Annotated in this window: 54 protein-coding genes (1 of these 54 cut by a window edge); 33 read left to right on the top strand and 21 right to left on the bottom strand. The window is 65.7% G+C overall.

All coding sequences use genetic code 11. The features are described 5' to 3' along the window. Positions 1-3,398, top strand: a 3,398-nt coding sequence (locus DUGA2_RS19980) for a response regulator (protein ID WP_070271244.1), incomplete at its 5' end; no start/stop codon positions are given. Next, a complete protein-coding gene (locus DUGA2_RS19985; RefSeq protein ID WP_070271245.1) occupies positions 3,398-4,348 on the top strand; it encodes a CheR family methyltransferase in 951 nt (316 codons plus the stop codon). The genes DUGA2_RS19980 and DUGA2_RS19985, both read left to right, overlap by 1 nt. A gap of 7 nt (positions 4,349-4,355) precedes the next feature. Here DUGA2_RS19985 and DUGA2_RS19990 read toward each other — a convergent pair whose 3' ends face one another. Further along, positions 4,356-4,982, bottom strand: a complete 627-nt coding sequence (locus tag DUGA2_RS19990) for a glutathione S-transferase family protein (protein WP_070271246.1) — start codon at positions 4,980-4,982, stop codon at positions 4,356-4,358. Between the two features lie 188 nt (positions 4,983-5,170). On the opposite strand from DUGA2_RS19990, the gene DUGA2_RS19995 reads away from it, so the two are divergent. From DUGA2_RS19995 to DUGA2_RS20010, 4 genes are all read left to right on the top strand, one after another. Continuing rightward, entirely contained in the window at positions 5,171-7,837 is a 2,667-nt protein-coding gene (locus DUGA2_RS19995; RefSeq protein WP_070271247.1) for a M1 family metallopeptidase, read from the top strand. A gap of 396 nt (positions 7,838-8,233) precedes the next feature. Further along, positions 8,234-8,905, top strand: coding sequence for a YceI family protein (locus tag DUGA2_RS20000; RefSeq protein ID WP_070271248.1), 672 nt, complete (start codon positions 8,234-8,236; stop codon positions 8,903-8,905). A 57-nt stretch (positions 8,906-8,962) separates the two neighbouring features. Continuing rightward, positions 8,963-9,460 carry an antitoxin Xre-like helix-turn-helix domain-containing protein gene (locus DUGA2_RS34545; protein WP_229214732.1) on the top strand — a complete coding sequence of 166 codons (498 nt, stop codon included), beginning with the start codon at positions 8,963-8,965 and terminating at the stop codon, positions 9,458-9,460. Then, entirely contained in the window at positions 9,457-9,930 is a 474-nt protein-coding gene (locus DUGA2_RS20010; RefSeq protein WP_070271249.1) for an RES family NAD+ phosphorylase, read from the top strand. Before DUGA2_RS34545 ends, DUGA2_RS20010 begins: the two co-directional genes overlap by 4 nt. A 141-nt stretch (positions 9,931-10,071) precedes the next feature. On the opposite strand, the gene DUGA2_RS20015 is transcribed toward DUGA2_RS20010, so the two are convergent. Beyond that, positions 10,072-10,731, bottom strand: coding sequence for a LysE family translocator (locus DUGA2_RS20015; RefSeq protein WP_210402586.1), 660 nt, complete (start codon positions 10,729-10,731; stop codon positions 10,072-10,074). A gap of 128 nt (positions 10,732-10,859) precedes the next feature. Here DUGA2_RS20015 and DUGA2_RS20020 point away from each other — a divergent pair, with 128 nt between their 5' ends. The 3 genes from DUGA2_RS20020 to DUGA2_RS20030 all read left to right on the top strand — a co-directional run bounded on the left by DUGA2_RS20020 (position 10,860) and on the right by DUGA2_RS20030 (position 14,845). Beyond that, positions 10,860-13,736, top strand: coding sequence for a hybrid sensor histidine kinase/response regulator (locus tag DUGA2_RS20020; RefSeq protein ID WP_070271250.1), 2,877 nt, complete (start codon positions 10,860-10,862; stop codon positions 13,734-13,736). An 83-nt stretch (positions 13,737-13,819) separates the two neighbouring features. Continuing rightward, entirely contained in the window at positions 13,820-14,479 is a 660-nt protein-coding gene (locus tag DUGA2_RS20025) for a class I SAM-dependent methyltransferase (protein WP_070271251.1), read from the top strand. 144 nt (positions 14,480-14,623) lie between these two features. Next, positions 14,624-14,845: a hypothetical protein gene (locus DUGA2_RS20030; protein ID WP_070271252.1), complete on the top strand. Its 222-nt coding sequence runs from the start codon at positions 14,624-14,626 to the stop codon at positions 14,843-14,845. A 13-nt stretch (positions 14,846-14,858) separates the two neighbouring features. Here the strand turns inward: DUGA2_RS20030 and DUGA2_RS20035 are convergent, their stop codons facing one another. Next, on the bottom strand, positions 14,859-17,942 hold the full coding sequence (locus DUGA2_RS20035; protein WP_229214733.1) for an NAD(P)-binding protein: 3,084 nt from the start codon (positions 17,940-17,942) through the stop codon (positions 14,859-14,861). Between the two features lie 165 nt (positions 17,943-18,107). On the opposite strand from DUGA2_RS20035, the gene DUGA2_RS20040 reads away from it, so the two are divergent. The 3 genes from DUGA2_RS20040 to DUGA2_RS20050 all read left to right on the top strand — a co-directional run bounded on the left by DUGA2_RS20040 (position 18,108) and on the right by DUGA2_RS20050 (position 20,609). Further along, complete coding sequence (locus DUGA2_RS20040; protein WP_070271254.1) at positions 18,108-18,746, top strand: phosphohydrolase; 639 nt, start codon at positions 18,108-18,110, stop codon at positions 18,744-18,746. 173 nt (positions 18,747-18,919) lie between these two features. Next, a complete protein-coding gene (locus DUGA2_RS20045) occupies positions 18,920-19,324 on the top strand; it encodes a hypothetical protein (protein WP_070271255.1) in 405 nt (134 codons plus the stop codon). A gap of 382 nt (positions 19,325-19,706) precedes the next feature. Then, positions 19,707-20,609 carry a PAS domain S-box protein gene (locus DUGA2_RS20050; protein WP_070271256.1) on the top strand — a complete coding sequence of 301 codons (903 nt, stop codon included), beginning with the start codon at positions 19,707-19,709 and terminating at the stop codon, positions 20,607-20,609. Positions 20,610-20,864: 255 nt separating this feature from the next. Here DUGA2_RS20050 and DUGA2_RS32845 read toward each other — a convergent pair whose 3' ends face one another. Further along, on the bottom strand, positions 20,865-21,056 hold the full coding sequence (locus DUGA2_RS32845; RefSeq protein ID WP_229212426.1) for a hypothetical protein: 192 nt from the start codon (positions 21,054-21,056) through the stop codon (positions 20,865-20,867). A 133-nt stretch (positions 21,057-21,189) separates the two neighbouring features. On the opposite strand from DUGA2_RS32845, the gene DUGA2_RS20055 reads away from it, so the two are divergent. Both DUGA2_RS20055 and DUGA2_RS20060 read left to right on the top strand, forming a co-directional pair. Next, positions 21,190-21,768: a chromate transporter gene (locus DUGA2_RS20055; RefSeq protein ID WP_070271257.1), complete on the top strand. Its 579-nt coding sequence runs from the start codon at positions 21,190-21,192 to the stop codon at positions 21,766-21,768. Further along, the gene (locus DUGA2_RS20060; RefSeq protein ID WP_070271258.1) at positions 21,765-22,352 is read left to right on the top strand and encodes a chromate transporter; all 588 of its coding nucleotides are present in this window, start codon (positions 21,765-21,767) and stop codon (positions 22,350-22,352) included. The genes DUGA2_RS20055 and DUGA2_RS20060 overlap by 4 nt, the downstream gene beginning before the upstream one ends. A 49-nt stretch (positions 22,353-22,401) precedes the next feature. On the opposite strand, the gene DUGA2_RS20065 is transcribed toward DUGA2_RS20060, so the two are convergent. From DUGA2_RS20065 to DUGA2_RS20080, 4 genes are all read right to left on the bottom strand, one after another. Next, positions 22,402-24,168 (bottom strand): amidohydrolase, encoded by a 1,767-nt coding sequence (locus DUGA2_RS20065; RefSeq protein ID WP_070271259.1) that lies wholly within the window; start codon positions 24,166-24,168, stop codon positions 22,402-22,404. Between the two features lie 100 nt (positions 24,169-24,268). Continuing rightward, positions 24,269-24,835 carry a YceI family protein gene (locus DUGA2_RS20070; RefSeq protein ID WP_008449570.1) on the bottom strand — a complete coding sequence of 189 codons (567 nt, stop codon included), beginning with the start codon at positions 24,833-24,835 and terminating at the stop codon, positions 24,269-24,271. Positions 24,836-25,065: 230 nt separating this feature from the next. After that, positions 25,066-25,869 (bottom strand): ATP-binding cassette domain-containing protein, encoded by an 804-nt coding sequence (locus DUGA2_RS20075; RefSeq protein WP_070271260.1) that lies wholly within the window; start codon positions 25,867-25,869, stop codon positions 25,066-25,068. Between the two features lie 16 nt (positions 25,870-25,885). Further along, complete coding sequence (locus tag DUGA2_RS20080) at positions 25,886-26,203, bottom strand: ABC transporter permease subunit (protein WP_070271261.1); 318 nt, start codon at positions 26,201-26,203, stop codon at positions 25,886-25,888. Between the two features lie 191 nt (positions 26,204-26,394). On the opposite strand from DUGA2_RS20080, the gene DUGA2_RS20085 reads away from it, so the two are divergent. Genes DUGA2_RS20085 through DUGA2_RS20095 form a run of 3 tightly spaced genes read left to right on the top strand, consistent with a single transcriptional unit; the run spans position 26,395 to position 28,752 of the window. Beyond that, the gene (locus DUGA2_RS20085) at positions 26,395-27,219 is read left to right on the top strand and encodes a methionine ABC transporter ATP-binding protein (protein WP_070271262.1); all 825 of its coding nucleotides are present in this window, start codon (positions 26,395-26,397) and stop codon (positions 27,217-27,219) included. Next, a complete protein-coding gene (locus DUGA2_RS20090) occupies positions 27,212-27,892 on the top strand; it encodes a methionine ABC transporter permease (protein WP_008449578.1) in 681 nt (226 codons plus the stop codon). Before DUGA2_RS20085 ends, DUGA2_RS20090 begins: the two co-directional genes overlap by 8 nt. Positions 27,893-27,906: 14 nt before the next feature. After that, positions 27,907-28,752, top strand: coding sequence for a MetQ/NlpA family ABC transporter substrate-binding protein (locus DUGA2_RS20095; RefSeq protein ID WP_070271263.1), 846 nt, complete (start codon positions 27,907-27,909; stop codon positions 28,750-28,752). A 21-nt stretch (positions 28,753-28,773) separates the two neighbouring features. Here DUGA2_RS20095 and DUGA2_RS20100 read toward each other — a convergent pair whose 3' ends face one another. The 5 genes from DUGA2_RS20100 to epsC form a co-directional block, all read right to left on the bottom strand. Continuing rightward, complete coding sequence (locus tag DUGA2_RS20100; RefSeq protein WP_070271264.1) at positions 28,774-30,753, bottom strand: hypothetical protein; 1,980 nt, start codon at positions 30,751-30,753, stop codon at positions 28,774-28,776. Next, entirely contained in the window at positions 30,746-31,285 is a 540-nt protein-coding gene (locus DUGA2_RS20105) for a hypothetical protein (protein ID WP_070271265.1), read from the bottom strand. Before DUGA2_RS20105 ends, DUGA2_RS20100 begins: the two co-directional genes overlap by 8 nt. Positions 31,286-31,294: 9 nt before the next feature. After that, the gene (locus tag DUGA2_RS20110; protein WP_141753324.1) at positions 31,295-32,983 is read right to left on the bottom strand and encodes a hypothetical protein; all 1,689 of its coding nucleotides are present in this window, start codon (positions 32,981-32,983) and stop codon (positions 31,295-31,297) included. A gap of 169 nt (positions 32,984-33,152) precedes the next feature. Next, positions 33,153-33,995, bottom strand: coding sequence for a glutathione-dependent disulfide-bond oxidoreductase (yghU, locus tag DUGA2_RS20115; protein WP_070271267.1), 843 nt, complete (start codon positions 33,993-33,995; stop codon positions 33,153-33,155). A gap of 38 nt (positions 33,996-34,033) precedes the next feature. After that, a complete protein-coding gene (gene epsC, locus DUGA2_RS20120; protein ID WP_070271268.1) occupies positions 34,034-34,957 on the bottom strand; it encodes a serine O-acetyltransferase EpsC in 924 nt (307 codons plus the stop codon). Positions 34,958-35,108: 151 nt separating this feature from the next. Here epsC and DUGA2_RS20125 point away from each other — a divergent pair, with 151 nt between their 5' ends. Continuing rightward, positions 35,109-36,290 carry a multidrug effflux MFS transporter gene (locus DUGA2_RS20125; RefSeq protein ID WP_070271269.1) on the top strand — a complete coding sequence of 394 codons (1,182 nt, stop codon included), beginning with the start codon at positions 35,109-35,111 and terminating at the stop codon, positions 36,288-36,290. Positions 36,291-36,298: 8 nt separating this feature from the next. Here the strand turns inward: DUGA2_RS20125 and DUGA2_RS20130 are convergent, their stop codons facing one another. Beyond that, the gene (locus DUGA2_RS20130; RefSeq protein WP_070271270.1) at positions 36,299-36,568 is read right to left on the bottom strand and encodes a hypothetical protein; all 270 of its coding nucleotides are present in this window, start codon (positions 36,566-36,568) and stop codon (positions 36,299-36,301) included. 73 nt (positions 36,569-36,641) lie between these two features. On the opposite strand from DUGA2_RS20130, the gene DUGA2_RS20135 reads away from it, so the two are divergent. Both DUGA2_RS20135 and DUGA2_RS20140 read left to right on the top strand, forming a co-directional pair. Further along, entirely contained in the window at positions 36,642-38,075 is a 1,434-nt protein-coding gene (locus tag DUGA2_RS20135; protein ID WP_070271271.1) for a PLP-dependent aminotransferase family protein, read from the top strand. A 52-nt stretch (positions 38,076-38,127) separates the two neighbouring features. Beyond that, positions 38,128-38,583, top strand: coding sequence for an Rrf2 family transcriptional regulator (locus DUGA2_RS20140; protein WP_070271272.1), 456 nt, complete (start codon positions 38,128-38,130; stop codon positions 38,581-38,583). A 10-nt stretch (positions 38,584-38,593) separates the two neighbouring features. Here DUGA2_RS20140 and DUGA2_RS20145 read toward each other — a convergent pair whose 3' ends face one another. After that, entirely contained in the window at positions 38,594-39,256 is a 663-nt protein-coding gene (locus tag DUGA2_RS20145) for a GntR family transcriptional regulator (RefSeq protein ID WP_008449589.1), read from the bottom strand. 129 nt (positions 39,257-39,385) lie between these two features. Between DUGA2_RS20145 and dctP the strand changes: the two genes are divergently transcribed. The 10 genes from dctP to DUGA2_RS20195 are packed head-to-tail and all read left to right on the top strand — an operon-like array spanning position 39,386 to position 48,471. Continuing rightward, positions 39,386-40,402, top strand: a complete 1,017-nt coding sequence (dctP, locus tag DUGA2_RS20150; RefSeq protein WP_070271273.1) for a TRAP transporter substrate-binding protein DctP — start codon at positions 39,386-39,388, stop codon at positions 40,400-40,402. After that, a complete protein-coding gene (locus tag DUGA2_RS20155) occupies positions 40,399-40,962 on the top strand; it encodes a TRAP transporter small permease (protein WP_070271274.1) in 564 nt (187 codons plus the stop codon). The genes dctP and DUGA2_RS20155 overlap by 4 nt, the downstream gene beginning before the upstream one ends. Then, entirely contained in the window at positions 40,959-42,308 is a 1,350-nt protein-coding gene (locus DUGA2_RS20160) for a TRAP transporter large permease (protein WP_070271275.1), read from the top strand. The genes DUGA2_RS20155 and DUGA2_RS20160 overlap by 4 nt, the downstream gene beginning before the upstream one ends. Beyond that, positions 42,309-43,961, top strand: coding sequence for a malonate decarboxylase subunit alpha (gene mdcA, locus DUGA2_RS20165; protein ID WP_070271276.1), 1,653 nt, complete (start codon positions 42,309-42,311; stop codon positions 43,959-43,961). Positions 43,962-43,972: 11 nt separating this feature from the next. Then, positions 43,973-44,287 carry a malonate decarboxylase acyl carrier protein gene (gene mdcC / locus DUGA2_RS20170; protein WP_070271277.1) on the top strand — a complete coding sequence of 105 codons (315 nt, stop codon included), beginning with the start codon at positions 43,973-43,975 and terminating at the stop codon, positions 44,285-44,287. After that, positions 44,284-45,186: a biotin-independent malonate decarboxylase subunit beta gene (locus DUGA2_RS20175; protein WP_070271278.1), complete on the top strand. Its 903-nt coding sequence runs from the start codon at positions 44,284-44,286 to the stop codon at positions 45,184-45,186. Before mdcC ends, DUGA2_RS20175 begins: the two co-directional genes overlap by 4 nt. A gap of 16 nt (positions 45,187-45,202) precedes the next feature. After that, entirely contained in the window at positions 45,203-45,919 is a 717-nt protein-coding gene (gene mdcE / locus DUGA2_RS20180; RefSeq protein WP_070271279.1) for a biotin-independent malonate decarboxylase subunit gamma, read from the top strand. After that, the gene (gene mdcG, locus DUGA2_RS20185) at positions 45,903-46,610 is read left to right on the top strand and encodes a malonate decarboxylase holo-[acyl-carrier-protein] synthase (protein ID WP_229214734.1); all 708 of its coding nucleotides are present in this window, start codon (positions 45,903-45,905) and stop codon (positions 46,608-46,610) included. The genes mdcE and mdcG overlap by 17 nt, the downstream gene beginning before the upstream one ends. Continuing rightward, positions 46,610-47,539: a triphosphoribosyl-dephospho-CoA synthase MdcB gene (gene mdcB, locus DUGA2_RS20190; protein WP_070271401.1), complete on the top strand. Its 930-nt coding sequence runs from the start codon at positions 46,610-46,612 to the stop codon at positions 47,537-47,539. The genes mdcG and mdcB overlap by 1 nt, the downstream gene beginning before the upstream one ends. Further along, positions 47,536-48,471, top strand: coding sequence for an ACP S-malonyltransferase (locus DUGA2_RS20195; RefSeq protein ID WP_070271280.1), 936 nt, complete (start codon positions 47,536-47,538; stop codon positions 48,469-48,471). The genes mdcB and DUGA2_RS20195 overlap by 4 nt, the downstream gene beginning before the upstream one ends. A 16-nt stretch (positions 48,472-48,487) precedes the next feature. On the opposite strand, the gene trxC is transcribed toward DUGA2_RS20195, so the two are convergent. From trxC to DUGA2_RS20225, 6 genes are all read right to left on the bottom strand, one after another. Then, positions 48,488-48,949 carry a thioredoxin TrxC gene (gene trxC / locus DUGA2_RS20200; protein WP_070271281.1) on the bottom strand — a complete coding sequence of 154 codons (462 nt, stop codon included), beginning with the start codon at positions 48,947-48,949 and terminating at the stop codon, positions 48,488-48,490. A 120-nt stretch (positions 48,950-49,069) separates the two neighbouring features. Then, entirely contained in the window at positions 49,070-49,672 is a 603-nt protein-coding gene (locus DUGA2_RS20205) for a phasin family protein (RefSeq protein WP_229212423.1), read from the bottom strand. 193 nt (positions 49,673-49,865) lie between these two features. Next, entirely contained in the window at positions 49,866-51,440 is a 1,575-nt protein-coding gene (locus tag DUGA2_RS20210; protein ID WP_070271283.1) for a hypothetical protein, read from the bottom strand. Beyond that, positions 51,437-52,306, bottom strand: a complete 870-nt coding sequence (locus DUGA2_RS20215) for an ABC transporter ATP-binding protein (RefSeq protein ID WP_070271284.1) — start codon at positions 52,304-52,306, stop codon at positions 51,437-51,439. Before DUGA2_RS20215 ends, DUGA2_RS20210 begins: the two co-directional genes overlap by 4 nt. A gap of 87 nt (positions 52,307-52,393) precedes the next feature. Beyond that, a complete protein-coding gene (locus DUGA2_RS34065; protein ID WP_071658954.1) occupies positions 52,394-52,588 on the bottom strand; it encodes a hypothetical protein in 195 nt (64 codons plus the stop codon). A gap of 189 nt (positions 52,589-52,777) precedes the next feature. Beyond that, a complete protein-coding gene (locus tag DUGA2_RS20225) occupies positions 52,778-53,650 on the bottom strand; it encodes an ABC transporter substrate-binding protein (protein WP_070271402.1) in 873 nt (290 codons plus the stop codon). A gap of 139 nt (positions 53,651-53,789) precedes the next feature. Here DUGA2_RS20225 and DUGA2_RS20230 point away from each other — a divergent pair, with 139 nt between their 5' ends. The 3 genes in view from DUGA2_RS20230 to DUGA2_RS20240 are tightly spaced (at most 48 nt apart) and all read left to right on the top strand, a layout consistent with a single transcriptional unit that may run on beyond the window. Then, positions 53,790-54,116: a flagellar basal body rod C-terminal domain-containing protein gene (locus DUGA2_RS20230; protein WP_070271286.1), complete on the top strand. Its 327-nt coding sequence runs from the start codon at positions 53,790-53,792 to the stop codon at positions 54,114-54,116. Positions 54,117-54,164: 48 nt separating this feature from the next. Beyond that, on the top strand, positions 54,165-55,319 hold the full coding sequence (locus DUGA2_RS20235; protein ID WP_070271287.1) for an acyl-CoA dehydrogenase family protein: 1,155 nt from the start codon (positions 54,165-54,167) through the stop codon (positions 55,317-55,319). Then, positions 55,319-56,281: the 5' portion of a class I adenylate-forming enzyme family protein gene (locus DUGA2_RS20240; protein WP_070271288.1), read on the top strand. It continues 606 nt past the right edge of the window; only the first 963 of its 1,569 coding nucleotides appear in the window; the start codon lies at positions 55,319-55,321; the stop codon falls past the right edge of the window. The genes DUGA2_RS20235 and DUGA2_RS20240 overlap by 1 nt, the downstream gene beginning before the upstream one ends.

The following is a 56,281-nucleotide window of genomic DNA, read 5'->3' on the forward strand; positions in this document are numbered from 1 at the left end:
AGGGCGAGATTCTCGAACTGAAAAACACCATCAACGTGATGGTGGACCAATTGTCATCCTTCGCATCGGAAGTGACGCGGGTGGCGCGCGAGGTGGGTACGGAAGGTAAGCTGGGCGGACAGGCCTACGTGCCGGGCGTCGGCGGTACCTGGAAGGACTTGACCGATAACGTGAACTTCATGGCGTCCAACTTGACGGGCCAGGTGCGTAACATCGCGGCGGTGACGACCGCCGTGGCGCGCGGCGACTTGTCCAAGAAAATCACGGTGGACGTGAAGGGCGAGATCCTGGAACTGAAAGACACCATCAACGTGATGGTGGACCAATTGTCCTCCTTCGCATCCGAGGTGACGCGGGTGGCGCGTGAAGTGGGTACCGAGGGTAAGCTGGGCGGACAGGCCAACGTGTCCGGCGTGGCCGGTACGTGGAAAGACTTGACCGAGAACGTCAACCAGCTGGCGGCCAACCTGACCAACCAGGTGCGGGCGATTGCCGAGGTGGCGACCGCCGTGACGCGGGGCGACTTGTCCCGCTCCATCCAGGTGGAGGCGCGCGGCGAGGTGTCCTACCTGAAGGACAACATCAACGAGATGATCCGCAACCTGAAGGACACCACGCTGAAGAACGCGCAGCAGGATTGGCTGAAGACCAATCTGGCGCGCTTCACGCGTCTGTTGCAAGGCCAGCGCGATTTGCAGGCCGTGACCAAGCTGATTCTGTCCGAACTGGCGCCGCTGGTGTCGGCCCACCACGGCGTGTTCTACATGATGGACTCGCAGGAATCGGACGCCCGCCTGCGCATGATCGCCAGCTACGGCTACCGTTCCAGCCGCAAGCTGCCGACCTCCTTCCTGCCGGGCGAAGGCCTGGTGGGCCAGTGCGCGGTGGAGAAAGTCCGCATCTGGCTGACCGACGTGCCGCGCGATTACATCGTCGTCTCGTCCGGCCTGGGCGCGGCGCCGCCGACCAATATCGTCGTGCTGCCGATTCTGTTCGAGCAGCAGGTCAAGGCGGTGATCGAGATCGCCTCGCTGGACCGCTTCACCGAGACCCACCTGTCCTTCCTCGACCAGCTGATGGAATCCATCGGCGTGGTGCTGAACACCATCGAGGCGAACAGCCGTACCGAATCGCTGCTGACGCAGTCGCAATCGCTGGCGCAGGAACTGCAACAGACCAACCAGGAGCTGGCCGAAAAAGCCCGCCTGCTGTCCGAGCAGAACATCGAGGTGGAGCGCAAAAACCGCGAGGTGGAACAGGCCAAGCTGGCGCTGGAAGAGAAAGCCACCCAGCTAGCGCTGTCCTCCAAGTACAAGTCCGAATTCCTGGCCAATATGTCGCACGAGCTGCGCACGCCTTTGAATTCGCTGTTGATCCTGGCGCAGCAGCTGGGCGACAACCCGGACGGCAACCTGTCCGGCAAGCAGGTGGAATTCGCCAAGACCATCCACGGCTCCGGCTCCGACTTGCTGACGCTGATTAACGACATTCTTGACCTGTCGAAGATCGAATCCGGCACCGTCACGCTGGACGTGTCGGAGTACCGCTTCCAGAACCTGCGCAACTACGTCGACCGCACCTTCCGCCACATGGCCGAGGCCAAGCACCTGGGCTTCTCCGTGGAGCTGAAGGAAAACCTGCCGACCGCGATGATGACCGACACCACGCGCCTGCAGCAGGTGCTGAAAAACCTGCTGTCGAACGCGTTCAAGTTCACCACCCACGGCCAGGTCTCGCTCAGTATCAGCCTGGTGAGCAGCGGCTTCTCCAGCGACCACCCCAACCTGCTGCATGCGGACGCGGTGCTGGCCTTCGCCGTCTGCGACACCGGCGTCGGCATCGCCGCCGACAAGCTGCAGCTGATCTTCGAGGCGTTCCAGCAGGCCGACGGCTCCACCGCCCGCAAATACGGCGGCACCGGCCTGGGCCTGTCGATCTCGCGCGAGCTGGCCCGCCTGCTGGGCGGCGAGATCCGCGTCGAATCGGCGGTTGGCAACGGCTCCACCTTCACGCTGTTCCTGCCGTATAACCGCGCCGGCTTCATCAACTACGACATGGGCCGCCAGCCGCAGGTGCGCCTGCCGTCGCCGGCGCCGCAGGTGGTGTACACGCCGCCGCACTACAGCGAACTGGCGCAGCCCGACCACGACAGCAGCGCCATCACCGACATCGACGCCGACATGGCCGATTACGGCAGCAGCGACGACCGCGGCCTGGTGGCGCCGGGCGATCCGTCGGTGCTGATCATCGAGGACGACGAGCGCTTCTCCAAGATCGTGCTGGACTTCGCGCGCGAGAAAAACTTCAAGGGCATCGTCACGATGCAGGGCGATTCGGCGCTGAGCCTGGCGCGCGACTACCTGCCGTCCGCCATCCTGCTCGACCTCGACCTGCCCGACATCGACGGCTTCACGGTGCTGGACCGCCTGAAGCGCGACCCGAGCACCCGCCACATTCCGGTGCACGTGATGTCCAGCCTGCGCGAGCGCGAGCGGGCGCTGCGCCTGGGCGCGATCTCCTACCTGAACAAGCCGGTCAGCAAGGCCGCGCTGCAGGAAGAGTTCAGCCGCATCCAGAAGTTCCTGTTGGGCGGCAAACGCAGCCTGCTGGTGGTGGACGACGAGCAGATGCAGCGCGACGCCATCGTCGCCCTGATCGGCGACGCCGACCTGCACATCGTCGCCGTCGACACCGGCCAGGCGGCGCTGGACGCGCTGCGCGAAGCCCGCTTCGACTGCATGGTGCTGGACCTGACGCTGCCCGACATCAGCGGCTTCGACCTGCTCGACATCATCGGCAAGGACGAATCGCTGCGCGACCTGCCGATCGTGATCAACACCGCCAAGGAGTTGAACCGCAAGGAGGTGGCAAAGCTGAAGCGCTACGCCAAGACCATCGTCATCAAGGACGCCCGTTCGCCGGAGCGCCTGCTGGACGAGACCGCGCTGTTCCTGCACCGCTCGCAGGCCAGCCTGCCGGAAGCGCAGCGCCGCATGCTGGAGGAGATCCACGCGGCCGACGGCGGCCTGGCGGGCCGCAAGGTGCTGATCGTCGACGATGACCTGCGCAACATCTTCGCGCTGTCGTCGCTGCTGGAGCGCCAGCAGATGCAGGTGTCCTTCGCCGAGAACGGCCGCGACGGCATCGAGGTGCTGGAGAAAGACCCGACCATCGAGATCGTCCTGATGGACATCATGATGCCGGAGATGGACGGCTACGACACCATGCGCGCGATCCGCCGCATCCCCAAATTCAAATCGCTGCCCATCATCACGCTGACGGCGAAGGCGATGAAGGGCGACCGCGACAAATGTATCGCGGCCGGCGCGTCGGACTACATCACCAAGCCGGTGGATGTGGCCCAGCTGCTGTCGCTGATGCGGGTGTGGCTGCACTGATGGCGGGCGTGAACTCGTTATTCGCCTCGCTGCGGGCAGCCTTGCGGCCTGCGGACGCCGGCGGCTCGGACCCCGTGGCGGCGCCGGACCGGCATTCCCCGCCGGCCGCCGGACCACGGCGGCAGCCGCCGTCCACGGTCGAGGAGCTGGAGCAGGAGCTGCTGCTGGAAGCCGTGTTCCAGGTCTACGGCTACGACTTCCGCGGCTACCAGCGCGACGTGGTGTCGCGCCGCCTGCAGGCGGCGATGGCGCAGAAGTCCGTGGCAACCATCTCGGCCATGCAGGCGCTGGTGCTGCACGAGCCGCAAGCCTGGAGCGCGCTGCTGCGCGAGCTGTCGGTGGAGCCGGCGCTGATGTTCGACGATGCCTCCGAGGCATCGCTGCTGCGCATGTCGCTGGGCGTGTGCCTGCACGGGGTCGCGCTGCCGCGCGTGTGGCTGGCCGATTGCGCCGGTGCGCAGCAGGCGTGGACGCTGGCCATCCTGCTGGAACAGGAACAGCTGGGCGCGCGCACCGAGATCTACGCCACCGTCTCCAGCGATGCGCTGCTGGCGGAAGCGCAGGCAGCCAGCCTGCCGATGGCGCGGCTGGGCGAGCTGCAGGCGAACTATGTGCGCAGCGGCGGGGTCGGCAGGCTGCTCGATTATTTCGAGGTCAGCGGCGACGGCCTGCATGCGGTGCTGTTGCCGCAGCTGCGCAGCCGCATCACCTGGGCCCAGTACAACCTGGTGACGGACGCTTCGTTCAATGAATTCCAGATGATCGTGGGGCGACGCGCCCTGCCCGACTTCGGGCCTGCGCTGCGCCAGCGCGTGCTGCAGCTGTTCGACGACAGCCTGGCGCAATCGGGCCTGCTGGTGCTGGACCGTCCGCTGGAAGCGGGCGATCCCCTGGCCGGCCATTACAAGCCGGTGTTTCCGCACCAGCCCTGGTACAAGCGGGTGGCGTGAGCGAGGCCTAGTACGGCGCGGCGGCGCTCGGCCGTTCGGCGATGCGGTCGCGCCAGGCCTGCAAATGCTCCATGCCTTCCGCGCCGGGACGGAACTTCATCAGGCCACGGCCGAACTCCAGCGCGCAGAACGCGGTGATGTCGGCGATGGTGAAGCGCTGCCCCGCCACGAAGGGCTGGGTTGCCAGCACGCCGTCCAGCCAGCGCGCGGTGTCGCGCATCTTCTCGCCCTGCGATGCGCCGAAGTCGGCAAACTGGGGCTGCTCCAGCAACGCCAGGCCGGGATGCGTATGGCGCACGCAGTTGGCGATGCCGAGGAACAGGTGCAGCTCGACGCGGCGGTCGGTCATCTCGATGAAGGCGCGCTCGTCGAAGCCGTCGCCCATCAGGTTGGGCTCGGGCGCATAGCCTTCCAGCCAGGTGCAGATGGCGCGCGTTTCGCACAGGACGCGGCCATCGTCCAGCTCCAGCGCCGGCAGGCGGCCGAACGGGTTCTTCTGCAAATACTCGGCGCTGCGATGCGCGCCGCTGAGCAGGTCGATCGACACCTGCTCGATGCCGCTCAGGCCTTTCTCAGCCATGAACATGGCGACCCGGCGCGGATTGGGCGTGCGCGGCGACGTGAAAAACTTCATATCCAACTCCTTTTTTCGCATGATGGGCATAGCGCATGATAGCCGGATTGGCGCCGTCGCGGCATCCCCATGCGGGTGACTATCAAGTTGACATTCCAACCAGATCGCCGTAGATTGCTCTTTGGCCCACGAAGCCAATAACGGTTTATATCGTATGCCTACCGGCTCACCCACTTGAAGGACATTGCATGCAACGCAGTTTGATTTCGCTCGCCGTGATGGCGCTGCTCGGCCTCTCTTCCGGCCTGGCTCCACTGGCCGCAGCTGCCACCTCTGCCACCCCGGCCGCCAAGGCCGTCAAAGTCACCACCCAGCTGCCCCGCAACGCCGTGCCGACGCACTACGCCGTGTCGCTGGTGCCGGACGCCGCCAACAGCAGTTTCAGCGCCAGCGTCACCATCGCGCTCGACATCAAACAAGCCAGCAGCAGCATCACCCTCAATGCCGCCGACCTGAAGTTCAGCGCCGCCGCCATCAGCGCCGGTCCCGGCAAGCCGGTGCAGGCGGCCAGCAAGATCAGCGTCGACGACGACAAGCAGACCGCCACCTTCCAGTTCGCCCAGCCGCTGGCCGTGGGCAGCTACCAGCTCAAGCTGGACTACACCGGCGTGATCGGCACCCAGCCGACCGGCATGTTCTCGCTGGACTACCAGAACGGCAGCGAGAAGAAGCGCGCCTTGTACACGCAGTTTGAAAACTCCGAAGCGCGCCGCGTGATCCCGTCGTGGGACGAGCCCTTCTACAAAGCCACCTTCGCGCTGGAGGCCACCGTGCCGGCCGGCCAGATGGCGGTGTCGAACATGCCTGTCGCCGCCACCAGCAAGCTGGCGGACGGCCGCGAGCTGGTGCGCTTCGCCACCTCGCCGAAGATGTCGACCTATTTGCTGTTCTTCGGCCTGGGCGAGTTCGAACGCGCCACCGCGGTCGAAGGCGGCACCGAGCTGGGCGTCGTCACGCAAAAGGGTTCGATCGCCCAGGCGCAGTTCGCGCTCGATTCCTCGGTCGCCGTGCTGAAGGAATACAACGACTACTTCGGCGTCAAATATCCGCTGCCCAAGCTGGACAACATCGCCGCGCCGGGCCGCAGCCAGTTCTTCAGCGCGATGGAAAACTGGGGCGCGATCTTCACCTTCGAATCCGCCATCCTGCTCGACCCGCGCACCGCCACGCAGTCGGACAAGGAAACCTCCTTCCTGGTGGCCGCGCACGAAATGGCCCACCAGTGGTTCGGCGACCTGGTGACGATGGCATGGTGGGACGACCTGTGGCTCAACGAAGGCTTCGCCTCGTGGATGGAATCGCGCACCACCACCCGTTTGCACCCTGAGTGGAAATGGGAACTGCGCGCCGTCGGCACCCGCGAGCAGGCCATGAACCGCGACGCGCTGGCCACCACCCACCCGGTGGTGCAGCACATCGCCAGCGTCGAGCAAGCCAGCCAGGCCTTCGACAGCATCACCTACCAGAAGGGCGAATCGGTCATCCGCATGCTGGAGAACTACGTCGGCGACGACGCCTGGCGCGCCGGCGTGCGCAGCTACATGGCCAGGCATGCCTACGGCAACACGGTGTCCGACGATCTGTGGCGCGAAGTGGAAAAGGCCGCGCACAAGCCGGTGACGGCGATCGCCCACGACTTCACGCTCAAGCCGGGCGTGCCGATGATACGCGTGGCCGACGCGGTCTGCAAAAACGGCCAGACCACCATCGCGCTGACGCAGGGCGAGTTCAGCAAGGACCAGACCGACAAGAAGCCGCTGAGCTGGCGCGTGCCGGTGATCGCCCAGACCGTGGGCGGCGCCACCGCCAGCACCATCGTCGCCGGCGGCAAGGCCAGCATGACGCTGCCGGGTTGCGGCGCGGTGCTGGTCAACGCCGGCCAGAGCGGCTACTACCGCACGCTGTACGCGCCCAAGGCCTTCGCCGCGCTGGCCGACCGCTTCGCCGGCCTGGCGGCCATCGATCAACTGGGCCTGCTGTCGGACAGCTGGTCGCTGGGCATGGCGGGCCTGATGCCGGCCTCCAGCTTCCTCGACCTGGCCAGCCGCGCGCCGCTGGACGCCGCGCCGCAGGTGTGGGACCAGATCGCCGATTCGCTGCTTGCCCTGCACTACAGCTACGACGGCAAGCCTGAACAGCAGGCGGCGCTGGACCGCTACGCCCGCAAGCGCCTGGCGCCGGTGCTGGCACGCATCGGCTGGAGCAAGGCCGCCGATGAAGCGGCGCCGGTCGCCAATCTGCGCGAGGCGCTGATCCAAGTGCTGGGCGCGGTCGGCGACGAGGGCGTGGTGGCGGAAGCGCGCCGCCGTTACGCGGCCGCCGCCACCGACAAGGATGCGATGCCGGCCGCGCTGCGCCGTCCCATCCTGGGCGTGATCGCCGACAACGCCGACGCCGCCACCTGGGAGCAGCTGCACGCCGCCGCGCGTGAAGAGAAGTCGTCGATGATCAAGAGCGAGCTGTACGACCTGCTGGGCACCGCCAAGGACAAGGCACTGGCCCAGCGCGCGCTGGAACTGGCGCTGACCGACGAAGGCGGCGCGACCGAAGGCGCGTCCATCCTGAACCACGTGGCCGGCCATCATCCGGACCTGGCCTACGACTTCGCCGTCAGCCACCACGCGCAGATCGAGAAGAAGATCGACGCCAGCTCGCGCGGCCGCTACTTCCCGGGCCTGGGCGGACGCTCGTCCGATCCGGCCATGATCGCCAAACTGCGCGCCTACGCCAAACAGTACCTGGCCGCCGACGCGCAGGGCGACACCAAGACCGCGATCGCCTCGATCCAGTACCGCGTGAAGCTGCGCACCGCGCGCCTGCCGGAAATCGACGCCTGGTTGTCCAAGCACGGCTGACAGGCAAAAAAAACCAGCGTCATCGCGAGATGATGCTGGTTACGAAAACGCTCGAAAGCGTGGGGATGGTCCGTTGCCCGGCGGCGATAGTGCCGCCTGGGAGAAATCTGTGCCGGGCTTTAAGGAGTCCGGCAACCGGGCGCGAGGCTCAAACCTCGCGCTACAGGTGTTACTGTGCCAGCTATCGCCTGGCATAGGCTTAGGGATTCATTAAGGTAGGATTTAAGAGGGAGAGAGGCGGTGGTGCCGGTGTTTCAGGCCACCGGCGAGCCTGCTGAGTCATGCTTTGTGAAATCCCGTACCAGCTTGGGCACGGAGACCAGCTGGAGCACGCTGGGACCAGCGAGACGCATCATAATGGGGCATTATGACGGCCAAATGACCTTAGGCGCGGCTATGACAAAATTTCACAGTTATCAAAAAACCATCGCACTGGCGGCCTTGCTGGCAGGATGCTCGCAGCTGCCCAGCAGCGCGCCGCCGGCCCCGCCCGAAGCGCCGCCGCCTGCCGTGGCGCCGGCCCACACACCTGCCGCCAACGCCCTGACGATAGACAGCGCGCAATCGCTAATCGCCGTCACCGTGCGGCGCGGCGGGTTGCTGGCGCGGCTGGGGCACGACCATCTGGTGGCCAGCCGCCACGTCAGCGGCACCGTGTCGCCGGCGCAGAACCGCGCCGACTTCCAGTTCCGGCTCGACCAGCTGACCGTCGACGAAGCCGACCTGCGCATCGCCGCCGGCCTGGAAAAACAGCCCTCCGCCGACGCCATCGACGGCACCCGCAACAATATGCTGACCCGCGTGCTGGACGCCGAGCGCTATCCGGTGGTGACTGTGCACGCCGAGCGCGCCGCCGGCCAGCCGCTGCAGGTGGCGATCACGCTGCACGGCGTCACCCGCAGCATGGCGATCCCGGCGGAGATCCGCGAAAACCACGGCGTGATGACCGTCACCGGCAACGTCAACCTGAAACAAAGCGATTTCGGTATCACGCCGTTTTCCGTGATGGCGGGCGCGCTGGCGGTCCAGGACCAGCTGGAACTGCGCTTCACGCTGGCGGCAAAGTAAACCCCTTATGGCAAATCGCCTCATTTGAGCTAAACTACCGTCTCAAAGGAGACGCCCATGTCAGATTTCAAAACTCTTGAAAAACCAGCCCCCGTTCGGAAAGCGGCTGCGGCAAAAACCGAAGGGCGCGGGTCGATGACAAATTTCTATCAGGATGATCCGCAAACGCGCATCGCCACGATCCGATCAGGTATCCCGGCCTCGATAGTTGGCGAGCTTTCGTCGACGATGGGAATGAGCAAGGAGCTGCTGCTCGGCAGCCTCGGCCTGTCCCGCGCAACCATCAGCCGCAAGGAGAAGGATGAGGCGACATTATCGAAAGACGAATCCGAACGTGTCCTGGGCATAGCGACCTTGATCGGCAAAGTCCAGGCAATGGTGGAGGAGTCCGGCGATCCGACTGGCTTCAACCCGGCACACTGGGTCGCGGACTGGCTGGCCAAGCCATTGCCGGCGTTGGGTGGTGCAACGCCCGCAAGCTATATGGACACGTTCGAAGGGCAAAAGCTTGTGACTGAATTGCTGTCCATGAGCCAGAGCGGAGCCTATGCATGACCATGCCCTTGTGGCGGATTGCCGTCGAGGCGCCGGCCTATACGGCCAACGACCTTAGCGGTGCCGGCGCCAAGATTTCCGGAGGGCGCTGGAATAGCATCGGCACGCCGCTGATCTACAGCACGCCCAACATAGCCCTGGCGACGATAGAAACGGTCCTGCACATACGCACCGGCGGCCTGCCATTCAACCGCTTCCTGGTGCGGATCGACGTTCCCGACAGCGTCTGGAACGCGCGCGTGGTGCTCGACCCGCTGCCCGGGGGCTGGGACGCCGTGCCGTCAGGAATGACCAGCCGGACAACCGGCGACGCCTGGGTTGCGTCGCGCAGTTCCACCTTGTTGCTGGTGCCGTCGGTGAGCGTCCCCGACGAATACAATGTGCTGATCAATCCCTTGCACCCGGACGTCGCCACCATGGCGGCAACAACCGTTAAACGGTGGATTTACGATCCCCGCTTCTTCTCCTGACCGCAAAAAAAAGCCCGCAGCACAAAGAGGCGCGGGCCGAAGGTTTTCAAATCGGGAGAGACTTGAAAGAGCAAAGCCAGTATCGCAGTGCAGCATTACGCCCTGATGACATACGCGCCCCGAACGGACTTTTTTTGCTCTTCAGCGGGAAATAATCAGTTTCAGCCCCAGGCCGACGAAAATCGCGCCGGCCACGCGGTCCATCCACATGCCCGCGCCGGGATGGCGGTTGATCCACGCGCCCACCGCGCCGGAAAAATATCCGAGCAAGCCAAACAGCAGCACGCCCTGCGCCGTGAACAGCAAACCCAGCTGCGCGGTCTGCCAGCTGACGTCGCCACGCTCGGCCACCACGAACTGCGGCAGGAAGGACAGGAAGAACAGCACCACCTTGGGATTGACGGCGTTGGCGAACAGCCCCTTGGCAAACAACTTGCGCAGGCTTTCATCGGGCAGGCCCGATCCGTCGACGCGGGCGCCGCCACGGCTGCGCAACGCGCCTATGCCCAGCCAGATCAGATACGCCCCGCCGACCAGCTTCAGCGCGCCGAAAGCCAACGGCGACGCCTTGATCAGCGCGCTCACGCCCAGCGTGGCCAGCAAGGTGTGGCTCAAACAACCCAGCGCGCAGCCCAGGCCGAACACCATGCCCTGGCGCCGCCCGCGCGACATGCCGACGCTGAGCACCATCAGATTGTCCGGCCCCGGCGATATCGTGATCAACAAGGCGGCGCTGAGAAAACCTATGAATTGTTCTGGAGAAATTAGCACGGCGGCAGTCCTGTGGCGCAAAGGCGCCATCTTACCCGGCCCGGCCACGATGCGCCAAGCATCGGTCTGTGCCATAGGTCAATTTTTGAATAAAACAATAAGTTCTCGTTTAAAATGGAAAAAATCACTAAACGAGACCGGCGGCCATCGGAACACTAATGAGTAAAGCTTGCAAGATGTCTTACGGTCTGCCACGTGGTGCCGTCCTCGTGCTGCTGGCGATGCTGGCATGTTGGCAACTGGCGTTTACTCCCGTCGTCGCCGCGGAGACGCTGCCAGCTGCGATCAGCATCAATACCGCCAGTATCGACTTGATGACCACCGGCAAGCTCTATCTGGACGAAGGCCAGCCCTTTCCGGTCGACGCCACCGGCTTGCCCAAGCTGCTGGCCGGGCTCAAGCCCGCCACCAAGGTCGACCTGCTGGGCGGCGGCTACTGGCTGTACGCCGAGCTGCGCAACGACAGCCACCAGCCGGCCTGGGTCATCGATCCCAACGATACGCTGATCGACATGGTCGACATCCAGGTGTTCGGACCGGACGGCAGCGCGCGCCAGATGCTGACCGGCTACCGCCAGCCGCACGCCTACCTGCTGCACTACGGTAAGGACGTCGACCTGCAGCCGGGCCAGCGCTACCAGGTGCTGATACGCTTCGCCAGCCCCTACTATGCGCGCACGCCGGTGATGTCGGTGCTGCCGCGCACCGCCTACCAGCAGCTGGTGGCGCGCGAGAACGTGCTGATCATCGGCTCCATCGGCGCCCTGCTGGCGCTGACGGTGTTCAACTTCTTCATCTACTCGATCACCCGCGACAATTCCTCGCTGTACTACTCGCTGTACGTGCTGTGCTACGCCATCGCCTGGGGCATGACCTTCCACATGACGGCCGACCTGTTCGGCTGGCACAACCTGCAGTGGCATTACGTGCCCTTCTTCCTGCTGCCGGTGCTGAGCACGCAGTTCTACACCAACTTCCTGCGGCTCAAGGAGCATTCGCCGCTGTTGCATAAACTCAGCCGCATCAACATCGTGCTGCCGCTGCTCACGCTGCCGAGCTGCTTCCTCTACCTCAGCTACGCCCACACCATCGCCACCATCGTCATCTCGATCTGGATGACGATGGCCCTCACCAGCGGCATCGTGGTCTGGCGGCGCGGCTACTACCCGGCCCGCTTCTTCGTGCTCGGCTTCGTCGCGCTGATGGTGCCGGGCCTGTTCATCCTGCCCGCCAACCTCGGCCTGATCCCGGCCATGGTGACGAATGCCCAGCTGTTCACGCTGCTGGGCGGCACGCTGGACGGCGTGCTGCTGGCGTTCGCGCTGGCCGACCAGATCCGCCTGCTGCGCAACACGCTGGAACAGCGCGTGCAGGAACGCACAGCCCAGCTGACCGAGGCCAAGGAACACGCGGAAGTGGTCAGCCGCCACCGCATCGACTTCCTGTCGGCGATGAGCCACGACATCCGCACGCCGCTGGCCGGCGTGATCGGCATGATCAAGTTCGCCATGCGCGACCAGTCCGTGCGCGGCCGCACCGAGGAATACCTGCGCATCGGCCTGCAGAACAGCGAATCGCTGCTGGCCATCCTCAACGACATCCTCGACTTCTCCAAGATCGACGCCGGCCGCCTGTCGATCGAGACGGTGGACTTCGACCTGATCGCGCTGGTGGACGACGCCATCGGCATCCTGCAAGGCCAGGCCGACGCCAAGAGCCTGCTGCTGCGCTGCGACCTGGCGCTGGACATGCCGCGCTACGTGCGCGGCGACCCGACCCGCCTGCGCCAGATCCTGCTCAACCTGCTGGGCAACGCCATCAAGTTCACCGACCGCGGCGAAGTGCGGCTGGACGCCTCGGCGCTGCTGACCATCGACGGCCGCACCAGCGTCAGCTTCGACATCACCGACACCGGCCCCGGCATCCCGGCCGATACGCTGCCACGGCTGTTCCAGAAATTTGAACAGGCCGACCACTCGACCACGCGCCGCTACGGCGGCACCGGCCTGGGCCTGGCGATCTGCAAGGAGCTGGTCGAACTGATGGGCGGTTCGATCGCCGCCGAGAGCCGGGTCGGCGTCGGCTCCACCTTCAGCTTCACGCTGCCGCTGGCGCTGGGCGCGGCGCCCGCCATCGATCCATCCAGCCTGCCGCGCAAGGAGCACCACGCCTACCGCCTGCGCGTGCTGTGCGCCGAGGACGTGCGCACCAACCAGATCATCGTCAGCACGCTGCTGGAGAACATGGGCCACGACATCCGCGTGGTGGAGAACGGCCTGCAGGCGCTGCATGCGCTGAGTTCCGCCGCCTACGACCTGGTGCTGATGGACGGCCGCATGCCGATGATGGACGGCGAGCAGGCCGCGCGCCTGATCCGCAGCGGCGGCAGCGAAGACTACCGCGTGCTCGATCCCGGCATCCCGATCATCGCGTTGACCGCCAACGCCAGCGACCATGACCGCGCGCGCTACCTGGCGGTGGGCATGGACGGCTTCCTCAGCAAGCCGGTCGACGAACGCCTGCTGTACGACCAGATCGAGAAGACCATCGCCCAGCACCTGAGCCGTGGCCGGCCGCTGCGCCCGACCGACGCCGCGCGCCTTACCGCCATCCGCGCCGAATCGCTGGACGAGCAGTTCGGCGTGGCGCCGGCCGTCGAGAAGCGCGTCGATCCGGCCACCGTGCAGATCATGCCGCTGGCCGGGCTGTCGCACTCGCACATGCAGCGCATCACCCAGGCCTTCCTCGACGAGGCGCCGCGCCGGCTGGAGAGCGCGCGCGCCGCCGTGGTGGCCGGCAACGCCAACGCGGCGGCGGCGGCGATCCATGCGCTCAAGGGCAGCGCCGGCTATCTGAGCTCGACCCATCTGCACACGCTGTGCCACGAGATGGAAGCGGCGGCCAGCGCCGGCAACCTGGACGAAGTGACCGACCGCCTGCCCGGCGTGGCGGCCGCGCTGGACCAGGCCTGCAACGACCTGCGCCGCGCCGCCAGCAACGACGTCGACATGTCGCAGCCCGCCAACACCATCTGACCTTCCGCCACGCCCGGCCAGCCGTGAGCCGCGCCGGCGCGGACGCTGCTACACTCTGGACACACCATCCAGGAGCAGATCGCATGTCCAACCGCACCCTCACCCTGACCGATACCCTGTACGACTACGTGCTGGCGCATTCGCTGCGCGAACATCCGGCGCAGACCGCCTTGCGGGAAGCAACCCGCGGCCACGAGCGCGCCACGATGCAGATCTCGCCCGAGCAGGGCCAGTTCATGGCCATGCTGGTCAAGCTGACGGGCGCCCGCAACACCATCGAGGTCGGCGTGTTCACCGGCTACAGCGCGCTGAGCGTGGCGCTGGCGCTGCCGGCCGACGGCCATATCCTGGCCTGCGACATCAGCGACGACTACACCCGCATCGGCAAGCCGTTCTGGGCGCAGGCCGGCATCGCCGACAAGATCGACCTGCAACTGGGCCCCGCCCTGGCCACGCTGGACGCGCGCATCAGGGACGGCGAAGCGGGCCTGTACGACTTCGCCTTCATCGACGCGGACAAGGTCAATTACGACGGCTACTACGAACGCTGCCTGCAACTGGTGCGGCCCGGCGGCTTGATCGCCATCGACAATACGCTGTGGAGCGGCCGCGTGGCCGAACGCGCCGACAGCGACGACACCGCCGCGCTGCAGGCGCTGAACATCAAGCTGCACCACGACGAACGCATCGACCTGTCGCTGCTGCCGCTGGGCGACGGCCTGACGCTGGCGCGGCGCCGCTAGCGCGCTGCCATGCCGTAGCAGCGGCGCGCCCTGGTACGGCGTCCGACAGCGGCACGGCGTGTGCGCCTACGTTCGCGCCGGCCGGGCTGGCTTACGATGGATTTACGGAGCGGCCTCACGTTCCGCCATCAAAGGAGAGCGATCATGACCCAGCCCAGCGATAAAGGTTTCAAACCCGGCGCCAACATGCCCCATGACGACTACGACCCGGAACATGAAGGCATGGGCGAGAGCGGCAACCACGCCACCGGCCATCCGGCCAACGATACGCCGCACGCCAGCCAGCAACAGGGCCGGCAACCGGCACGCTCGGAGCAGAGCATCCGGCAAGGCAACCTGGGCCGCAGCATGCCGCGCAGCCGCTGAGCTTACGCCCGCGCTAGAAGTCCGTCTCGCCCTCGATGACGGCCGGATGGCCGGTCATCGCGCGCGCCGCTTGCATGCCGGCCATCACGGCCGCCTCCACGCAGCCGGCGTTCAAGCCGGTCCTGATCCAGTCGCCTGTCAGGTACAGATTGGCGTAGCCCGATTGGTCGGTCTGCAGGCGGTACTTGGTGCTGTTCACCACCGACATCACATACCGCTCCGACGGATCGACGTTGGCCCGCCAGTACTGGCTGTCGAAGCGCGCCACGCCGGTGGCCTCGCTGCCGTCGACCAGCCATTGCCACGGGAACGCGCCGGCCGGTCCCGCCGCCGGCCATAGCGCGGCGACCTGCCCGCCCAACTGGCCGATCGCGCCCTGCTTCGCCAGCGCCGCCATGCGCGCCGGGAAGCCGGTGTCGCTTACCGGCGGATAGCTGTCCACCGTCAGCGCGCTGCAGAAATAGGACACGTTGCGCGGCGCCAGCGGCGGCGCCCAGTCCTCGCGGCACAACAGCTGGTCCATCGGCGCCCAGGTGTCGTAAGGCTCGCTGAAACCGCTCAGCACCGGTTGCTGGCCGTCCGGCTGGAAGTCCCAGCCCATCTGCGTCAGATCCTTGTTCAGCCAGACCTGGTAAGCCTGGGTCGCCACCGTCTGCACCTGTTCATAGGTGGTGTTGAGCGCCGGGCTGTGCGCCAGCAGCTGCGGGCACACCGCCTTCAGCGAGCCGACCGAGATGCCGAACACCACCTGGTCGAAATCGATGCCGCGCTTGAGCGTCAGCACCGGTAATTCCTTGTCGAAGTGCTGGTGGTACAGCTTGGGCCAGTCGCTCCAGTACGATTCCAGGTTGACGCCCTTCTCCTGCAGCAGCGCGGCCTGCGCCGGATCGATCTGGTCGTAGTTGGGCGTGCTGGGCCAGCAGGCCAAGGCCTTCACGTCCACCAGCGGATCGTAATCCTCGCCGGCCAGCGCCACCTGCTGCGTCATGCGGATGCTGCCGATCTGGCGGCCGTCCGGCACCAGCTCCTCGACCTTGTGGAAGAACTTGAACTTGACGCCGCGCGCCAGCAAGGCCTGGTAGAGCGGCGTGAACACCGTGTCGCCCATCCCCGCCTGCATCTTGAACATGATGCCGCCCTTGTAGGCCAGGCCGATGCGCGCCATCGCGCGCAGCAGCGTGCCGGCTTCGATGTTCGGCTTGTCGAAGTCGCCGCCCTCGTACGCGAACACCAGGTCGTAGAAGCCGCGCACCGGCGCCGAGTCCACGCACAGCACCTCGTCGCCGCCGTGCTTGCGCAACCAGTCCTTGAAATCGATATCGTTGATGACGTCGAAGCCATTGCGGATCACGCCATCTTCAAACACGCCCTTCATCACCGTCACCCCGAGGTCCAGGCAGATGAACAGGCGGCGGATGTCGTCGCTGGCGTCGCCCTCGCCGCTGTCGACCAGGGCGCGGTAGCGCGCATGCAGCTTGCCGCGCACGCCCACCAGCGCGCCGGCCAGCGCCAGGTGCTGGCCTTCGGTGTGCTTGCCGACGTCGGGCGACATATTGGCCAGCATGCCGTACAGGGCGCTGCCCAGCAGCGACATGTCGTCCAGCAGTTCGTGCACCGACGACGTCACGCCCTCGGCCAGGTGGTACAGCCAATCCGGGACGATGCCGGTATGGTGCGGATGCGGCGGCAGGTTCATCGCGCGGGTCAGCTTATCCAGGCCGTCGATCCATTTTTTAATCCAGAAGAACATGGCCTCGGCCATGGTCCACAGGGTGATCTGCTCGGTGCCCTCGCCCGGTTCGCCCGGCAGCGTCGGGAACACGATGGACCAGTTGTGCCACTGCGCGCCGACCTGCTCGGACAGCACCACGTAGTCGTGCTGCTTGAAGGCGTCGCGCCAGGTCGCCAGCGGTGCGCCGGGCGGACGATCCAGGCTGGCGTAGGCCGCCTTGATCATCTTGAAGGCGTTGGCGTAGAAGCCGAACCAGATGTGCAGGCCGTGCTCCTCGATACGCTGGCCGTACTTGGCATTGCGGCCGCTGGCGCCCTTGCCGCCCAGGCGCCAGCCCTGCTGGTAGACGGTGATGTCGTAGTTGTTCTGCCAGCCCGGCAGGTCGCTCAGGTACCAGGCCGCCGTCATCGAACCGACGCCGCCGCCGAGGATAGCGATCTTCTGCGGCGCGATGGAGGAGTTGTCGATCAATTCCTCGCCCGGCTGCGCGGTGAAGTCGAAATGCAGCTTGTACGGCAGGATGGCCTGCTGCGCGCCCAGTTGCAGGCCCAGTGTCTGCTGGAGCGGGAAGCTGTCGAAGGCGTGCAGCACGCACTCGTATTCATAGCCCAGCAGCGTACCGCTGTGTATCCGGTCGATGGTGGCCGGTGCGGCGAGGATGGCCTGGTACACGGCCTTCAGGCCGGCGCTGTCGGGGAACTGCTTGAGGAAGATCTGGTCGATGCGCGGATTGCGCAGCAGCGAGATGATGTCGTCCCAGCCCGCCACGTCCAGGTTGAAGAAGTCGGGGATGGAGAGGAACAGCTCGATCGCCTGTTCGATCAGATCGAGCACGCTGGCGATGGGTTTCTCGATGCCGGTCTTGCGGGTCGCGTTCACCTCCAGCAGCGGGTGCATGGCGATCCTGGTCTCCGGCGCGAACGGCTGGAAGCCCTTGGCGGCGACCGAGCAGCGCAGCGGCTCGGCATCGGCATGCGGAATCTCGTACTCGCACAGGTATTTGGGATAGCCGAACAGCTCGCGGCCGTTAATCAGCGCCATCGCATCGTCGACGAAGATGTGCGCCGGGTAGTAGTAGATGTGGGCCAGCTCGCCCTCGTCGTCCATCGCCCCGACCATGATCCAGGTGACGATGTCGACCTCGGTGATCCAGCCCTTGGCATGGTCGACCGGGGCCGCCGAATCGGCGTGGTTGACGCGGGTGAAGGTCAGCAGCACATACGGCGAAATCGCCTTGAAGCGCATGCGCTGGCCGGCCACCTGGTTCAGCGTGTCGTCCAGCGTGGCCTGCAAATTGGACAGCGTGCCCTTGACGAAGTAGCCGTACATCTCGGCGTTCTTCAATTGCAGCGGCGAGTGCATCATCACCGAGCCGCCCTGATAAATGTATGAAGGCCTTGTCACCATGAACTCATCCGTATCCTCAGATCAACATCTTCCCAGTGTATTGCAATTCAACAGACTGTTGCCGAAAAAAATCTGCGGCCATGGGTGTACGATGTCGATTACGCCACAGAGAAGGAAAACCGCATGGGCCGCGATCATCAAGAACACCGCGCCTGGGTCCGCATGCCGTCGGAGCGCCGGCTGGACTTGCTCGACCCGACGCCGTTCGACTGGGACGACAGCGACCTCGCGCTGGGCCTGGCGCGCACCTATCGCTGGGGCGGGCATTCGGCATGGCCGTTGCCGCTGTCGGTGGCGCAGCATTCGCTGACGGTGATGCACCTGCGCGCCGCGGCCTGCACGGCGGTCGGCCTGCAACTGGCGCCGCTGGCGGCGCTGCGCGAGCTGCTGCACGATGCCGAGGAAGGCTTGCTGGGATTCGATTGCGTCTCGCCGTTGAAGCCGTTCCTGGGCGAAGGCTTCAAGGCCTTGACGGTGCGGCTGGAGAGCGCCGTCTTCCTGCGCTACGGCCTGCCGCGCTGGACGCCGAAGGAACACGCCGCGCACAAGATGGCCGATCGGCTGGCGGCAGCCAGCGAGGCGGTGCACGTGGTGGGCTGGTCGGCGAAGGAAGTGCTGCACACGCTCAAGATCAGCGTGCCGCCGTTGAACGACGATCCGCTGCAAGCGGTCTACGGCGGCACCGCCTGGGAACCATGGCCGCCCGCCATCGCCAGCGCCCGCTTCCTGGCCGAGCTCGACCGCCTGAAGGCGCTCAGCTAAAACATGGGGTCAGATCTGACATTTGGACACAGCCTCGGCTATAGGACTTGAAACGCTTCAGTTCGTGTCCAAATGTCAGACTTGACCCCACTTTTGTGACCCCACTTTTGGCGCATGGCCGGGCGGGGTGGCGACCGCTACACTGGCAGCTGGATTTTAACCCTGGAGAATTTATGGCATCAGCCGACAACGAACTGGCCAACAACGCCAAACTGACCGCGCTGGCGCGCGCGCTGCGCGACCTGCACAAGCAGCTGATCCACGTGGAGACCCAGTACTTCGGCGCGGTCGGCAGCGCGCTGGAGCATCTGCAACTGGTCGCCAACCATCCGCATTTCGCCTGGCTGCAAAAGCTGTCCGGCCTGATGGCGCAGATGGATGAACGCCTCGACGAGCCGGAACCGGTCACACAGGCCGAAGCCCGCACCTTCCGCAAGGCGATCGAAGCGCTGATCGGCCCGTCCGAAACCGGCGACATGGAGTTCCGCGCCAAGTACAACACGCTGCTGCACGACGGCACGGACATCGTCATGGCCCACGGCGCCGTGCGCAAGTTGCTGGCCGGCATCGACGGCTGAGCGCTTTGTTGCAATTTATGAAGAAAAGCGCCTAAGCCGCCGGATTTAAAGCGCTTTTCACAGATATCCACACCAACTGTGGATAAGGTTGTGAATAACCGCCACTTGACACCCGAGAACGCCTTTAACGGCGCGGGTTTCAACAAAATGCCTAATCCACAGGCAAATTTTTTACCCAATAAAATCAAATACTTACGACATGTAAAATTCAGACTCGAAACGCTTTCGAGGCTGCTTGAAAAATATTTTTCTGTGCATAAGTAGGCCTTGAGACACGCCGGCGCCCGCGCGCCGGGGAATCCTTTGACAAAAGTACCGGCAAGGAATAGTGTCACTGTGAAGGTCCGCAATTCCCTTCTCCGACTCACCGTGGGATTGATGCATGAACCAGAACGACGACGACACCGATTGGATGATAGAAGACGAAGCACCGCCGGCCAGCCAGCCGCAAGCAGGCAAACCGGGGGCGGCCCAGGCGCCGCCGCCATGGCGCGTGCTGATTGTGGACGATGACGTCGACGTCCATGTCGTCACCAAATTCTCACTGAGCAACGCCTGCTTCCAGGGCCGCCGGCTCAGCTTCCTGCACGCCTACAGCGGCGAGGAAGCGCTGCACACGCTGCGCACCACGCCCGACATCGCGCTGGTGCTGCTGGACGTGATCATGGAAACCAGCGACGCCGGACTGAACGTGGCCCGCCAGATCCGCGACACCCTGCACAACCAGCTGGTGCGCATCGTCCTGCGCACCGGCCAGCCGGGACAGGCGCTCGAACACAGCATCATCCTCGACTACGACATCAACGATTTCTGGTGCAAGACCGACCTGACCACGCGCAAGCTGTTCACCACGGTGATCTCGTCGCTGCGCGCCTACTCCGGGCTGGAGCAGGCGCACCGCCAGGCGCAGGCGCTGCAACGGGAACTGGACCAGGCCAGGCAGCTGCTGGCCGCCGTCGACCAGCACGCGGTGATGATGACGCTGGACCAGCGCGGGCGCATCACCAGCGTCAACGATAAATTCTGCGCCGTCTTCCAGTACAGCCGCGAGGAATTGCTGGGCGCCGATCCGCGCCTGCTGCATGCCCCGCCCTATCCGCCGGACCAGCTGAGCGATGCGCTGCAAGCCTTGAAGGAAGGCGAAGCGTGGACCGACGTGGTCAGCGCCTGGCGCCGCGACGGCCAGGAAGTGCGGCTGCGCGCCACCGTCACCGCCAGCGACGACACCCCGCCGCGCTACATCGTCGTCGCCAGCGTCCTGCAGGCATTGAAAGTGCCGCTGTAAGTCGTGGATTGTTAAAGCACTTTTCCGGATATCCACAGACGCTGTGGATATCTATGTGGATATCACCCTCTTGACACCGCAGGGAGGCTTTACCTATGCGGTTTTCAACAAACTGCCCATCCAAGAGGCAAAATAAACCCCTTGAAAAATCAATGACTTAGCGCGTCAAGTATTCTAACGAGAAAATTTTTAAAGAAAATTCTTGTCAACATGATTTGTGCATAAGTAAACACCGGGGCGGTATAAGCTGCCGCGTCAATGAGGGGATTTTCGACGCAGTTCAGGGTGTAATAGCACCCGTTCGATCACCTGCGGCGCAACGTTGTGGGATTTCATGTATTCGATCGCGCAAACGGTGTTGAAGCTGGATTGCACCAGGATGCCGCGGTTGACCGCGGCACTGCATTGCTCGTCACTGCGCTGCTGTAATAGCGAAACGTTCATCATGATCCTTGGCAAAGGTTGGTCGTATAAACCCTGATCTGCGACATGCTAAAGGAGTATCGGCGAGCCTCGGCCAAAGTCAATGTCAGCTTCCTATCATTTCTGTATTTAAAGCGTTTCTGCGCGATAATAGTGCATGACTTCCGATCTGCCCCGCTCCCGCCCCTCTTCCCAATTCGATCTATTCCTGTCCTTCACCATTTTGGCGCTGCAAGGTTTTGGCGGTGTGCTGGCGGTCGTGCAACGCGAGATGGTCGAGCGCAAGCGCTGGCTGACTCAGGAAGAATTCATCGAGGAATGGGCGGTCGCGCAGATCATGCCCGGCCCCAACGTGGTCAACCTGGCGCTGATGATCGGCAGCCGCTACTACGGCTTGCGCGGCGGCCTGGTGGCGCTGGCCGGCATGCTGACCGTGCCGCTGCTGGTGGTGCTGGTGCTGGCCGTGCTGCACTCGCACTACGCCCACCATCCCGGCGTGGCCGGCGCCTTGCGCGGCATGGCGGCGGTGTCGGCCGGCATGATCGCCGCGACCGGCCTCAAGCTCGCATCCGCGCTCGGCAAACATCCGCTGCCGATGTGGCTGACCGGCGCCATCGCGCTGCTGTGCGTGGTGTTCGTGGTGCTGCTGCACCTGCCGCTGGCCTACACCCTGCTGATCCTGGGCAGCGTCGGCGTCACGCTCACCTACCGCAAGCTGAAGGGAGGCCAGCCATGAACGACGCCCCGCTGCATCTCGTGCTGAGCCTGTCCGACTGGCTCAACCTGTTCGGCCACTACCTGCTGCTGTCGCTGATGTCGATAGGCGGCGCGATTTCCACCACGTCCGAGATGCATCGCTTCCTGGTCGAGGAGCACCATTGGCTGACGCAATCGCAGTTCAACGATTCGATCGCCATCGCCCAGGCCGCGCCGGGTCCGAACGTGCTGTTCGTGGCGCTGATGGGTTGGAATGTGGGCCTCAACGCGGGCAGCTACACGGCGGCGCTGGCCGGCGTGCTGGTGACGATGATAGGCATCATGCTGCCGAGTACCACGCTGACCTACCTGGCGGCGCGCTGGGGCCATCAGAACCGCGAGCTGCTGGGCGTGCGCGCCTTCAAGCAGGGCATGGCGCCGGTGGTGGTCGGGCTGATGGTGTCGGTCGGGATCATCCTCGGCAGCGCGCACCACAGCTGGGCCACCGACTGGCCCTTGTGGACGCTGTCGGTGGCGGCCGGCCTGGTGATCTGGCGCACCCGCATCCACTTGCTGTGGCTGCTGGCTGCGGGCGCTGTGGTGGGCTGGTTCCAGCTGGTCTGAAACCCGGCACAGCGGGGTCGGACCCCATGCGGGGTCCGACCCCAACGGTTCATCGCTGTGCGGGGTTCTGGTAGCCGCCGTAGTATTTCACGGGGCTCCAGTCCGGCTCCACCTCAGGCAGGGCCGGCGCGTACTGCTGGAACTCGCGCGCCGCATACACCACCTTGCCGTTGACGATGGTCAGGCTGCTTTCCAGGTTCTTGATCTGCTCGGCCGCCATCGAGAAATAATCCTGCGGCAGTATCGCCAGATCCGCGTACTGGCCGGGGGCCAGCGTGCCCTTGAGCTTTTCCTCGCCGCTCATCCACGCGCTGCCCTGCGTCATCAGCTTGAGCGCCTGGTAGCGGCTCAGCACATCCTTGGGCTGCCACACGCTGAGCCCGCCCGCAGTCTTGCCCGTCACCGCCCAGTAGATCGACGGCCACGGGCCGTAGCTGCTGACGCGCGTGCCGTCCGTGCCCAAGCCGACCGGGATTTTCATCTCCAGCATTTTTTTAATCGGCGGCATCTGGCGGGTTTGCGCGCCGTACTGCTTCCAGTACAGCTCGCCCTGGAAGTACATGCGGTTCTGCACCGCGATGCCGCCGCCCAGCGCCTTCACGCGCGCCAGCTGCTTGTCGCTGATGGTCTCGGCATGGTCGAAGAACCAGCGCAGGCCGTTCAGCGGCGTGTCCTGGTTGACCTTCTCGATGACGGCCAGGTCGCGGTCTATGCTCTCGTCGTAGGTGGCGTGGATGCGGAACGGCCAGCGGTTCTTGATCAGCAGGCGCAGCACGGGCTCCAGTTCGCTCTCCATCTGCGGCGGCATGTCCGGGCGCGGCTCGAGGAAGTTCTCGAAGTCGGCCGCGCTCCACACCAGGTTCTCGCCGCCGCCCTCGGTGTTGTAGCCGTTGGCGTAGAACAGGTGGTCGTTATGGTCGGGCTTGGCCATGCCCAGCCAGCGCTGGTAATCCTCCAGCTCCTTGCCCGGCTTTTGCGCGAACAGGTAGTAGGAGGTGCGCACCGTCAGCTTGCCGCTCCTGGCCAGCTCCAGGCTGACCGCGTAATCGTCCGGATACGCCTGCCCGCCGCCGCCGGCGTCGATGGCGCTGGTCAGGCCCAGACGGTTCAGTTCGGTGTAGTACTGCTGCGTGGAATTGAGCTGCTGCGCGCGCGGCAGCACCGTGGTCTTGCCCAGCGTGGTGTAGAGGATCATCGCGTTCGGCTTGGCGATCAGCAGGCCGGTCGGCTTGCCGTCCGCGCCCAGCTGCACCTCGCCATCCTTGAAGCGGGTGCTGGCGTCGTAGCCCAGCGTGGCGATGCCCTTCTGGTTGAGGAAGCCCAGGCCGTACAGGTAGAGCAGGAACACCGGCTTGTCCGGCACCGCCTCATTGATTTCCGCCAGCGTCGGCAGGCGTTTTTCTTCGAACTGGAATTCGTTCCAGCCGCCGACCACCTTGACCCACGCGCCCTCCGGCGTGCGCGCCGCCTGCTCCTTGAGCATTTGCAGCGCCGTCTTCAGCGAGGTCACGCCATCCCAGCGCAGCTCGGCGTTGTAGTTCAAGCCTTCGCGGATGATGTGCAGGTGGGAGTCGTTGAGGCCGGGGATGACGGTCTTGCCGCCGGCATCGATCAGCCGGGTGCCGGCCGCTTTGAGTTTGAGTATGCGGGCATTGCTGCCGACGGCCTGGACCTTGCCGTCCTTGATGGCGATGGCCTGGGCGAACTCGCCCTCCTTGCTCATCGTGGCGATCTTGCCGTTGCTGATGATGAGGTCCGGCGCGGCCTGCGCGAGACCGGCGCAGGCCCATGCGGCCGCGAGTGCGAGCTGCTTCATTCTCATTGTCTACTGCTCCTAAAAAAAATCGGGCCGGCGCGATGCATGCACCGCGCCGGCCCACATCAGAGACCAGGGAATTGAGCCGGGCCCAGTCCGCTTAGTCCTTGATGGATTCGACTGCGAAAGTCAGGGTCACGTCGTCGCCGACGTAAGGTGCGTATTTACCGGCGTTGAATTCGGTACGCTTGATGGTCGCGGTGGCGTTGGCGCCGCAAGCCAGTTTCTTCAGCATCGGGTGATCCATGCACTGCAGGTGGGTCACGGTCAGCTTGACTGGTTTGGTCACGCCCTTGATGGTCAGGTTGCCGTCGATCGAAGCCAGCTTGTCGCCATCGAAGTTGAACTTGGTCGACTTGTAGGTGATGGTCGGGAACTTGGCGGTATCGAGGAAGTCTTCGCCCTGGATGTGGCCGTCGAACAGTTTCGAACCGGTGTCCACCGATTTGGTGTCGATGGTCGCTTCCACCGAGCCGGTCTTGGCGGCGCGGTCCAGCACGATCTTGGCGGTCGTGTTGTTGAAGCGGCTCTGCTGGGTCGAGTAGCCGAAGTGGCTGTACTCAAAACGGGCGAAGGTGTGGTTCGCGTCGGAGGTGAAATTCTCCGGTGCGGCGAAGGCGGACAGCGAGATACCGGCGGCAACCAACAGGGCAAAGATTTTTTTCATTTGTAAGACTCCAGGATGTGGGAACAATATGTAAGAACTCGACCCGGCTAGCTGGCGCCCGCCCGGTGCATGTCTACGAGTGAAGCGATTATGCTCGCCACATCTACCGTTGTAAAACGAAATATTTACCGCTTTACTATCGATAAAATCGATCATAAAACCGGCTGCTCATATGGCGATGATAGAGCAGCGGCGATCGGATGGGCATCTGCCTAAAGGCCGAGGGAATATCAGGCCGCCGCGGCGAGCGTCGCCGGCGGTTGCAGGATGCGCTGCTGCAAGCGTTGTTCCAGCGAGGCAAACGCCGCGCTGCTGCGCACGCGCGGGCGCGGCAGGTCCACCTGCACGTCCAGCGCGATGCGGCCGCGCTCGATCACCACCACGCGGTCAGCCAGCGCCAGCGCTTCGTGCACATCGTGCGTGGCCAGCACGGCGGTGAAGCCGCGCGATTGCCACAGCGCTTCGATCAACTGCCGCATCTCGGCGCGGCCCTCCTCATCGAGTGCGGACAACGGTTCGTCCAGCAACAGCAACTGCGGCTCGTGCAGCAGCGCGCGCGCCAGCGCGGCCCGCTGCCGCTGGCCGTCCGACAACTGCGCCGGCCAGTCGTCGGCGCGGCCGCCCAGGCCGACGACGTGCAGCGTGGCCGCAGCAGCGTTCAGCGAGCGCGGCTTGCCGATCGCCACATTCTCCAGCACCGACTTCCACGGCAGCAGCCTTGGCTCCTGGAACAGGATGCGGACGCAGGGGTCCAGCGTGCCGTTGCCCACCGCGATGCTGCCGGCAACAGCGCCGTCCAGTCCCGCGATGGTGCGCAGCAGCGTGGTCTTGCCGCAGCCGCTGCGTCCCAGCACGGCGACGAATTCGCCGGCGCGCAGCGACAGCCGCAGTTCGTCCAGCACCGGACGGGCGCCGAACGCCACGCTGACGTCTTCCAGCGCCAGCGCCACGCCCTGCCGCTTGAGCGGCGGCGCCGGCCGCAGCGGGCGGCGTATCGTATCGTCGATGTCGAACAAGGCGGTCGAAATATACATACGGTTTACTCCATTCTTAACGGTAAGAGGGATGCCAGCGCAGGAAATGCCGTGCCGTCGCGCGCACCAGCAGATCGGCCGCGCCGCCCAGCAGGACGTACAGCAGGAGGTACAGCAGAATGGGCGTCCAGGATGGCGCAGAGACAGCCTCGGCAACGATCAGCAGCAGCCACGCCAGGCCGAGCCCGATGCGCACGGACCGCAGGATCGACGGCAGCGCCGCCGGCAAGGTCACGTCGCGAAACAGCGGCCATCCCGACAGGCCGTAACTGCGCGCCATTTCGATCAGCGCCGGATCGGCGCCTGCGGTTGCACGATGCTTAACATTTCCCATTGCCGGCTCCACGAGTATTCATGCCGGCCAGATTAATTCCGCGGCAACAAAATCAAAACGAATAGTTTTACGTTTTGATATGCACTTTCTTCTTTATAGGATTTTGATATATAGAAAGGAAAAAATAGTCGTTTGCCGCATGAAGGGCCGATGAGATACTTGCACTACTGCATCTCCCAAGCTGATTCCCCATGACTACACCCCTGATTCGAATTACCCATGCGAGCAAAACCTTTGCGCTGCCGGACGGCGGCCACTTCCACGCGGTGCGCGACGTATCGCTGGAAGTCGACCAAGGCGATATCTTTGGCCTGATCGGCAAGAGCGGCGCCGGCAAATCCACGCTGCTGCGCCTGTTCAACCTGCTGGAGCAGCCCGACAGCGGCGCCGTCTTCGTCGACGGCCGCGAGCTGACCGCGCTGTCGAAACGCGATCTGCGCGATGCGCGCCGCAATATCGGCATGATCTTCCAGCAGTTCAACCTGCTGCAAAACGCCACCGTGTTCGACAACGTCGCCTTCCCGCTGCGCATACACGGCGGCCTGACGGCGGCGCAGATCACCGCGCGCGTCAACGAATGCCTGGAACTGGTGGAATTGGGCGGCAAGACCGCCAGCTACCCGGCCCAGCTGTCCGGCGGCCAGAAGCAGCGCGTCGCCATCGCCCGCGCGCTGGCCAGCGGCCCGGCCGTGCTGCTGTGCGACGAACCGACCTCCGCGCTGGACGCCGAGACCACGCGCGCGCTGCTGGCCACGCTGCGCGACATCAACCGCCGCCTCAACGTCACCATCGTCATCGTCAGCCATGAGCTGTCGGTGCTGGGCGAGATCTGCAACCGCGTGGCCGTGATCGAAGACGGCGCCATCGCCGAACAGTTCGCGCTCGACGACGCCGCCAGCCTGGCCGAACCGCGCAAGACCGCGCTGGGCCGCGAACTGGCGCAGCACGGCGCCGCCAGCATCCTGGCCGCCCGTTCCACTTCAAGCAACGCCAACACGGAGGCCGCCTATGTCTGAATACCTCGCCTCCCTCGACGCCATCCTCGCCATGCTGCCGGAGATGTGGACCGCGCTCGGCCAAACCCTGACCATGCTCGGCATCGGCCTGACCGCCGCCGTGGTGCTTGGCGGCCCGCTGGGCATCCTGCTGTTCCTGGTGGCCGACGGCCAGTCGCTGCAAAACCGCCCCGCCGCGCTGGTGCTGGGCTGGCTGGTGAACACGGTGCGCTCCTTCCCGTTCATCATCCTGCTGGTGGCGCTGGTGCCGTTCACCCGCATCATCGCCGGCACCTCGATCGGCCCGCTGGCGGCCGCCGTGCCGCTGTCGTTCGCGGCCGTGCCCTACTTCGCCCGCATGGTCGAACAGAACCTGCGTGAAGTGCCGCGCGGCGTGATCGAAGCCGCCCACGCCATCGGCGCCTCGGAACTGCAGATCGTGCTGCGCGTGCTGCTGGTGGAGGCCCGCTCCGGCCTGGTGCTGGCGCTGACGGTGCTGTCGATCAGCTTCCTGTCCTACTCCGCCGTGGCCGGCGTGGTGGGCGGCGGCGGCATCGGCGACCTCGCCATCCGCTACGGCTACTACCGCTTCGAGACCGACATCATGGTCGCCACCGTCGCCATCCTGATCGCCATGGTGCAACTGATCCAGTTCACCGGCAACCGCATCGCCAAACGCCTCGACAAACGCTAACTAAAGGACTATTCATGCAAGCACCTCGCCGCAACCTGCTGCTGGCCGCACTGGCCCTCGCCCTCGGCATCGCCGCCCCGAGCTACGCCAAGGATCCGAAGGAACTGGTGATCGGCACCAGCGCCGGCCCGTACGCGGACCAGATCAAGCTGGGCATCAAGCCCATCCTGGAAAAGCAGGGGTACAAGATCAAGCTGGTGGAGTTCAACGACTACATCCAGCCGAACTTCGCGCTGGCCGAAGGTTCGCTGGACGCCAACGTGTTCCAGCATATCGTTTATCTGAATGAGTTCGCGGCCAAGAACAAGCTGCCGCTGGCCGACCTGGTGAAGATCCCGACCGCGCCGATCGCCATCTACAGCAAGAAGCACAAGGCCCTGACCGAAGTGAAGGAAGGCGCCACCGTCGCCATGCCGAACGACCCGACCAACCAGGCGCGCGCGCTGGTGCTGCTGGACCAGCTGGGCTGGATCAAGCTGCGCGACAAGTTCGATCCGGTCAAGGCGTCGGAGCGCGACATCGCCGTCAACGTCAAGAAGATCAAACTGATCTCGCTGGAAGCGGCGCAGCTGCCGCGCTCGCTGCAGGACACCGACTACTCCTTCGTCAACGGCAACTACGCGCTGGCGGCGGGCATGAAGCTGAAAGAGGCGCTGTTGACCGAGAAGATCTCGGCCAACTACATCAACCTGGTGGCGATCCGCAGCGCCGACAAGGACAAGCAGTTCGCCAAGGATCTCGCGGCCGCCTATCGTTCGCGCGAGTTCCTGGCTGTGACCAATAAATACTTCCCCGACTACTCGAAGACCGAAGACCAGCTGGCGCTGGAAGCGGCCGGCGCGGCCAAGCCGGGCAAGTAAGCGGCAGCAGCGCCGCCGGCTTCAGTGTTTCAGCGTTCCATCAGCCTGCGTGGTGTTGAAGCCGTCGCTGGCGATGATGCGGTACCTCAGGGGCTGGGCCTTGGCGCCCAGCTCCACCGCCACGTCCGCCGGCAGGCGCAGTTCCGGCTTCGGCAGTCCCACCGCATAGGTGCGCCATGTGCGGCCGCTATCGCCGCTCAACAGCACCGAGTAGGTCAGCGCCTGCCCCTGCGGATGGGCGCCGTTCCAGCGCAACACGACTGAAGCCGGCGCAGCGGTCTTCAGCGCCGCAGCGGCCGGGCTCATGGTGGCGGCAGCCAGTTTCAGCCGCGGCCCCTGCGTCTTCGCCTGCAGCACGGCGATCGCCTTGCCGTCGACTTCGATGCGCAATCCTTTTACCGCGGCCGACGACGGCACCGCGGCCGTGATCAAGCCGGCGCGGCGCGGTCCCTCGTCGCCGCTATCCTCAAGATAGAACACCTGCACCGGCGTGCGGCCGATCACCGCGCCGTTGGCGTCCAAGGTGACGACTTCCGGCGCGCCCGCCACCGCCGAAGCGCCGGCTTCCGCCAGCGTTACCGGTGAAATGCTGGCGATGGCGCCGCTCGACCAGCCCTTGTCCAGGCGGGCCACGACGAACAGCTGGCTGCCGGTCTTCAAGGCCTGGCCGGACTCCGGCTGCAGCGCCGCGCCGGGCGCCGGGCCCGCGGGCAGCGCATTTTCCGCCGTGATGCGCGTGCGGATCGCCTCATAGGTATAGGAGCTGAGCCACTGCCGGGAGCAATAACTCATCACATCGTTCCAGATCGAGACCGGCGTCGCCGCATACGGCGACACCCTGCCGGGCGCGGCCCGCCGGGGCAGCAGCGCCAGGTCGGCCTGGCCCCTGTCATAGCCGACAAACGGATGCGTCGCGTCGGCAATCTGCCCTCCGGCGAACGGATAGTTCGGATCGGTGCCGCTCTCGCCGCATATGCCGCCCACGTGCATGCGGCCCAAGGTGTGGCCGACTTCGTGGCCGGTGTACCAGTCGCCGTAGGAACCATCGTAGTCCCAGCCCCAGTCGGCCGCCCCGGTGGGGCCGGAACCGATCGCGCTCGGCGTCGGCGCGCCCGGAACCGCCGCGCATCCGCGCATGAAGCCGCCGCCGTCATCGACCAGCCCGAAATAGTGGGTTCGGCGGTCGGCGCCGTTGTTCACGTCCAGCGCGCGGATCTGCGCCACCTGGGCGTTCGCCTGGCCGCAGTCGAACGGCCACGGATTCGTGGCGGCCACGACCCTGGTGTTGTAGACCAGGTTGGTGATCGGGTAGCCGCGCTGGAACCAGGAACCGATGCGGTCGTAGTCCACCTGCCGTGGCGTGTGCTGGGTGCCGTTGGCTTCGGCGTACTGCAGGCCGATCACGGTCAGCCGGAAGGGAACGCCGGCGACCACGTTGACGGCGCGCGAGGTGGCGGCGCAATTGGTGCAGGGAACGGCCTGGCCCTGCTGGAACATGTCGCGCAAGGAGATCACCTGGGCGCTCAACGCGCCGGGCACCATGTTGGCCATCGGGACTTCGAAGGTCAGCGCCAGGTCGGCCCAGCTGCGCTGCAGCTCCAGTTTGCCGTTCCACTGCGACAGCACGGACACCGATGAAATCGGATCGAGCGTCAGCACCTGGCCGTTCGGCGTGCTCACTTGCAGCTTGCCGCTGATGAGCCCGTAACCCGCGGGCGTGTCCACATCCAGGAACACCCGGACCAGCGTGCGCCGCGCAGAGATGATGCCGACGCTGTGGTTGATATCCTGGATGCCCTGGGTGACTTCGATCTGCGTCACCGTGGCCGAACTGACGACCGGGTCCGCGCCGGCATTGAACAGCGCGGTGTCGATCACCGGTCCGGCCGCCGCCGGCGGCAGCACCGCGTTGCGCTGGTCCGGCCTGCCGGCGTGGGCCGCAGAGCAGGCGATGCAGCAGACCGCGGCCAGCGCGGCCAGTTTGGTAGAGATGCTATGCATGGTCAGCCTCCTTGATCTGCGTTATCGGCCAATAGCCCTTGGGGCAATCCTCGCTCGCCAATTTGGACTTGCGGCGCGCCACGCATCCGCACGCCGAGCAGATATTCATGTCGACCGCCGCATCGAACGTGAGTCCGTACAGAATATTTTTCGGCGCCGCCGTGTAGTGCGGGCACTGGCGGCACACCGCCATCCGCGCATCGGCCTGCTCCGCGCTCAGCGTCGCAAAGCCGCTGGCGGCCCAGCGCCCCATCGCGGCCACCGCATGCCCCACCGTCGCCATGACCGGGGGCGCGACGGCATCGGCGGCGGCCTCGGCAAAGGCCGCGTTGGCCGGCGACGCCACCAGCTTGCGCAGCAGCGCCGGCTGGCCCCGGCTCATGAACAGGGTCGAGGCGAAGCGGTCGTCGGCCAGCGCCCTGCGCAGCACCGGGTCCGGCGGCGGCCCCTCCATTTGCAGCAGCTCGGCAAACGCGCGGAGCTGAGCACTCCAGTCGCCAGCGGCGGCGACAGCCTTCAGCGGTGGGATCATCGCGCCCTCCTATGCTGTCTGGACCAGCAGGTGACTGCCGTCCGCGGCCAGCGGCTGGTTGTCCTGCGACACCACGCGCTCGACCAGCAGCACCATGCTGCCGCCGCCCACCGCGCCGCTGACGCTCAGGCGCACCAGGGCCGGATTGGCCGAATCGACCGCCGCAGCGGTGATGGCCAGCGCCGGCAGCAGCGAATAGTTCGCCGCATTCTGCGCGGAAGTCTTCTCGACCGGCAGGCTGAAGGTGACGCTCAGCACGTCCTGTGCCGTGGACAGTATCGCCTTCTCCAGCCGCAAGCCGGTCGGCGGCGGCACACCGCACGCGGGAACGCCGAAGAAACTCAAGGCGTTCGACAGGGTCTGCTTGCGGCAGGCCAGGCCCGGATTGGCACAGGGATCGAGGTCCGCCGCCGACTCGGGGCCGAACAGGCCGCACAGCGCCGCGAACTGCTCCAGCCCGCGCGACACCACGCCCACGTACACGGTATCCGTGACCATGCGGCGCAGTACGTAGGCGACCGCCTGATAGTCGGCGTCGCAGACGCAATTGCGGCCGCCGAGACGCTCGGCCATGCTGGTCAGGGCGATCAGCGCCAGCTCGGAGAACACGCCGGGCAGCCGCAGGAGCGCGCCGCTGATCACGACAAAGGACTGGCCGTCCGACACAAACGCGGAAACGTTGGGCTCGGTGCAGCGCCAGTCGACCAGGAAGCTCAGGTTGGGGTAGACCGTCCTGGCCCAGCCGATCACGCGCTGCGCCGCGATGCGCGGCGAAGGATCGCCGAGCGAACGGAACTTGACCGTCGACGCCAGATACCGCGCCTGGTCCAGCGTGAGCCAGCGCTTGGCGCTGTGCGGCACCGTCACCAGGTTATGCGTCACCCCGCCGAACACCGACGGCAAGGCCGTCGTCGCCAGCGCCATGGCGGCCGGGTTCTGGTACAGGTCCGCATACTCGGGCGTGCCGATTTCCGGCGGCAGCTGCTGCGGCGCCACCAGCGCCGCGCCATCGGCTTCGAAATGCACCTGCACCTCGTAGTCAGCGGTGACGATGCCGTTCGAGTTGACCAGGTGGCCGGCAAGGTCGCTGCCGTCGTAGTCGCCGACCAGCGCCAGCGAGTGTATCGAGGTCGGGACCGGTTGATCGTTCAGGATGCCGAGCACCACCTTGGCCGAGCCGCCGTCCGCCTGCGCCAGCAGGTCGCCGGGAGCCAGGTATTGCGACGCCTTCAGGCGGCCGTCGGAGGCCAGCAGGAACAGGTGGCCCGGCGTCACCAGGATCTGGCGCGGCGCGGTCTCGCCCTGCATCTGATAGAAAATCAGGATCAGGCCCTGGATGTCGGCGCTGGACGTCGGGCCGTTGCGGAATTTGATCTCGGTGGCTTGCCACTTCAGGTCGGCGCCGGCGGCGAGGATGGTCTGGCCGGCCTCCAGATCCTGCACCATGGCCCAGGTGCCATGGTCTTTCTCGATCGGCGTACCGGCGGTGAAGCAGGAACAACAGCAATAGCAGTAGGCGGGCACGCCCTGGCCGCCGCCGTTCGGGTCCAGGGTAAGAAAGGGGGTATCGACCGGCATGCCCAGCGTCGAGCAATGGGTGCCGTTGATGAAGTCGGCGTTGCTGCAGATACTGGGACACTGGTGGTTAAGTGGAGGTGGCTGCTGCGCAATCCTGTCGAGGCATACTTGCGTTACCATAGTTACATCTCCCTAGTTATTAATACGTCAAGTATTAAATACTAGAAAAGAGACCCAGATATACGCCAACTGTCACTTCAGATTAAATAATAAAAAAATATCGCTTTTCAACAACAATGCGGAATTCTCATCTGCAACGGGGCGACGCGCCGGCCGCCCCTGCGCGACATCAATCCAGGTCTGAAGCGCTGTGCCGCTCCGGCACCTGCTCGTCCGGCTCGCCGAAGGTCCGGTTGACCTTGCGGCCGCGTATCACCGCCGGCCGCGCCGCGATGTCGTCGGCCCAGCGCTTGACGTTCTTGTACTCGTGCACCGACAGGAACTCGCCGGCGCCGTATATCTTCCCGAGCACCAGCACGCCGTACCACGGCCAGATCGCCATGTCGGCGATGGTGTATTCATCGCCGGCGACGTAGCGGTGTTCGGCCAGTTGGCGATCAAGCACGTCGAGCTGGCGCTTGGCTTCCATCGCATAGCGGTTGATCGCGTATTCGATTTTTTCCGGCGCATAGGCGTAGAAGTGGCCGAAGCCGCCGCCCAGGAACGGCGCGGAACCCATCTGCCAGAACAGCCAGTTCAAGGTCTCGGTGCGCGCCGCCAGGTCCTTCGGCAGGAAGGCGCCGAATTTCTCCGCCAGATACACCAGGATGGAACCGGATTCGAACACACGCTGCGGCTGCGCGCCGCTGCGGTCGACCAGCGCCGGTATCTTCGAATTCGGATTGATATCGACAAAGCCGCTGGAGAACTGGTCGCCGTCGTTGATGCGGATGAGCCAAGCATCGTATTCGGCGCCGGCATGCCCCGCCGCCAGCAGCTCTTCCAGCATGATCGTCACCTTGACGCCGTTCGGCGTGCCCAGCGAATACAGCTGCAACGGGTGCTTGCCGACCGGGAGTTCCTTGTCGTGCGTGGCGCCCGCCACCGGGCGGTTGATGCTCGCGAACGTGCCGCCCGATGGGGCTGCGGCAGTCCAGACTTTGGGTGGTACGTACTTCGATTGATCCGTCATTCAAAAACTCCATGAACATTCAAGCGTAAAAGCATACCCTAATCGTTGCGCATCTGCGCTTGGGACACATTGCTCCCCGCCGGCACGCTCTGCGTCAGCCAGACATTGCCGCCGATGGTGGAGCCGGCGCCGATGGTGATGCGCCCCAGGATGGTGGCGCCGGCGTAGATCACCACGTCGTCCTCCACCACCGGATGGCGCGGCACGCCCTTGATCAAGGCGCCCTTCTCGTCCGCCGGGAAGCGCTTGGCGCCCAGCGTCACGTGCTGGTACAGGCGCACGCGCTGGCCGATGATGGCCGTCTCGCCGATCACCACGCCGGTGCCGTGGTCGATGAAGAAGCTGCCGCCGATCTGCGCGCCGGGGTGGATGTCGATCCCGGTCAGCGAATGGCCGATGTCCGAGATCAGCCGCGCCAGGAACGGCGAACCCAGCCGGTGCAGGCTGTGCGCCAGCCGGTAGTACAGGATGGCGATGGTGCCCGGATAGCACAGCATGATCTCGGCCACCGAGGTCGCCGCCGGATCGCCGGAGAACGCGGCCTGCACGTCGGACACCAGCAGGCCGCGTATGCCCGGCAGCCCGGCCGCGAACTCGCGCGTGATGGCGTAGGCCTGGCGCGTCAGCTCCTCGTCGTCCGGCACGGCGTCTTCCAGCGAGAACTGCAGCCCGCGCCGCACCTGCTCCGTCAGCCGGTTCAGGGTGGTGTTGAGGGTGTCGCCGACGAAGTAGTCGATGCTCTCGTCGGTCAGGTTGGGACGGCCGTAGTGGGTGGGGAACAGCGCCGCCGACAGGCCGTTGACGATGATCGTCAGCGCCTCGCGCGACGGCAGCTCGCGCACCTTGCCGTGGTGGCGGATATTGTGCGTGGCCTCGCGCGACACGCGCAGCTGCTCGATCACGCTGCCCAGGTTCCAGTGCGACGGCTTGACGCCGGTTCCGTCATAGGTATCGATAGTCATATTGTCTCGAATAATTAAAAACGCGGGCAGCATCGCCCATCATCGCAGCTTAATCGTCCGCCGGCAGCGGGCGAAGGAATGATTTCGCCCTTGGATATGCGATGACCGCATATCGCGTAAAATGCCGGCTCCACCGAACAATACGCCTCAAATGAATATTTTGCTGACACTGCTGCTGGCCGGCCTTTCCATGGTCGGGCCGCTGGCGATCGACACCTACCTGCCGTCGTTCCCGGCCATCGCCCAGACCTTCGACGCCAGCCCGATGCTGATCCAGCAGACGCTGAGCATGTTCCTGTTCTGCTTCGCCTTCATGATGCTGTTCTACGGCACGCTGTCGGACTCCTTCGGCCGCCGTCCGGTGATCCTGGTCTCGCTGGTGGCCTACATCGCCGCCTCTATCGTCGGCGCGATGGCGCCGTCCATCGGCGTGCTGCTGGCCTGCCGCATCGTGCAGGGCCTGGCGGCCGGCGCCGGTTCGGTGGTCGGCCGCGCCATCGTGCAGGACCGCTTCTCCGGCGCCGCCGCGCAGAAGATCCTGTCGCACATCATGATGGTGTTCGGCCTGGCGCCGGCCATCGCGCCCGTGCTGGGCGGCTGGCTGCAGGTGAGCTTCGGCTGGCGTTCGATCTTCTGGTTCCTGAGCGGCTTCGGCATCCTGATGTTCATCGCCGTGCAGCGCGCGCTGCCGGAGAGCCTGGCCGTCAAGGACCGCCATCCCTTCCACCTGGGCGCCATCGCCGCCAACTACTGGAAGGTGCTGTGCCACCACCACTTCCTGCTGCTGTCGATCGCGGTCGGCATGAGCTTTGCGGGCGTGGCGCTGTATATCGGCTCGGCCGCCTACTTCGTGATGAACATCCTGCATCTGCCGGAGACCGCGTTCGCATGGATGTTCGTGCCGCTGATCAGCGGCATGGTGGTCGGCTCCGCGCTGTCGGGCAAGTTCGCCCACAAGTTCGCGCGCAAGACGCAGGTGTGGCTGGGCTTTGCGGTGATGATCGCGGCCGGCATCATCAACGTCGCCTACAACAACGTCTTCGTCGCCGCCGTGCCTTACGCCGTGATGCCGCTGTTTATCTACTCCTTCGGCCTGGCGCTGGCGATGACGCCGTTGTCGCTGATCGCGCTGGAGTACTTCCCGAACAACAGCGGGCTGGCGTCGTCGATGCAGTCCTTTATCCAGATGCTGCTGTTCGCGCTGGTGTCCGGCCTGGTGGCGCCGCTGCTGTTCGACAGCGCGCTGAAGCTGGCGTGGGGCGTACTCGCCAGCCTGGTCGTCAGCCTGGTCGCCTGGCTGCTGGCCTTGACCGGCAAGCCGGTCACGCACTAATCACGCAATCAGGGCCAGGGCGTGGGGTTCACATCCACGTACTGCGCCCCGCCCTGCTCCGGTTCGCGGGCGTCGCCCTGGGCGGCCGATGACGCAGGCCGGCCCGGCGCCTGCGCAGGATTGCGCAGGCCCAGCAGCTCCTTGCGGGTCTCGACGAAATCGGCGCTGGACAAGGGGTGCTCCCGGTCCGGCCAACTCTCCTCCGCCCATTGCTGCAATTGTTCATAGCGTTGCCAGAGTTCGTTGACGAACTGGCGGCGTGCGGCTTCCTTATCCATGCTTCCCCCTGTGTGTCATGCCAGTCTGTGGCAAACTGCCGGTATCGTCCGTTAGGCGCCGCACCAACATACCATGGAACTCCACATCGTCATCGAAGGCAGGAAGGATTTGAGCGGGCAGCTGTACCGTCAGCTGAGCGATTCGATCCGCAGCGGCAGGCTGGCCGACGGCCAGCAGCTGCCGCCCACCCGCCTGCTGGCGGAACAACTGGGCCTGTCCCGCAAGACCGTCTCCGATGTCTACACCCGCCTGACGCAGGACCGGCTGGTGCTGGGCCAGGTCGGCAAGGGCAGCTTCGTCAGCGCGCCGGCCGAGGCCAGGCCGCGCCGGCAAGCCGCCGGCAACCTGGCCAGCGCCGCCATCGTCGCCCGCTGGGACGCCATGCACACGCCGCTGCGCCATCCGTTCCCGGAAGGCCGCTCGCGCTATGAGTTCATCGGCGGCTGCATCACGCCCAGCCTGTTCCCGGTCGACGAATGGCGCCGCTGCGTAATGCACGGCCTGCGCCAGGACGTCAAGGGCAGCGGCATGTACCGCCAGGCGGAAGGCATCGCCGAGCTGCGCGCCGCCATCGCCCACCATGCGGCCTACGCGCGCGGCGTGGTCTGCACCGCCAACAATGTGGTGGTGACGAACGGCGCCCAGCAGGCGCTGGACCTGCTGGGCCGCGTGCTGCTGGAGCCGGGCTGCGTGGTGGCGGTCGAGGAGCCGGGCTATCCGGCTGCCCGCATGCTGTTCGCCAGCCAGGGCGCGCAGATCGTCGGCATCGGCGTCGACCGCGAGGGCATGCTGGTCGACCAGATCCCGCAAGGCACGCGGCTGATCTACACCACGCCGGCCCACCAGTTCCCGCTGGGGATGCCGATGAGCGTGGCCCGCCGCGAGGCGCTGCTGGCGCGCGCGCTGCAGATCGGCGCCATCATCATCGAGGACGACTACGACAGCGAGTTCCGCTACGAGGGCCGCCCCACCGATTCGCTGCAAAGCATGGACCGGCACGGCGTGGTGGCCTTCGTCGGCAGCTTCTCCAAGGTGATGCTGCCGGAACTGCGGCTGGGCTATGCGGTGCTGCCGGAGGCGGTGCTGAACGCCGTCCTGACGGTCAAGCACCTGAACGACTGGCACACCGCCACCGCCAGCCAGCACGCGCTGGCCAAGTTCATCGGCGACGGCTACCTGTCGCGCCATATCCGCCGCTGCGCCGCCATCTACGCGACGCGCCGCCAGCGCCTGCAAGCGCTGTTCGCCGACGCGCTGTCGCCGTGGTTCGAGCTGGTGCCGGCGAGCGCCGGCTTCCACCTGGCGGCGCTGTGCAAAAAGCCGCTCGACCTGGACCTGCTGCTGCGGCTGGCGCGGCGTGCCGACGTCGGCCTGTATCCGTTGTCGAACTTCTACGCCTCCACGCCGCCCAGGTACGGCCTGTTCCTCGGCTACGGCGGCATCGAGACGCTCGATATCGATGTCGCCCTGCTGCGCGTGCGCGACATCCTTCAGCAAATGGAGTAAAGCCGGATCAGCATGTAGAATAGTGGACGAACCGTAACGACGACCTCCAGCCATGCGCCTCACCTCATTTACCGATTACTCCCTGCGTACCCTGCTCTACCTGTGCGCGCACCGGGACCAGCTGGTGACGATCCAAGACATCGCCGACATGCACACGATCTCGAAGAACCACCTGATGAAGGTGGTGTACCAGCTGGGGCAGTCCGGCCTTGTGGAGACGGTGCGGGGCCGCAACGGCGGCCTGCGGCTGGCCAAGGATCCCAAGGACATCAACATCGGCGCCCTGGTGCGGATGACGGAGACCGACTTCTTCATGGCCGAATGCTTCGACCGCGAGCACGACACCTGCCCGCTGACGCCCAACTGCACCCTGAAGCACACGCTGAACGACGCTACCCGCGCCTTTCTGGCCGTGCTGGATCGGCAAACGCTGCAAGACATGCTGCCGCAGCAGGCCGAAGCCGGCGCCGCCAAGCCGGTACGCATCGTCCGCGGCGCGGCCGCCTAGCCGCCTGGCGCTATGCCGCGCCCTGCCGCAACTGCGGCAGCGACGCCATCAAATCCGAGAAACGCTGCCCCTGTATCATCACGTGCTCTCGCAGCAGATGCGCGGCCAGCTCGCCGTCGCCACTGACGATGGCCTGCACCACGCCGTCGTGCTCATGGTAGGAATTGTGCAGACGGTCGCGCACCCGCAACTGCAGGCGGCGGTAAGGCCGCAGGCGGCGGTACAGATTGCGCGTCTGCTCGATCAGGAACTGGTTATGGCTGCCGGCGTAGATCGCCTCGTGGAATAACTCGTTCTTGTAGTAGTAGACGTCCGGCTCCTGCGCATCGCGCGCATCCAGGCAGGCCTGGTGCGCCGCCAGCAGCGACTGCTGCTCTTCGCGCGTCATGCGCCGCGCCGCCAGCCGGCCGCAGGTCGCCTCCAGCTCCGACATCACCTCGAACATCTCCACCAACTGCTGCGGCCCCAGCTCGGCCACGATGGCGCCGCGCCGCGGCCGTATCACCACCAGCCCCATGGACGCCAGCTGTATCAAGGTCTCGCGCACCGGCGTGCGGGAGACGCCGAAACGGGCGGCCAGTTCGGTTTCGTCCAGATGCTGGCCGGGCTTGAGCTCGCCGACGGCAATCATCTCTTCTATTTCTTCGCGCAACGTGGCGGAATGGGTGGTCATGGTGTTTGCAGCCTTGTGTATAACAAGCTTCATTATAAGCAGTGGATTTAGCTTGACAATGTATTCCAACGATATATTCTTGTATACACAAAAAAGATCGTTGCATATTTGACCCACCTTGGAGGAATTATGAGCGTTATCACCCGCAGGACCGTCCTGGCCGCCCTGGCCGCCAGCCCTTTGCTCCTGCAACCGGCATGGGCGCAGAACACCACCCTCAAGATTTCGCACCAATTCCCCGGCGGGACCGTCGCCGAAGGCGATTTCCGAGACCGCCTGACCCGCATGTTCGCCGCCGAGGTGGAAAAGCGCAGCAAGGGCAGCCTCAAATTCGAGATCTATCCCGGCTCCTCGCTGATGAAGACCAACGCCCAGTTCTCCGCCATGCGCAAGGGCGCGCTGGACATGTCGCTGGTGCCGCTGTCGTACGCCGGCGGCGAAGTCCCGGAAGTGAACATCGGCCTGATGCCCGGCCTGGTGACGTCCTACGAGCAGGCCTACGGCTGGAAGAACGCCGAAGTGGGCAAGGAGTTGAGCCGCATCCTGAATGAAAAAGGCATCGTCTTGATCAGCTGGATCTGGCAGGCCGGCGGCGTGGCCTCGCGCACCAAGCCGGTGATCGATCCGGACGACGCCAAGGGCATGAAGATACGCGGCGGCTCGCGCGAGATGGACCTGATCCTCAAGGCCGCCGGCGCCGCCGTGGTGTCGCTGCCGTCCAACGAAATCTACGCCGCCATGCAGACCGGCGCGATGGAAGCGGCGCTGACCTCCTCCACCTCGCTGATCTCGTTCCGGCTGGAGGAAGTGTCGAAGGCGCTGACCACCGGCCGCGCCGGCGCCTACTGGTTCATGTTCGAGCCGCTGATGATGTCCAAGGCCGTGTTCGACCGCCTGAGCAAGGACCAGCAAGCCACCATCATGGCGGTCGGCGCCGAGATGGAGACGTTCGCGCTGAACTCGGCCAAGGCCGACGACTCGGAAGTGGCCAACGTCTACGCCAAAGCCAAGGCCAAGGTGGTCGACCTGAATCCGGCCGCGCTGAAGAAGTGGCAGGCCATCGCCCGCGCCACCGCCTGGAAGGACTACGGCGAACGCAATGACAACTGCGCCAAGCTGCTGAAACTGGCGGAGAAGACGCTGTGAGCCACGGCATGGAGCTGGAGCCGCCGCGTGCGGCCGCCCCGCCGGACAACGCCGTCGTCGCGGCGGCGACCGCGCTGCTGAACAAGCTCAATCACGGGCTGATGATGGTGTCCATGGTGGCGCTGGTGCTGACGGCCTTCGTGCTGACCTACTCCGTGGTGTCGCGCTACTTCTTCCACGCGCCCACCGACTGGCAGGACGAGGCCTCGGTGTTCATGCTGGTCGGCGTGACCTTCTTCTGCACCGCCTACGTGCAATCGCAGCGCGGCCATATCGGCATCGAGGCGCTGGCCACGCTGCTGCCGCCACGCGTGAATGCGGCGCGGCTGTTCATGGTGGACCTGGTGTCGGCGCTGTTCTGCGCCTTCTTCTCATGGAAATCATGGACGCTGTTCCATGAGGCCTGGGTCGACGGCCAGACCACCTCGTCGACCTTCGCGCCGCCGCTGTGGATCCCCTACGCCATGATGGCCGCCGGGATGACCATCCTGACGCTGCAAATCGTGCTGCAAACGCTGGCACGCATGACCAACAAATCTTCATCGGAGCGCCCGGCATGAGCGACCTGACTCTTGGCGCCCTGTACGGCGCCGTCACCCTGGTGGTGATGTTCTCCGGGATGCCGATCGCCTTCGCGCTGGGCGTGGTGGCCACCGGCTTCATGTACTTCTGCATGCCGCCCTCCTCGCTCGACACCATCACGCAGAACGTGTACGAGGAAATGGCGTCGATCACGCTGCTGTCCATCCCCCTGTTCATCCTGAAGGGCGCGGCCATCGGCAAATCCCCCGCGGGCAAGGACCTGTACTCCGCCATCCACACCTGGATGCACAAGATACCGGGCGGCCTGGGTATCGCCAACGTATTCGCCTGCGCGCTGTTCGCGGCGATGGCCGGCTCCTCGCCCGCCACCTGCTCGGCCATCGGCTCGGCCGGCATTCCCGAGATGCGCCGCCGCGGCTACTCGCCCGGTTTCGCGGCCGGCATCATCGCCGCCGGCGGCACGCTGGGCATCCTGCTGCCGCCATCGATCACCATGATCCTGTACGCGGTCGCCGCCGAGCAGTCGCTGGGCCGCCTGTTCCTGGCCGGCATAGGCCCAGGCGTGCTGCTCGTGCTACTGTTTGCCGGCTACGCCGTCTACCGCGCGCACAAGGAATACAAGGCCGCGCTGGTCATCTACGAACAAGGCGGCGCCAAGTCGGCCTACCTGGAAGACGAGCATTTCACGCTGGCGCAAAAGGTCGAGATGCTGCCGCGCGTGCTGCCCTTCCTGGTCCTGCTGATCGGCGTGATGATCGCGCTGTACGGCGGCTTCGCCACCCCGTCCGAAACGGCGGGCCTGGGCGCGCTGCTGGCGCTGGTGCTGCTGGCCGTGATCTACGGCGTATGGAAGCCCAAGGATCTGTCGCCCATCCTCAGCTCCTCGATCAAGGAATCGACGATGCTGCTGCTGATTATCGGGATGTCGCTGTTCTATTCGTATGTGATGAGCTATCTGCACATCAGCCAGTCGGCCGCCGCGTGGGTGGTCAGCCTGCACCTGTCGAAATGGCTGCTGCTGGCGGTGATCCTGCTGATGGTGATCGTGTTCGGCTTCTTCCTGCCGCCGGTGTCGATTATCCTGATGACCGCGCCCATCATCCTGCCGCCGTTGAAGGCTGCCGGTTTCGACTTGATCTGGTTCGGCATCGTCATGACGGTGGTGATGGAGATGGGCCTGATCCATCCGCCGGTGGGACTGAACATCTTCGTCATCAAGAACATCGCGCCCGACATCCCGCTCAAGGATGTGGTGTGGGGCGTGTTCCCCTTCCTGATCCTGATGTTCGTGGCGGTGCTGTTGTTGTGCGTCTTCCCGTCTATTTCCACCGGCCTGCCGGACATGATCATGGGAGCAAAATAAATGAACTGGAATACCCTGCAGCAGAACCGCGCCGCGCGCTTGCAGCGGGCCAGCGCCGCATTGGGCAATCAGCTGGACGGCAAAAGCCTGCCGGCTGCGCGCATCGCGGACCTGCTGCATGCGGTGCTGGAGTGCGGCGACCGCGTCTGCCTCGAAGGGAACAACCAGAAGCAGGCCGACTTCCTCGGCCACGCGCTGGCCCACCTGAACCCGGAGCGCATCAACAACCTGCACATGCTGCAATCGGTGCTGGCGCTGCCCGAGCACCTGGACGTGTTCGAGCGCGGCGTCGCCTCCAAGCTGGACTTTTCGTTCTCCGGTCCGCAGGCGGTGCGGGTGGCGCGGCTGGCCTCCGCCGGCAAGCTCAATATCGGCGCCATCCACACCTACCTTGAGCTGTTCAGCCGCTACTTCATCGACCTGCCGCCGCGCGTCTGCCTGATCGCAGCGGAGGCGGCCGACCGCCACGGCAACCTGTACACCGGCCCGAACACCGAGGACACGCCGGCCATCGTCGAAGCCACGGCCTTCAAGCAGGGCATCGTGATCGTGCAAGTCAACCGCATCGTCGACACCGTGCCGCGCGTGGACGTGCCGGGCGACTGGGTCGATTTCGTCGTGCAGTCGCCGCGCCCCTACTACATCGAGCCGCTGTTCACGCGTGATCCGGCGCAGATCTCCGAGATCCAGGTGCTGATGGCGATGATGGCGATCAAGGGCATCTACGCCGAATACGAGGTGCAGCGGCTGAACCACGGCATCGGCTTCGACACCGCCGCCATCGAGCTGCTGCTGCCGACCTACGCCGAGTCGCTGGGCCTGCGCGGCAAGATCGGCAAGCATTGGGCGCTCAACCCGCACCCGGCGCTGATACCGGCGATCGAGGCGGGCTTCGTGCAGTCGGTGCACTCCTTCGGCTCCGAGCTGGGCATGGAGGACTACATCCACGCGCGGCCGGACGTCTTCGCCATCGGCCCGGACGGCACCATGCGCAGCAACCGCGCCATGTGCCAGGCCGCCGGCCACTATGCCTGCGACATGTTCATCGGCTCGACGCTGCAGATCGATTTGCAGGGCAATTCGTCGACCGCCACCGCCGGCCGTATCTCCGGCTTCGGCGGCGCCTCCAACATGGGCGCCGACGCGCGCGGGCGGCGCCACGCCAGTCCGGCGTGGCTGAAGGCCGGCCAGCAGGCGCGCGAAGGCCGCAACACCATCCCGCGCGGCCAGAAGCTGGTGGTGCAGATGGTGGAAACCTTCCGCGAGCATATGCAGCCGGCCTTCGTCGAGAAGCTCGACGCCTGGGAACTGATGGAGCAGGCGAAGATGGCGATTCCGCCGGTGATGATCTACGGCGACGACGTCAGCCACATCCTGACCGAGGAAGGCATCGCCAACCTGCTGCTGTGCCGCACCGACGAGGAGCGCGAGCAGGCGATACGCGGCGTGGCCGGCTACACGCCGGTCGGGCTGGCGCGCGACCGGCGGATGGTCGAGAATCTGCGCGACCGAGGTATCATCCAGCGCGCCGAGGATCTCGGCATCGACAAGCGCATGGCCACGCGCGACCTGCTGGCCGCCCGCAATATGAAAGACCTGGTGCGCGCATCGGGTGGCTTGTACCAGCCGCCCAAGCGTTTCCGCAACTGGTAAGGAGCCTCAAGATGGAAACACTGAACTACCGATTCGAACAAGGCACGCAGAGGCTGAAGGCGTCGCCGCAAGTGGTTGGCGTGGTCGGCTCCGGCAATCTGGAAGTACTGATCGAAGCGGCCGACCTGGCCGGCGCCTGCGCCATCGAGATCACCACCGCCGCAGTCGGCTTCGGCCCGATCTGGGAAGCGGTGATGCGCGACTTCCACCAGCGCTGGCTGCTGGCCGACACCCGCATCTCGATCAACGACATGGGCGCAACTCCCGCCGTCGTCAGCCTGCGCATGGACCAGGCGGTGCAAACCATGCTGGGAGAGCCGCGATGAGCCGGCCCGCAAGCTACCAGGAAGCGACCGCGCGCGAGCGCCTGCAACAGCTGTTCGATCCGGACAGCTTTGAAGAATTCCTGCCGCCGTCGGAGCGCGTCATCAGCCCGCACCTGGGGCAGCTGAACGCGCCGGTGGCCTTCGATGACGGCGTCGCCGTCGGCCGCGCGGCGTTGGGCGGCGTCACCGTCTACGCGGCGGCGCAGGAAGGTGGATTCATGGGCGGCGCGGTCGGCGAGGTGCACGGCGCCAAGCTGGTTGGCCTGCTGCGGCGCGCGGTGCGCGACCAGGCCAAGGCCGTGGTGCTGCTGGTCGAATCGGGCGGCGTGCGCCTGCACGAGGCCAATGCCGGCTTGATCGCGGTGTCGGAAGTGATGCGCGCCCTGCTCGATGCGCGCGCGGCCGGCATACCGGTGATCGTGCTGGTGGGCGGCTCGAACGGCGCCTTTGGCGGCATGGGCATCGTCTCGCGCTGCGCCAACGTGGTGGTGATGTCGGAAGAAGGACGGCTGGCGATGTCCGGCCCGGAGGTGATCGAAACCGCCAGCGGCGTCGAGGAATTCGATTCGCGCGACCGGGCGCTGGTCTGGCGCACCAGCGGCGGCAAGCACCGTTATCTGATGGGCGATTGCCAGCGCATCGTGGCCGACGACATCGCCGCCTTCCGCGCAGCCGCGCGCGATGCGGTGGCCGCGCTGACCGGCAAGCAGGTGGAGCTGACGCTGGAGGCGCTGGAAGCCGAGCAGCGGATGCTGGACGAGCGCATCGCCCGCTTCGGCGCGCTGCACGACCCGGTCGACATCTGGAGCGCGATGCAGATCGCCGATGCGGCCAATATTCCCATGCTCGACGTGGACAGTTTTATCGCGGCCGCCGCCAAGCACCGCATGGGAGCCTGAGGTGGAGCGTCAAAACATGGACTGGAAAAAACTGGCGGACACGCTGTTCCCGCAAGGGCATGCCATCGTCGAGCAGAACGATTTCCTGTGCGGCAGCGCGCAGGTGGATGGACAGGCGGTGGCGGTGATCGGCACCACGGGCCATACGCCGATCGGCGTGGAGATCGCGCTGGCGCAGGCCAAGGCGATCCTGCGCACGGTGCGCGATTTCCCCGGCATGCCGATCCTGATGCTGATCGATACACAGGGCCAGCGTCTGCGCCATCGCGATGAGATGTTGGGCATCAACAGCTACATGGCGCACCTGGGCAAATGCGTGGATCTGGCGCGGCGCAAAGGCCACAAGATTATCGGCCTGGTATACGACCAGGCGCTGTCGGGCGGCTTCATCACCAGCGGCCTGATGGCGGACGCCTGCTATGCCCTGCCCGACGCGACCATCCGCGTGATGGGTTTGCCGGCGATGGCGCGCATCACCAAGGTGTCCGAAGAGCGGTTGACTGAGCTGGCGCAGAGCAATCCGGTGTTTGCGCCGGGGCCGGAGAACTATCTGCGCATGGGCGGCCTGGAGGCGATCTGGGAAGGCGACCTGGCGGCGCATCTGCGTACCGCGCTCGCTGCTGTGCCGGACGGCGACCAGCGCAGCGCGTTGGGTTTGCAGCGCGGCGGGCGGCGTTGGGCGCAGCCGGTGATCGAGGCCGTGATGACGGATGGTCATGTCCGCATCGGCTAAAGCGGCGCAGATGCCGCAGCCAGGGATCGCCGCGCGCGGCCCTGAGCGGCATATGTTGGCCTGGCTTTCCGAGCAGGGCTGGCTGGCGGTGCTGCGCGCGGCGCAGCTGCAGCATCGGGCGGCGCTGACGCTGTGGCAGGGCCAGGATTGGCCGGCCGTGGTGCGGCGCTTCGATGTCGGTGCGCAGCCGGGCGACGTTTGTCTCGGCCTGCCACTGCCGCCGGACGAGCATACCGGCGGAAAAGTGCGCATTTCCCTGTCCGTGCCGGCGCTGGAGATCAGCCGGACATCGGCTGCGGTGGAACTGCGCTCCGCATTGCGCTACGCCGGGCCGTGGCGCGAGGCGCTGACGGCGCTGGAGAAAGAGGCCAAGCATCTTCACCTGCGCATCTATGGATCGTTGGCGATGCAGGTGCTGACTGGGCTGCTGTATCTGACGCCTGCTTCCGATATCGACATCCTGTTCCATCCGCGCAGCCGCAAGCAGCTGGAGGACGGCGTGACGCTGCTGTCGCGGCACGCCGCGCATCTGCCGCTTGATGGCGAGATCGTGTTCCCCGGCGGTTTGGCGGTGTCGTGGAAGGAGTGGCAGATGGCGATGGTCAATCCAGCACGTGTGATCGTCAAGGAGCTGCACGCGGTGCGGCTGATGGATACCGCGTCGCTGCTGGCGACGCTGGAGCAGGCATGATGCGCGCCAGCCCTCGTCCGGCCGCAGCACTGCGCATGCGCACAGGCGTTCCGGTCGCCATGGGACGTGCGGCGCAGCGCGATTTCGCCGGCGAGGTGGCGCGGCTGGCGCTACGCAGCCTGCATGCGGAGCTTTGCCTGTATCCGAAGCCCGGCCTGGTGTCGCTGGTGGACACCGGCAGCCATGACGACATGAACGCGCTGACCTTCATGCGCAGCCTGTTCTCGCTGCGGCACTACTTCAAGAAAATCTGCCTGGCGGGATGGCACGATGCGCCGTTCTCGCGGCTTAAACAGTTGGGCATCGAAGCGGAGGCCGGGATGCTGAAGGCGACACGCGGCATCAACACGCATCGCGGCGCAATCTTCAGCCTTGGCATGCTGTGCGCGACGGCCGGCCGCGCCCGAGCGCAAGGCACGCCGATGACGCCAGCCGCGCTGCGCGCCGCCATGCTGATACGCTGGGGCGAGGAACTGGCCATGCATGCCGCTCCTGCCGATACCTGCCCGGCAGAACTCAGCAACGGCCTGCGGGTCGCGGCACGGTATGCCGTCAGCGGTGCGCGGGAGGAAGGCGCGCTTGGGTTGCCGTCGGTGTTTGAAATCGGCGTCCCGGCGCTGCTGGCCTCGCGCGCACGCGGCGCCAGCATGACGCACGCCCGCATCGACACGCTGTTCACGCTGATGGCCCGCATCAACGACAGCAATGTCTACCACCGCGCCGGCCCGCAAGGGGCGCAGACCGTGCGCGCCCACGCCCAACGCTTCATCGACCTTGGCGGCACAGCCAACATCGACTGGCACGCCGAAGCGCTGGCCAGCCATCAGGTATTCATCCAACAACGCCTGTCGCCAGGCGGCGCGGCCGACCTGCTGGCCGCCAGCTGCCTGGTGCAAGCCATCGCCGCCATGGACTGCAGTCTGCGATGACGTCCTACGGCGCCCAATCCCGCCTGCTGCTGCTCTGCCCCGGCCAGGGTGGACAGCATACCGCGATGTTCGACCTGGCCCGCAGCAGCCCCGCAGGCCAGCACGCCAGCACGGTGCTGACCGACCTCGCGTTGGCCGGCTTGCCGCTGGCCGACGGCACGGACATCTACGCCAACCGCACCGCCCAGCCGCTGATCGTGGCCGCCACGCTGTCGATGTGGGCGGCGATACGCGAGTTCGCGCCGACACCGGCGCTGGTGGCAGGCTACAGCATCGGCGAATTGTCCGCCTACGGCATCGCGGGCGCCTGGCCGGCGGAGACCGCAGTCCGCCTGGCCGCAGAACGCGCGCGGCTGATGGACGCCTGCGCCCTCGCCCTGCCCGGCCAAACGCTGGTGGCGATCTCCGGCCTGGCGCTATCCCGCGTCGCATCCCTGCTTGCCAAACACGCTTTTTACATGAGCATAGAAAACGCCGACGACGCCTGCATCACCGGCGGCCCGGCAGCAAGCGCCGCAGCGCTGGAAGCAGCCGTGCACGCAGCCGGAGGCCGTAGCACGCGCCTGCCAGTGGAAGTGGCCTCGCACACGCGCTACATGCAGGCCGCGGTCGCACACTTCGCCACAGCCTTGCAGCGCACAGAATTCCAGGCAATGAGCGCGCCAGTGCTGGCAGGCATAGCCGCCATGGCCGTCAACGCCAAGACACAAGCAGTGGACCAGCTCTCACGCCAATTGGCCGAAACCATCCACTGGTCCGCCTGCATGGACGCCGCCGCCGAAGCCGGCATCACCTACGCGCTGGAGCTGGGCCCCGGCGCCGCGCTGTCGCGCATGCTGCAAAGCCGCCACCCGCATATCAACACCCGCTCCGTGGCCGACTTCCGCACGCTGGACGGCATCCGCAAATGGCTGGAGCGCGCCGCCGAATAAGGGACGGCGATACAACTCAACCGCGATTATTCTGCATCGCCCAGGCGACGATGTTGGACGCATCCATCGCGCCCGGCTGCCGCGCCACCTCGCGCCCGCCCCTGAACAAGGCCAGCGTCGGAATGCTGCGGATCGCATAGCGCGCCGCCAGCTCTTGCGCCTCCTCCGTATTGAGCTTGACCACGCGGAACTGCGGTTCCAGCCGCTGCGTCGCCTGCGCATAGAACGGCGCCATCGTCCTGCACGGCCCGCACCACGGCGCCCAGAAATCCACCAGCACAGGAATGTCGCTGCGTTCGATATGCTTGAGGAAGCGCGCGGCCGACAAGTCCAGCGGCTGTCCGGTGAACAGCTCCTTCTGGCACTTGCCGCACACGGGCTGCTGCGCCAGCTTGGCGGCAGGCACCCGGTTCACGGCGTCGCAATGGGGGCAAACAATGTGCAGCGACTCCGGCTGCGCGGCGGCGGTATTCGTCATCTTTATCTCCAGACAGCATCAAGCCGCCCATGATAAAGCAAGGACAAAAAAAATGCCGCCCACCGCGAGTCGTATCGCGGCGGCGGCGAAGATCACATGCTATCGGCTACGATGCCAGGCTCAGGTTTCTTTGCGTGCCCCGGTTTGCTTGCCGGCTTGCGCTGCCTGGGCGGCAGCCTGGGACTGGGAGGCTTGCCCACCCTGCATGCTGCCTTCACGGCTTTCGCGGCTTTCGGTGCCGTTGGAGCCGGCGCTTTGCATCGTCGAGCTGCCGCGCATTTCATTGCCGCGCGATTGACGCATGCCGTCCGCCTGGCTGATGAACGGGTCGGAGAAGCGTTCCACCGCGTCCTGATGGCTGCGCAGCGTTTTTTCCGTTTCTTCCGACGTCACGCGGGCCACTTCGTCGGCCAGCGCCTTGGCGGTGCGGCTGGTTTCCTGCACATGCTCTTCCGCCACCTTGGACAGGTCGACCTGGGTGTCGGCAGCGATGCGCGACAGATGCTGCTGATAGGCGCGCAGCTTTTCAGCGGCAGGCTGGGCATGGGCGGCAGCAGCGGCGAACGCCTCTGTCGGGCGATGCGCGGTGATGATGTGCTGGCCCGCCGAGGTGCTTTCTTCCAGCATGGTTTGAGCCAGTTGAATGTTCAGATCGCTGTACTGCTGAACGGTACGGAACAGGGACTTCGACATGTCGTTAAAGAACGACAATTGGGCTTCCATATGGTTTTTGGCTGCTGGGGTAACAGTTTGGGAAAATGGATACATAAATGTGCCTCGAAAAGAAAGAAAGTAAGGATGGCCTGGGGAGTGTCGAACCGGTTTCGACGACGCGTCTGCAGCGCGAATGCCAAGGCTACGTTAGACAGTCCCGCGATCTCTGATCTAGATCAAAGGTGTGCCATCCCTCTTTTCTTCAGTCCCGCGCACCCCGCCATCGTTGATACCCGAGGCCGCCTATGGCCAGCAGCAAGCCAAGCAGCAACTGCGTGCTCACCGTTTGCACGCTGGCCACGCCGTTGAAACCGACCACATCCAGCCCCGGCACCTTGGTCGCCTGCGTGGCCACGTACAGGCCGAACAGGAACAGCGCCAGGAAGGCGCGCGCAGTGCGGCTCAGGCTGCCCAAGAGGCTGGCCGCGCCGGCCAGCGCCAGCACACCGGTGAACAATGCGGCCGCGCGCAGCGGTTCCGCCATGGTCCAGCGCAGCAGCACCGGCGCCGCCAGCAGCAGCGCCAGCAGGCAGGAAGCCAGCAGCTGCGCGGCGTAACGCCGGCCGCTGCCGCCCGGCGCCGCGCCGCTCATCGCCGCCACGTCATGCTGGTGGTCGCGCACGCTGATGTCGCTGACCAAGATGCCCCAGATGGCGATGGCGGCAATCGTCACGCCGCCCAGTGCGACGGATGGCGCCAGGCTGCCCACGACCAGCAGCACCAGCGCCGCCAGGATGGCCGCCGGGTTGGAGATCAGCGTCAATGCCAGCACCGCCAGCGCCTGGCCGGCCAGTCCGGGCACGCGGGCCGCCAACGCGAACAGCGGCCGCACTAGCCGCGTCAACGGCCGCAGCACGCGGTTGGCCAGCGCCAGCGGCGACCAGCGGCCGCTGCCCGCCGCGCGCACCTTGACGCGATCCGGGGCGAAGCGGTGGAACATCCAGAAAGCCGGCAACAGCGGCAACACGGCCAGCAGCGCACAGCCCAGCCGCGTGAACACCAGTTGCGCCGACCATAGCCACGTAGGCAGATACACCGGCGGCAGCGCCGCATCGAAGGTGCCGCCGCCAAGCGCGAAACTGGTGCTGTGGATGGTCTCCTTGATCATCAGCACCGAGGCGCCCAGGCCGGAGAAATCGAGCAGCAGCAACGGCGTCCAGCCAAAGCTGCCTTCGACCGAGACTGCGGCGGGCAGCGCCATCTGCGTTAGGTACAAGAGAAAATACAGCACGTCGCCGCGCTTGCCCATCAGCGGCGCCCAGGAGTCGCACAGCAGCGCCATCGCGGCGGTGAAGAACACCAGCGGCAGCATCATCAGCGCGAACATCTGGCCGTAGACCAGCAGCTGTATCGGCCCCTCGCCGCGCACGACGTGCAGCACCAGCATGGTCAGCATGAAGATCACCAGCAGGCCGCCCAGATAAGCCACGCTGCCCAGCCAGCGGCCGAACAGGAACACGGCACTGCTCACCGGCGTGGCCGCCAGCACGGAGCCGGCGCCGCTGCGCACGTCCTCGCTCATGCGCCCGCGCGCGAGGTAGAAGCCCGCCAGGCCGAAGAACAGGCCGCCCAGCCCCGCGCTGCCCAAGGCCAGGCAGCTGCTGGTGTAGGCTACGCGCACATTGTCGGCCACCAGCATCACCTGGCTGCCGGCCGGATCGCCGACCATCAGCCAGGTCAGGACGATCAACGCCAGCACGGCCACCAGCGTGCCGGTGCGGCGCATGCGCAGCCGCACCTCGGTCAGCAGCAACAGCTTCAATGCCAGCGCGTTCATACCACCGCTTCCTGCACGGCATAGCGCCGCGTCATCAGCGCTTCTTCCAGGGTCGGCTCGGCCGGCACCGCGCCCGCGCACGGCGACGAGGAATGGGCGATGCGCAGGTGGATGCCATGCTCGTTGCGCTGCGCCTGCAGCACCTGCACTTCGGCACGCAGGGCTTCGTAGTGCTGCGCCTCCACCGTCACCGACCACACCTGGCTGCGCGCGGTCTGCACGAAGCTGTCCGGCGTGTCGTAGGCCACCAGCTTCCCTTTGTTCATGATGGCCAGGTGGCTGGCCATGTTCTCGATGTCGGACACGATGTGGGTCGACACGATCACCAATTTGCGGAAGCCGATCTCCGACAGCAGATGGCGGAAGCGCAGCCGCTCTTCGGGATCGAGGCCGGCGGTCGGCTCGTCGACGATCAGCACATCGGGATCGTTGAGCAGCGCCTGCGCGATGCCGAGGCGCCGCCGCATGCCGCCCGAGAAGCCTGCCGCCTGGCGGTTCGCATGCTCGTGCAGGTTGACCATCTCCAGCAGCATGCGCAAGCGCGCCGGGTCGCGCACGCCCTTCAGCGCCGCGAAGTACTGCAGGAACTCCAGCGCCGTCAGGTTCGGATAGACGCCGAAGTCCTGCGGCAGGAAGCCGAGACGCCCGCGTATCGCATCGGGGTTCTTCGCGATGTCGGCGCCGTCGAACAGGATCTGGCCGCTGGTCGGTTTGGTCAGCGTGGCGATCATCTGCATCAGCGAGGTCTTGCCCGCGCCATTGTGGCCGATCAGGCCGACCACGCCGGCCGGCAGGTTCAAACTAACGTCGTCGACTGCCCGCACGTTCTTCGTATAACTCTTAACGACATTGCGCAATTCAAGCATGTACCAAGGGCTCCTGGAAATGAAAGCGGGGCCGGCCCAGCACAATGCTGGAGCCGGCCCCGCAGACGGACGCCCTATTCTACTGTGTTATTTAAATAACACGGCAGCTTTTTGCACCGTCAGCCACACGCCGATCGCCAGCGGAATGCCGACCGCCAGCCAGCCGAAGGCCACCGCCGCCGGACTGGTGACGCCGTTCGAAGCGACGGCGTTGCCGGTCGATGCGGCCGCGTCGCGCTCGTGCGCCAGCTTCTTCTCGGCGGCCAGTTCGGCCTCGCTCATGAAGTGCTTGTCGGCCAATGGCGCGCCGATCTTCGCGCCCCGCCGCAACCCATGATGGCCATGCCGGTCGCCATGCCGGGGCGGTCCGGGAACCACTTGATCAGCGTCGACACCGGCGAGATATAGCCGAGACACAGGCCGATGCACACAACCAAGGGCGGGAGGTAGCACAAAGCAAGTTAGTTTGTCTTAAGGGTAGCGTTTCACATCGTCCAGCGTGAACCACAGCTCTTTGCGGTTCAGCGGCGTTTGCGGCGTCAGCAGCGGGTTGGGCAGGTTGATCACCAGCCGATGCTCGAAGCGCGCGTTGCGCAGCAGGCGGCCGTAGTGCAGATAAAACAGTTGCTCGAAGCTGCCGTCGGCCAGCGCCGCCTCCAGCCCCGTCCGCACGGCCTCGGCCAGGGCCGGATTGTTGCGGTTCACGAAGAAATAGTCGGCGGCCGGATAGTGCACCACGATGTGGGGGTCGATCGCCAGCTCGGGATGGCGGGCAGCCTCGGCCCAGATCTCGTTGGCCGAACGCGGCGCCCAGTCGATGCGGCCCGCATTCAGCATGCCGAACAGGCCGCTGTAGACCGCCACCGGATGCACTTTCAGCCCGCTGTGGCGCAGGATCTGCAGGTCCGGCCAGTCGTGGCCCTGGGCGCTGGTGTAGCGTTTCAGGTCGTCCACCGTGCGCACGTCGCGCAGCAAGTCCTTGTGGTCGGCGCGCACCAGGCCGATGCGCCAGCCGATCAGGCCGCGCGTCATCGGTATCCGCACCGGCAGCAGCGCCTCCTCGCGCTCGGCCGAGGTCATGGTGCCGACGATGTCGATGCGGCCCGAGCCGGACTGCAGCTCCACCAGCGCCCGGTTCTGCTGCATGCGCGTGGGCGACAGCTCGGCGCGGTAGTGGCCGCCGGCCTTGGCCAGCGCCAGCTCCAGCAGCGCCTGCCCGTATTCGCCGCGCTCGTCGTCGATGCTTTCGGCGCGCGGATAGCGCACCACGATGGGCTCGGCCATTGCGGCGCCCACCGCAGCCGAGAGCAGGCAGGCGCACAGCAGGCGACGCAGAATAGCCATGGATATCATCCAGAAAGTATCTGTATGTCAATACTCTCCCAGTTGTCCGGCGGCGTCAAGCCTGCTGAAATTTTAGTCAATTGCGTGCACAGCCGCGCAGAACGGTGTACACTTTCGTTACTTGCCGAAGGGAAATATCATGGCCATTGCCGCACTCAGCTCAGGAATCACCGGACTCAACGCCTCGGAACGCGCGTTGGGCAACAGCGCGCACGCGATCGCCAACATCGGCACGCAGGGTTTCCAGCCGGCGCAGGCGACGTTCCAGGAAAACGCCCCGGCCGGCAGCGGCGTCTCGATCTCCTTCCAGGCGCAGCAGTTGCAGGCGGCGGACGCGCCCAGCGGCACCGACCTCGCCACCGAAACCACCAACTCGCTGATCTACAAGGCGCAGTTCGACCTGTCGGCCAAGGTGATCCAGGCCGCCGACCAGAATCTGGGCACCTTAATCAATACCAAAGCTTGACAGGGTCTGGCCGAATCGGCACATTGAAGTCTTCCGAAGAGGGAGACCATGATAAGAGACCAGGAAACGCTCAACATCCTGCTGGACAGCATCCGCCGCTTCGTGCGCGAACAACTGGTGCCGCACGAGCAGCTCGTGGCCGACACCGACGAAATCCCTCCAACGCTGGTCGCGCAGATGCGCGAACTGGGCCTGTTCGGCCTCTCCATCCCCGAAGCCTACGGCGGCCTTGGTTTAACCATGGAAGAGGAAGTGCTGGCCGCGTTTGAAATCGCCCGCACCTCGCCCGCCTTCCGCTCGCTGTTCGGCACCAACAACGGCATCGGTTCGCAGGGCATCCTGATCGACGGCACCGAGGAGCAAAAGAACGCCTGGCTGCCGCGCATGGCTTCCGGCGAGATCGTCGGCGCCTTCGCGCTGACGGAGCCCGGCCACGGCTCGGACGCCGGCGCGCTCGAGACCACAGCCGTGCGCGACGGCGACCACTACATCATCAACGGCACCAAGCGCTACATCACCAACGCGCCGGAAGCCGGCGTGTTCACCGTGATGGCGCGTACCGACAGCAGCCGCAAAGGGCCAAGCGGCGTATCGGCCTTCATCGTCGAACGCGACACGCCCGGCATCTCGCTCGGCAAGACGGACAAGAAGATGGGCCAGCGCGGCGCGCATACCTGCGACGTGATCTTCGAAAACTGCCGCGTGCCCGCCGCCAGCATCATCGGCGGCAAGGAAGGCCAGGGCTTCAAGACCGCCATGAAGGTGCTGGACAAGGGCCGCCTGCACATCTCTGCGATATGCGTCGGCGTGGCCGAGCGCATGCTGGACGATGCGCTGCGCTACGCGATGGAACGCCAGCAGTTCGGCCAGCCGATCGCCGAGTTCCAGCTAATCCAGGCCATGCTGGCCGACAGCAAGGCCGAAATCTACGCCGCCCGCAGCATGGTGCTGGACGCCGCCCGCCGCCGCGACAACCACGAGGACATCTCCACCGAAGCCTCGTGCTGCAAGCTGTTCGCCTCCGAGATGTGCGGCCGGGTGGCCGACCGCTCGGTGCAGATCCACGGCGGCGCGGGCTATATGTCCGACTACGCGGCCGAGCGCTTCTATCGCGATGTGCGGCTGTTCCGCATCTACGAAGGCACCTCGCAGATCCAGCAACTGGTCATCGCCCGCAACATGATCAAGGCGGCCGAGGGCTGATGGACGCCATCGACACCGCCCGGATACTGGCGACGCTGCCGCAACGCCTGAGCGGCATCCCGCGCCGCTGGGCGGAGCGCGCACCGCAAGCCTGGGCGCTGCACGATGGCGCGCGTCACTGGACCTATGCCGAGCTGGCGGCCGCCATCGACGCCACGGTGGTGCAGCTGCGGGCCTTGCAGGTACGGCCTGGCGACCGCCTGATGGTGGTCGGCGAAAACTGCGTGGCGCAGGTGGCGCTGATCTTCGCCGCCGCCGAGGTGGATGCGTGGATCGTCAACGTCAACGGCCGGCTGTCGGCGCGCGAGGTGGACCAGATCCGCGATCACAGCGGCGCGCGGCGCGCGATCTACACGTCGGCGCCCGCCACAGCCCATGCCGCAGTCCCGTCCTCGCCGGAGACCGCCGCGCACGGCCAGCGGCACGGCGCCACGGGCGCGCCCTCGCCGTTCGGCCCGTGGATGGTAGGCGCGCTGAATGCGGACTGCGCGCCGGAGCCGGTACACGCCGCATCGGCGCAGCAGGTGGCGGCGTTGATCTACACCACCGGCACCACCGGCCAGCCGAAAGGCGTGATGCTCACGCACCGCAACCTGCTGTTCATCGCCGCCGTCTCCAGCACCTTGCGCGGCCTGACGACGAGCGACCGCGCCTACGGCGTGCTGCCCATCACCCACGTCTACGGCCTGGCCTCTGTCATGCTGGGCACCCTGTACGCGGGCGCCTGCCTGTACCTGTGCCCGCGCTTCGCACCGGACGCGGTGTTGAAGGCGATCCGCGACGACGGCCTGACCATCCTGCAGGGCGTGCCCGCGATGTACGCGCGCCTGCTGGAGACGCTGGGCGACACCGGCCAACCGCTGGCATCGCGGCTGCGCTTCATCTACGCCGGCGGTTCTCCGCTGGCGCCCAGCCTGAAGGCGCAGGTGGAGCGGCTGTTCGGCCTGACGCTGCACAACGGC

This window comes from Duganella sp. HH101 (genome assembly GCF_001758795.1).
Taxonomy (GTDB): domain Bacteria; phylum Pseudomonadota; class Gammaproteobacteria; order Burkholderiales; family Burkholderiaceae_D; genus Rugamonas; species Rugamonas rivuli.

Coding starts and splice junctions, on each gene's coding strand:
- DUGA2_RS19985 (WP_070271245.1), top strand. CDS start 3,398: ATGGCGGGCGTGAACTCGTTATTCGCCTCGCTGCGGGCAGCCTTGCGG.
- DUGA2_RS19990 (WP_070271246.1), bottom strand. CDS start 4,982: ATGAAGTTTTTCACGTCGCCGCGCACGCCCAATCCGCGCCGGGTCGCC.
- DUGA2_RS19995 (WP_070271247.1), top strand. CDS start 5,171: ATGCAACGCAGTTTGATTTCGCTCGCCGTGATGGCGCTGCTCGGCCTC.
- DUGA2_RS20000 (WP_070271248.1), top strand. CDS start 8,234: ATGACAAAATTTCACAGTTATCAAAAAACCATCGCACTGGCGGCCTTG.
- DUGA2_RS34545 (WP_229214732.1), top strand. CDS start 8,963: ATGTCAGATTTCAAAACTCTTGAAAAACCAGCCCCCGTTCGGAAAGCG.
- DUGA2_RS20010 (WP_070271249.1), top strand. CDS start 9,457: ATGACCATGCCCTTGTGGCGGATTGCCGTCGAGGCGCCGGCCTATACG.
- DUGA2_RS20015 (WP_210402586.1), bottom strand. CDS start 10,731: ATGGCGCCTTTGCGCCACAGGACTGCCGCCGTGCTAATTTCTCCAGAA.
- DUGA2_RS20020 (WP_070271250.1), top strand. CDS start 10,860: ATGAGTAAAGCTTGCAAGATGTCTTACGGTCTGCCACGTGGTGCCGTC.
- DUGA2_RS20025 (WP_070271251.1), top strand. CDS start 13,820: ATGTCCAACCGCACCCTCACCCTGACCGATACCCTGTACGACTACGTG.
- DUGA2_RS20030 (WP_070271252.1), top strand. CDS start 14,624: ATGACCCAGCCCAGCGATAAAGGTTTCAAACCCGGCGCCAACATGCCC.
- DUGA2_RS20035 (WP_229214733.1), bottom strand. CDS start 17,942: ATGATGCACTCGCCGCTGCAATTGAAGAACGCCGAGATGTACGGCTAC.
- DUGA2_RS20040 (WP_070271254.1), top strand. CDS start 18,108: ATGGGCCGCGATCATCAAGAACACCGCGCCTGGGTCCGCATGCCGTCG.
- DUGA2_RS20045 (WP_070271255.1), top strand. CDS start 18,920: ATGGCATCAGCCGACAACGAACTGGCCAACAACGCCAAACTGACCGCG.
- DUGA2_RS20050 (WP_070271256.1), top strand. CDS start 19,707: ATGAACCAGAACGACGACGACACCGATTGGATGATAGAAGACGAAGCA.
- DUGA2_RS32845 (WP_229212426.1), bottom strand. CDS start 21,056: ATGATGAACGTTTCGCTATTACAGCAGCGCAGTGACGAGCAATGCAGT.
- DUGA2_RS20055 (WP_070271257.1), top strand. CDS start 21,190: ATGACTTCCGATCTGCCCCGCTCCCGCCCCTCTTCCCAATTCGATCTA.
- DUGA2_RS20060 (WP_070271258.1), top strand. CDS start 21,765: ATGAACGACGCCCCGCTGCATCTCGTGCTGAGCCTGTCCGACTGGCTC.
- DUGA2_RS20065 (WP_070271259.1), bottom strand. CDS start 24,168: ATGAAGCAGCTCGCACTCGCGGCCGCATGGGCCTGCGCCGGTCTCGCG.
- DUGA2_RS20070 (WP_008449570.1), bottom strand. CDS start 24,835: ATGAAAAAAATCTTTGCCCTGTTGGTTGCCGCCGGTATCTCGCTGTCC.
- DUGA2_RS20075 (WP_070271260.1), bottom strand. CDS start 25,869: ATGTATATTTCGACCGCCTTGTTCGACATCGACGATACGATACGCCGC.
- DUGA2_RS20080 (WP_070271261.1), bottom strand. CDS start 26,203: ATGGGAAATGTTAAGCATCGTGCAACCGCAGGCGCCGATCCGGCGCTG.
- DUGA2_RS20085 (WP_070271262.1), top strand. CDS start 26,395: ATGACTACACCCCTGATTCGAATTACCCATGCGAGCAAAACCTTTGCG.
- DUGA2_RS20090 (WP_008449578.1), top strand. CDS start 27,212: ATGTCTGAATACCTCGCCTCCCTCGACGCCATCCTCGCCATGCTGCCG.
- DUGA2_RS20095 (WP_070271263.1), top strand. CDS start 27,907: ATGCAAGCACCTCGCCGCAACCTGCTGCTGGCCGCACTGGCCCTCGCC.
- DUGA2_RS20100 (WP_070271264.1), bottom strand. CDS start 30,753: ATGCATAGCATCTCTACCAAACTGGCCGCGCTGGCCGCGGTCTGCTGC.
- DUGA2_RS20105 (WP_070271265.1), bottom strand. CDS start 31,285: ATGATCCCACCGCTGAAGGCTGTCGCCGCCGCTGGCGACTGGAGTGCT.
- DUGA2_RS20110 (WP_141753324.1), bottom strand. CDS start 32,983: ATGGTAACGCAAGTATGCCTCGACAGGATTGCGCAGCAGCCACCTCCA.
- yghU (WP_070271267.1), bottom strand. CDS start 33,995: ATGACGGATCAATCGAAGTACGTACCACCCAAAGTCTGGACTGCCGCA.
- epsC (WP_070271268.1), bottom strand. CDS start 34,957: ATGACTATCGATACCTATGACGGAACCGGCGTCAAGCCGTCGCACTGG.
- DUGA2_RS20125 (WP_070271269.1), top strand. CDS start 35,109: ATGAATATTTTGCTGACACTGCTGCTGGCCGGCCTTTCCATGGTCGGG.
- DUGA2_RS20130 (WP_070271270.1), bottom strand. CDS start 36,568: ATGGATAAGGAAGCCGCACGCCGCCAGTTCGTCAACGAACTCTGGCAA.
- DUGA2_RS20135 (WP_070271271.1), top strand. CDS start 36,642: ATGGAACTCCACATCGTCATCGAAGGCAGGAAGGATTTGAGCGGGCAG.
- DUGA2_RS20140 (WP_070271272.1), top strand. CDS start 38,128: ATGCGCCTCACCTCATTTACCGATTACTCCCTGCGTACCCTGCTCTAC.
- DUGA2_RS20145 (WP_008449589.1), bottom strand. CDS start 39,256: ATGACCACCCATTCCGCCACGTTGCGCGAAGAAATAGAAGAGATGATT.
- dctP (WP_070271273.1), top strand. CDS start 39,386: ATGAGCGTTATCACCCGCAGGACCGTCCTGGCCGCCCTGGCCGCCAGC.
- DUGA2_RS20160 (WP_070271275.1), top strand. CDS start 40,959: ATGAGCGACCTGACTCTTGGCGCCCTGTACGGCGCCGTCACCCTGGTG.
- mdcA (WP_070271276.1), top strand. CDS start 42,309: ATGAACTGGAATACCCTGCAGCAGAACCGCGCCGCGCGCTTGCAGCGG.
- mdcC (WP_070271277.1), top strand. CDS start 43,973: ATGGAAACACTGAACTACCGATTCGAACAAGGCACGCAGAGGCTGAAG.
- DUGA2_RS20175 (WP_070271278.1), top strand. CDS start 44,284: ATGAGCCGGCCCGCAAGCTACCAGGAAGCGACCGCGCGCGAGCGCCTG.
- mdcE (WP_070271279.1), top strand. CDS start 45,203: ATGGACTGGAAAAAACTGGCGGACACGCTGTTCCCGCAAGGGCATGCC.
- mdcG (WP_229214734.1), top strand. CDS start 45,903: ATGTCCGCATCGGCTAAAGCGGCGCAGATGCCGCAGCCAGGGATCGCC.
- mdcB (WP_070271401.1), top strand. CDS start 46,610: ATGCGCGCCAGCCCTCGTCCGGCCGCAGCACTGCGCATGCGCACAGGC.
- DUGA2_RS20195 (WP_070271280.1), top strand. CDS start 47,536: ATGACGTCCTACGGCGCCCAATCCCGCCTGCTGCTGCTCTGCCCCGGC.
- trxC (WP_070271281.1), bottom strand. CDS start 48,949: ATGACGAATACCGCCGCCGCGCAGCCGGAGTCGCTGCACATTGTTTGC.
- DUGA2_RS20205 (WP_229212423.1), bottom strand. CDS start 49,672: ATGGAAGCCCAATTGTCGTTCTTTAACGACATGTCGAAGTCCCTGTTC.
- DUGA2_RS20210 (WP_070271283.1), bottom strand. CDS start 51,440: ATGAACGCGCTGGCATTGAAGCTGTTGCTGCTGACCGAGGTGCGGCTG.
- DUGA2_RS20215 (WP_070271284.1), bottom strand. CDS start 52,306: ATGCTTGAATTGCGCAATGTCGTTAAGAGTTATACGAAGAACGTGCGG.
- DUGA2_RS34065 (WP_071658954.1), bottom strand. CDS start 52,588: ATGAGCGAGGCCGAACTGGCCGCCGAGAAGAAGCTGGCGCACGAGCGC.
- DUGA2_RS20225 (WP_070271402.1), bottom strand. CDS start 53,650: ATGGCTATTCTGCGTCGCCTGCTGTGCGCCTGCCTGCTCTCGGCTGCG.
- DUGA2_RS20230 (WP_070271286.1), top strand. CDS start 53,790: ATGGCCATTGCCGCACTCAGCTCAGGAATCACCGGACTCAACGCCTCG.
- DUGA2_RS20235 (WP_070271287.1), top strand. CDS start 54,165: ATGATAAGAGACCAGGAAACGCTCAACATCCTGCTGGACAGCATCCGC.